The following is a 57,671-nucleotide window of genomic DNA, read 5'->3' on the forward strand; positions in this document are numbered from 1 at the left end:
TCTCTCCGAGTGGCGCGGTCTTTGCGCGGAATAAGGGGCAGTCATCCTGTCCTTACAGAGACTGGTTCGCATTTGTCTGGCAGCACCGCAAACGGCAATCTTATCCATAGGAAAAAATTATAACGTTGAAGGTATAATCGATTTTTCTTGAAGAGTTAATCTGTCAAACTGTCAGTACTAATCTGAATGAGAACGCCGCACGAGAATGGCGAACCAGTCTAACAAATCACCAACAGAGGATGACAATGAGACACTCAACATCACTTCTAACCGCTCTCGCCATCGGCACGCTGATTGCAACGGCAGCGGCATCAGAGACAGAACTGACCGTTTACACAGCCGTCGAGGCCGAAGACCTGACCCGATATGCCGAGACGTTTAACCAAAGCAACCCTGATATCAAAATTAACTGGGTTCGCGACTCGACAGGGATCATTACCGCCAAATTGTTGGCGGAGCGAGACAACCCACAGGCAGACGTCGTTTGGGGGCTGGCGGCCACGTCGTTGCTGCTGTTGAAATCCGAAGGCATGCTGGAACCCTACGCTCCGGTTGGCGTTGAAGAACTTGATGTGAAGTTTGTTGACGGTGACAATCCTCCGGCCTGGGTTGGCATGGATGCCTGGGTTGCGTCGGTTTGTTACAATACAGTCGAGGCCGAAAAGGCTGGGCTGACGCCGCCAACGTCATGGAAGGACCTTACCGACCCAATGTACAAGGATCAGGTTATCATGCCGAACCCAAACTCATCGGGCACCGGATTCCTTGATGTTTCAAGCTGGCTGCAGTTGTTTGGCGAAGATGGCGGCTGGGAGTATATGGATGCGCTGCACGAAAACATCGCGCGATATACCCATTCGGGTTCGAAGCCCTGCAAACTGGCGGCTGCGGGCGAAATCCCGATCGGTATCTCGTTTGCCTTCCGCGGTGCCAAATCCAAAGCGGACGGCGCCCCGCTTGAAATCATCGTGCCTTCCGAGGGTGTAGGTTGGGACATGGAAGCAACTGCAATTGTTGCCGGCACCGCAAATCTGGAAGCCGCTCAGAAACTAGTTGATTTCTCGGTCTCCAAAGAGGCCAACGAGATGTACAACAGCGGTTATGCGGTCGTGGCCTATCCTGGCATCGCAAAGCCGGTCGAGCACTTCCCAGAGGGTCTTCTGGATGCCATGATCGAAAATGATTTTGAGTTTGCCGCCAACAATCGCGCGGCGATCCTGAAGGAATGGCAGTCTCGCTATGACGGAAAGTCGGAAGCGAAGTAATCCCGTTAGCAGGAGGAGCGATCATGCCTCTCCTGCACGCCACACTCTTGTTCCCCAAGATACAACCTACTCACCCGGTTCAGACCGGCCAAGTAAGGCCGTACCCGAGGTGCAGATATGAGGACCTCTCCCGTGCTTCAGAAAACACCACCCGGTGAACTGTATCTTAGTATCCAAAACCTGTGGAAAGCCTTCGGCAGCTTTCTTGCACTCAAGGATATTTCGCTGGAAATCAACGAAGGCGAGTTTGTCTGCTTTCTGGGCCCGTCAGGCTGTGGAAAAACAACTCTGCTGCGCGCCATTGCAGGTTTGGACCTGCAAACCAAGGGTACGGTCATGCAGGACGGTATGGACGTGTCCAACTTGCCCCCGTCCGAGCGTGATTTCGGGATTGTATTTCAATCCTATGCGCTGTTTCCCAACCTCACGATTGAAAAGAACATCGCCTTTGGCCTGGAAAACTCAGGCCACAGCAAGTCTGAAATTGCCGCCCGTGTGAACGAGTTGTTGCATCTGGTTGGCCTTCCCGATCAGGGTAAGAAATACCCAGCGCAGCTATCGGGTGGACAGCAGCAAAGGATTGCACTTGCGCGCGCGATCGCGTCCAAGCCCGGCTTGTTGCTGCTGGACGAGCCCCTGTCGGCTCTGGATGCCAAAGTACGTGTACATTTGCGGCACGAAATCAAGGAATTGCAGCGCAAGCTGGGCGTGACCACCGTTATGGTGACCCATGATCAGGAAGAGGCGCTGGCCATGGCTGATCGAATCGTGGTCATGAATCACGGAGTTATCGAGCAGGTGGGTTCTCCCACAGAAATCTACCGGGATCCGGCTAACCTTTTCGTGGCCGATTTTATCGGTGAAATGAACCAGATTAGGTCTCAAGTTACAAAGGGCGGGCGGTTGAGCGTGGGCGAAAAAACCTTTGCCTGCCTAAGTCATCAGTTCAACGACGGAACGTCGGTTGTCGCGGCAATTAGGCCGGAAGATGTGATTCCCCATGAAGCTGGGTATCTTGATACCGGTGGCAATCGAAACTGCATCGATGTCACTCTAGATGAGATGGAATTTCTGGGCTCGTTTTGGCGCTGCCGTTTAAGCAACGAACGGTTTGGGTCATCAGAACTGATTGCTGACTTCTCGATCAATGCCGTGCGTCGCCTAGAACTTGAAGAAGGCCGGACCATGGTGATTGAGCTTCCCGAAAATCGCCTGATGGCATTTGATGTTCCGGAGGTAGAGGCATGAGCTCGATCTCTACCAACAGCGATACCCTGCCCCCTGGTCCCAGCATCAAGCCAAAGCTCAGCCGCGATGACATCTTGATGCGCGGCAGCATGATGGTCATCGTGCTCTATCTAATCGTGACCTTGGCGCTGCCGCTTTACACAATGCTCTCCAAGTCATTTTCAACCTATCGGGTGGAGCTGTCCCAATACGAGTTTCAGGTCAGCGATGAAGCAGGCGTTTATGACGGGTCGATCCTGTCTGGAGATGCGCTGAACCAGCAAACCGAGGTGTTCGCTGACACCGATCTTGTGACTGGCTCGGATGGGCGTCTCCCGGTGACAGGATTGTTCCCGGAGTTCAGCTTCCGCAGCCCGGTCATGTACCAGATCCGCAACACAAGCGACACTGGGCGCTTTCTGGTCGGATCAACTCTGCAGGACGACACCGACTGGATCGAGCTTGATTCCAACACGTTCCGTCGCGTTCAGCTGCGGCCCGTTCAATCACGGGGTCTGGACAACTTTGTAAACTATTTCTCGACGCCTGCGCTGTTCAATTCGATCAAGAACTCGCTTTGGATATCTGTTGTAAGCACCATTGTGACGGTAACGCTGGCCTTTTGGTTCGCCTATGCGCTCAATCGCAGCTGTATGCGGTTCAAGGGTGTCTTTCGTCTGATTGCGATGGCACCGATCCTTGTCCCCTCGCTTTTGCCGGGTATCGCCTTGGTATACCTGTTCGGCAATCAGGGTATGATCAAGGAGCTGTTGTTCGGGGCTAGCATCTATGGCCCGATCGGTATTGTGATCGGATCGGTCTTTTTCACCTTTCCTCACGCCTTCCTGATTATTTCAACAGCGTTGGCAATCTCGGATGCGCGGCTTTACGAGGCTGCCGCAAGCCTGCGATCGACCCCATGGCGCACATTCTGGACGGTCACCGTTCCGGGTGCTCGCTACGGTCTGATTTCTGCTTCCTTTGTGGTTTTCAATCTGGTGATCACCGATTTCGGCCTGCCCAAAGTCATCGGTGGTCAGTTCAACGTGCTTGCGGTGGATATCTACAAACAGGTGATCGGCCAGCAGAATTTTGAGATGGGCGCGGTTGTATCCGTGGTTCTGGTGATCCCTGCAATCCTAGCCTTTGCCATCGACCGGATGGTCCAGTCCAAACAGGTTGCGCTGCTGTCCGCGCGGTCAGTGCCGTATCAGGCAACCCCTAACCCGAAAGCAGACCGACTGTTCCTGATCTATTGCAGCCTGATCGGCCTTTTCATCGTCGGCCTTTTAGTGGTGTGCCAATTTGCGGCGCTGATCAAGTTCTGGCCCTATGACCTGAGCCTAAGCCTGCGGAACTATCAGTTCGACAAGATGGATGGCGGTGGATGGGGATCGTATTTCAATTCGATCCGGTTGGCCTTGCTGACCGCAGTAATAGGCACCACCGTTGTTTTCTTCGGTGCCTATTTGGTTGAAAAATCGCAAGGGTTCCGCACCGGAAGGTCGATCTTTCAGATGTTCGCGATGTTGCCGATGGCAATTCCTGGTATGGTGCTGGGGCTTTCCTACATCTTCTTCTTCAACAACCCTTCAAACCCCTTGAACGGTATCTACGGCACCATGGCAATACTGGTGATCTGTACAGTGACGCACTTTTACACTGTATCGCACCTGACGGCGGTGACCGCGCTGAAACAAATGGACCGCGAATTCGAGTCAGTTTCGGCCTCGCTCAAACAGCCAACGATGAAACTGTTTGCGCGTGTTACGGTTCCAGTCTGTTTGCCAGCAGTTTTGGACATATCCATTTATCTGTTCGTCAATGCAATGACGACTGTGTCAGCGGTCGTGTTCCTCTACTCGCCTAAAACGACGCTCGCGTCTATCGCAGTACTGAACATGGATGATGCCGGGGATATTGCACCGGCTGCGGCGATGGGCATGATGATCTTTTACACCAATGCTGCGGCCCGGATCATTCACCTGATTGCGTCTAAAGGGATATTAAAACGCACTCAGGCCTGGCGCAGTCGCTGACGGCCACTCCTGCTGATACCAAGCCCCGCCAATCAATCGTTGGCGGGGTTTTCTTCCAAGGTACGTTGCGCAAACTCTGTGAAGGCGCGGATGATTTTCACTTCGCGCCTCTGAGACAGCGATATAATGCTCTCGCCCATCTGCAGGTTGATGCCTTTAAGCTTGATTTGTCGGAGACGGTCATCATGACCATATTCCGCCTGCGAGACAAAACCAATACCTGCGCCCGAGGCCACAAGTTCCCGTATCGCTTCGCGCCCCTCAGCTACAATCGCGGGTTTCAATGTTATCCCGTGTTTTTTGGCCTCGTCTTCAAGTTTCTGGCGCGTTTTTGATCCCGTCTCGCGGAAAATTAACGGTAGATTTGACAGCTCTTCTAGAGACAGTGTCGGCTTCGACGCCAAAAGAACACCCTGTGCGGCAAAGGCCACGATCTCTGTGGAACCAAGACTTAAGACATCCATATCCTTGCCGGGAGACAGGCTGCCCACTACGCCAATTTCCGCGTTATAAGCCCTGAGTTCTTCCAGGATCTCTTCGCTATTCCCCGAGCGTACGGTGATCGTGACATTCGGGTTTTTCTTTTGAAAAGGTCCCAGAAAGGCTGTCATGTGGTATGCAGAGTCGGCGATGATGCGCAACTCTCCATCGACCACGGCCTTGGTCTCGGATAGGTAGTCTTCGATCTGACCTTCGATCTCGAAGTATTGCTTCGTATATCGATAAAGCTGCTCACCGTCGGGTGTCAAAGTTACACGTTTGCGCTCACGTTGGAACAACAGCAGATCATGATCCTGTTCCAGCTTTCGCACCTGTTCCGAAATTGCCGGCTGCGTCAGAAAAAGAGCCTCTGCAGCACGCGAAAATCCCCCATGCTTGGCTACAAAATGAAAGGCTTTGAGCTGGCTGTGTCGCATAGCAGTACTCCAAGATTAGATCATAGGCTGCGCTTATAATTGGATTGATATTTGCAATTTCACATATAGCAACACTTGCTGCAATTGTGTTCTTGAGAATACCTTTCTGGAGCTAGGTTATGACACCTTCCAATCCCAAAATCGAACAACCGCGCCTCGGTGAACCTTACCTTCTGACACCCGGACCTTTGACGACATCACATGCGGTAAAAGAAGCTATGTTAAAGGATTGGGGCAGTTGGGATGATGACTTTCGCGCCATGACGCAAGAGGTGCGGACAAGCCTGCTGGCGCTATTGGGTGAGGGCGCCGATGATTTTGACTGCGTCCCGATGCAGGGCAGTGGTTCGTTTTCGGTTGAAGCGATGCTTGCATCATTCATTCCGCGCGATGGCAAAGCGCTGGTGCTGGCGAACGGAGCGTATGGCCAGCGTTCGGCGCAAACGCTGGTGTATCTGGGGCGCGATCATGTGGTGCTGGACAAGGGTGATTACCTGCCCCCCCGGGGAAACGAAGTGGCAGAAATTCTGGCTAAAGATCCTGCGATCACCCATGTAATAGCGATCCATTGCGAAACCTCATCGGGCATTCTGAACCCCGTCGAAGAGATTTCCGAAGCGACCTATGCCGCCGGGCGTAAGCTTCTGATTGACTCGATGTCAGCGTTCGGTGCGATCGAGTTAAAGCCAAGCGAGGTCAGGTATGAGGCGATGGTGTCCTCGGCCAACAAATGCATCGAAGGCGTGCCCGGATTCGGTTTTATCGTCGCCCGAAAATCCGAGCTTGAGGCTGCGGAGGGCAACAGCCACTCGCTGAGCCTGGACGTGCACGCGCAATGGGTGCATATGAACAAGACAGGTCAGTGGCGGTTCACCCCTCCGACCCATGTGGTGGCGGCGTTCATCGAGGCACTCAGGGCGCATTCCGCCGAAGGAGGCGTTCTGGGCCGTGGCGAGCGCTATACCCGCAACCGTGATGTCATGGTCGCCGGAATGCGCGAACTGGGCTTTGAAACACTGCTCGACAATCGCTGGCTCAGCCCAATTATCGTCACCTTTTTCTGCCCGGCGGACGAGAATTTCGTATTCGATCAGTTCTACACCCTTATGAAATCCAAGGGTTTCATCATCTACCCAGGTAAGCTGACGGTGGTCGACAGTTTTCGCGTCGGATGTATCGGTCAAATGGATGAACACGTCATGCGCAAAGTTGTAAACGCAGCAAAAGAATCACTGGAGGAGATGGGTGTCACAAGCGCTGCCCCCCCCCTCCGGGCATTGGAAGAACGCGCCAAACTGGCAGCTTAACTATCAAGGAACAAAATAAGATGACCATCCAAACACCAGTTGAAGCAAACGAACGCGTCTATCCGACGCCGAAAGTACCCGCAATCGCCATCTGCCTTGATGGATGCGAGCCGGAGTACCTGGAAGTCGCAATAGCCAAGGGTCTGATGCCCAACCTTAAGCGGATGCGCGAGACCGGTACCGACCGGTTGGCCCATTCCGTGATCCCCTCCTTCACCAATCCCAATAACCTGTCGATTGCCACCGGCCGCCCACCCATCGTGCATGGTATCTGCGGCAACTATCTGATCGACCCCGACAGCGGCGAAGAGGTCATGATGAACGACGTGCGTTTCCTGCGCGCGCCGACCATTTTCTCGCAATTCTACGATGCTGGTTTCCGCGTAGCCATGGTTACCGCCAAGGACAAGCTGCGCGCCTTGCTCGGTGCCGGCTTAAAATTTGACGAAGGTCGAGCCGTTGCCTTTTCTTCGGAACGCTCAGGCGAGACGACTTTAGCCGAACACGGGATCGAAAATGCAAGCAAATGGCTGGGCATAGGCGTCCCTGAGGTCTATTCGGCCGAATTGTCTGAGTTTGTATTCGCCGCTGGCGTCAAGCTATTGAAAGAGTTCAAGCCCGACGTGATGTATCTTTCGACTACGGACTATATTCAGCACAAGTTCGCCCCCGAACAGCAGGGTGCGCTTGATTTCTATGCCATGTTTGACCGGTATTTGGGCGAGCTTGACGAGCTGGGTGCCGCCATCGTTGTGACCGCCGATCATGGCATGAAGCCAAAACACCTGGCTGATGGTTCCCCCGCTGTTATCTACGTACAGGATCTGATGGACAAATGGCTTGGTAAGGACGCGGCGCGCGTCATCCTACCGATTACCGACCCGTACGTGGTGCATCACGGTGCGTTGGGCTCGTTCGCGACGGCCTATCTGCCCGAGGGCGCAGATCAGAACGACATCATTACCAAACTCAGGGCAACCGAGGGAATAACCCATGTACTGACCAAGGCCGAAGCCATTGCGCAATTCGAGCTGCCGGGCGACCGGATTGGCGACATCGTGATGGTTTCTGGTGAGAATATCTGCATTGGCACATCCGAGCACCGCCATGATCTAGCGGCCCTGAAAGAACCGCTGCGCAGCCATGGCGGTTTGACTGAACAAGAGGTTCCGTTCATCGTAAACCGTGTCATTGACCTGCCGAACCAGCCGGTTTTGCGCAACTTCGACGCCTTTTTCTACGCAACCACAGCGGCGGCACAGTAAGTCATGAAAAATCAAGCCATGTCGAACATCGAAATACGAAACGAAGGGATGCGGATCGGTGGTAAAGTTGTCTTCACTGACGAAACCGTTCCGGTACTCTATCCCTATACCAATGAGGTGGTGGGTCATGTCCCGGCCGGAACCGCTGAACATGCACGCAGGGCCTTCGAGATTGCGGCAAACTACAAGCCGAAACTCACCCGGTACGAACGCAGCCAGATCCTGCAGCGCGCGGGAGAGCTGATCGGAGAAAAACGTGAGTATCTGGCCAAATGGCTGACGCTGGAACTTGGCATCTGCCATCAGCACGCAATCTATGAAACCAAGCGCGCGCAGGACGTCTATCAGTTTGCCGCCGCAGAAGCGCTGAAAGACGACGGCGAGATATTTTCGTGCGATCTGACCCACAACGGCAAGGCCCGCAAAATCTTTACCAAGCGCGAGCCGGTGAACGCGATCAGCGCGATCACCCCGTTCAACCACCCGCTGAACATGGTCAGCCACAAAATTGCTCCATCTATTGCGACCAACAATTGCATGGTCTGCAAACCGACGGAGCTGACTCCGCTGACGGCACTTACGCTAGCTGACATTCTGTATGAGGCGGGATTGCCTCCTGAAATGTTCCAGGTTGTCACCGGCTGGCCCGGTGACATCGGTGATGAAATGATCACCAATGACCACATCGATATCATCACATTCACCGGCGGTGTACCGGTCGGCAAGATGATTGCCGAAAAGGGCGTCTATAAGCGCCAGGCGCTGGAACTTGGCGGCAACGATCCTCTGATTGTGCTTAACGACCTCAGCGACGCCGATCTGGACAAGGCGGCCACGATTGCAGTTGCAGGCGCGACTGGCAATTCCGGCCAGCGCTGCACAGCGGTCAAGCGCATATTGGTGCAGGAAAGTGTGGCGGACAAGTTTGTGCCGCTGGTGCTGGAGAAAGCCAAAAAGATCAAGTTTGGCGATCCGCAGGACCCGGAAACCGAACTGGGTTGTGTGATCCACGACAAGGCGGCGGAAGTTTTTGAGAACCGCGTCTATCAAGCTGAGAAAGAGGGGGCAGAAATCCTCTACCACCCAGGTCGTCAGGGCGCGCTGCTGCCACCTATCGTGGTCGACAAAGTGCCCCATGACAGCGAATTGGTGATGGAGGAAACCTTTGGCCCGATCGTTCCCATCGTGCGTGTGCCCGACAATGATGAAGAGGTGATGGCGATCTCAAATTCGACCGAGTTTGGCCTTTCGTCGGGTGTATGTACCAATGATCTGAATCGCGCGATTGCTTATATCAACGGGCTGGACGTGGGCACCTGCAACATCTGGGAGCAACCGGGTTACCGAATCGAGATGTCCCCATTTGGCGGCATCAAGGACAGCGGCAACGGCGTGAAAGAAGGTGTTATCGAAGCGATGAAATTCTTCACCAACGTCAAAACCTATTCACTTCCCTGGCCTGACTGAAATTCCTGCTCTTCCCGTTAGCGGAAAGAGCTTCAGAAATCCTCACCGGAATTAGCGGACTTTTCGGGGTCCGCACCTTTTAATAAGCGACAACGAGGAGCGGCAATGCCACAGATTGTCCATACAGAAGGGGAATCGAACACCTCTGAAGCCCGTAAGGCCTGGCTGAAGAAGTCCATCGGGCCCAAATCGTCGCCACTGCTAAAACGCGATGCGGGTGTGTTTCTGCATCAATCCTTGTCCAGCCCCTGCGTCAGCACGATTGCCAAGGCAGAAGGGATTTGGATAGAGGACTTGGATGGCCGCCGCTACATGGACTTCCACGGAAATTCGGTCCATCACATCGGCTATGGCCACCCTCGGTTAGTGCAGGCGATCAAGGATCAACTGGACGACCTGCCATTTGCCCCGCGCCGCTTTACCAATGACCCGGCGGTGAAACTGGCCGAGAAACTGGTCGCCATCACCCCCGGCGATTTGGGCAAGGTGCTGTTCACCACCGGCGGTTCGGACGCCAATGAAGTGGCCTTGAAAATCGCCCGCGCCGCGACAGGCCGATTCAAGACGCTCAGCTTCTGGGACGCCTTTCACGGTGCGGGCTTTGGCGCTGCAAGTGTTGGCGGCGAGGCCACGTTCCGCAGCCATATCGCCGGGCCGCTTTTGCCGGGAACTGAGCATGTGGCCCCCTTCCACCCCACCCGCTGCCCCTATGGGCACACAACGCTTGAGGCCAGCGCCGAAGCCTGCGCCAACATGATCGACTATGTGCTGGAGCGCGAAGGCGACATCTGCGCCGTGGTGGCCGAAGCGATGCGCGCCGTCCCCATTGTGCCGCCGCCGGGTTTCTGGAAACGGGTGCGCGAAACCTGCGATCGCCACGGTGCGTTGTTAATACTGGACGAGATTCCGACAGGACTGGGCAAGACCGGTCAGATGTTCTCGTTCCAGCATGACGAGATCGTTCCCGATATTGTCACTATTGGCAAGTCACTGGGCGGAGGTATCCTCCCCATCGCTGCCTGTATCGCCCGCAATAAACTGGATGTTTGCGGTGATTTTGCTATCGGGCATTACACGCACGAAAAGAACCCTGTCACCGCTCGCGCCGCATTAACTACGCTGCAGATTATCGAGGATGAGGGATTGGTCGAGCGTGCGTCAGAATTGGGCGAACACGCAATAGGCCGCCTGATGGACGCATTGCAAAATGTTCCTATCGTTGGCGACATCCGGGGCCGTGGCCTTATGTTCGGGATCGAGATCGTCGAAGAGCGTGTTACAAAGATACCGGGAAATACCCGCGCGGAACGGATCTATTATGCCTGTCTCGAAGCCGGGCTGAGCTACAAGATCAGCCAGGGAAGCGTTCTGACGCTGTCGCCACCGCTGACAATTTCGAAAAGTGAACTAGACCGGGCAATCGATATTGTAGTTGCAGCGATTGAAAACGAGGTCTGACCGGTCGGTCCCCATACTCCGTGCAGAACTTTAGCGCGGGGGAGCAGCTTCGAAACCGATCAGAACCTGACGCGGATGACACGGCGCGGACGCTCATCGCGAAGTTGATTGAACCCGACGTCTCTAGCGCCGTGGTCAAAAAAGTAAAAGCTACTTGCAGATTATCGCTCAAGAACTGCGGTGAACTGAGCCTATATTGAAGTCGGAGTGAAGTATGGCGATTGTCACCTTCCTGATCAGCCTGGCCGGGGCCACCATGCTGCTGCTGTACGCGGTCCGCATGGTGCGTACCGGGATAGAACGCAGCTACGGCGCGTCGTTCCAGCGGGTGATGACGCAGCAACGCAGTTACGTGCAAGCTTCGCTGGTGGGCGTGGTGATGGCGATGGTGCTACAAAGCTCGGCCGCGGTAGCTCTGTTAAGCTCGGGTTTTGCTGCCAGCGGACTACTGAGCTTTCCGGCTGGGCTGGCCATTGTGCTGGGTGGCGATTTGGGCTCGGCACTGATTATTCAAATCCTTTCGTTCAAACTGGACTGGCTTGTTCCGTTGCTGCTGGCCGTTGGCGGCTATCTGTTCGTCAAGAACGAGGCTAAAAAAGCCCGACAGCTGGGGCGCATCCTGATGGGTGTTGCCTTTATCCTGATCTCGCTCAGGTTTCTGCGCGAAGCGATGGACCCGATTCGCGACAGCGCATTTCTACCCGCCGTAGCCGACTATTTGGCCCGCGACTATATTACCGCCTTCCTTGTCGGCGGTGCGTTGGCCTTTGTCATGCATTCTTCGGTCGCGGCCATCCTTATGTGCGTGACGCTTGTGCAGATTGGCGCAATCCCGTTTGCAGCCGGTATGTCATTGGTCTTTGGCGCGAATTTCGGCTCAGCCTTCATTCCGGTCTGGCTGACGCGAGGGATGCCTGTGACCGCCCAGCGTATACCCTATGCCAATCTGGCGCTACGGGGCAGTTGGGCATTAGTGACATTGTTTGCGGCTAACTTCGCCTTGCGGACCGGGCTGTTGGGCGACCCGCAAGGGGGCCAGATGCTGGTTAACGTACATCTTGCGTTTAACCTGTCGCTTCTGGTTCTAGCTCTTCCGTTTTGCGGACACGTGGAGGGCTTGTTCGAAAGGCTCTTGCCCGACCAAAAGAAAGAAAATGAACCCCGACCTGCGCGCCTGACCAGTGCACTGGACATGGAAAATGTAGCTAACCCGAGTCAGGCCATGCCGAGCCTCAAGCGTGAGCTTCTGCGGATGAGTGACTTTCTCGAAACCATGTTCCGTCCTGTCCTGGAACTGTACCGCAGCGGAGACAAGGAACAGATCCGCTCGGTTCAGGCTATTGACGAGGACGTAAACAGATGCCTTTCGGATATTCGAGCCTTTGTCGCTGCGATGCCCTCAGAGCTATATAGAAAGCGGGATGCAAAAACCGCGCGCGATTTAATGGAATTTGCGATCCGGCTTGAAACGGCAGGGGATGTTGTCGCCAAACGCCTGACTGTTTTGGCTGGCGAAATGCGCGCAAAGGGATCAAGTTTTTCACAGGAAGGCTGGTCGGAACTTGTTCAAATGCACGAGGGTATTCTGGCCAATATGAAACTGGCATCGAATGTGCTGATTTCCGACGATCTGGAAAGCGCACGGCTTCTCAGCCTTGAAAAAACCGAAATCAAACGCGTGGAGCGGGACAGCCGTAAGCGGCACTTGCGCCGACTGCAGCACGGCACAACGGAAAGCTTCGAGACCAGTGACATTCATCTGGAGACTTTACGTGCATTCCGGGAATTCAACAGCCACATCGCTTCGATCGCCTACCCGGTCCTGTACCGGAATGGTCAGTTGCTTGAGACACGGTTAATCACCGAGATTGCTGACTAACGAGTTGCCGAATGGAGTACTTTATAAGGTTTTGTCGCAAATTTCTTCGAGAGTTGCATAGACGAAACTGGAGAGGCGAATATCCTGCCAGCTGGATAAACTGCTGAAACGGACAGAGACTGGCGTGAATTGACCGGTTGTGTCGCAAACTTTTTGAACGACCGGGGCTGGCGCTATGCTAGGTGCAGCTATCATGCGATCTCAGCGAAAATCCAACGTCGGGAGCGCAATCGCGAAAGGGTCAGACGGCGATAGACAGAAAACAAAGTTCAAGGCCGATAGCCGGCCTTGCACCGCCTAGCGAAACCTCGGTCATTGGGCCCGAAAGGGCGGAAAGCGGTCATTCGCTGCGATGGAGAGTCGGCATTCTTGGAACGGGAAAGCAGACCTTCAACATGATTTGTGAACTCGCACTTGCCGATGAAAACGCACTCCAACGTCGTCAATATTTTTGACGCGTTTTGAAGCGTGCGCTGTGATCCGCTGAAACCCAATATCAGAACGCTCGATCAATCTTTGCTATTCGGGAAGTCGAGAGCGACGTGCACGTAAACAGCCCAGTTCCACTTTGGGCCGCCCCAAGTCCAACTTAAGAGCTTAACAAACCCGATCTGCGCTGTGAATGAGACCGGTTGATTTCTATTCTGGAGAATATTCTATTGATGCGAAGCCTTCTCGGTTTTCACGTGATTGGCCTTAAGTGCCTCGACATCCTTCCCTGACGGCGGCAACCAACCGGATTCTGCTCGATCACCGTAAGCTTCGCCTTTCCCAAAAATCTGAGCGTCGCGTTCCTCCATCAGCGCCCGTGATTTCTCGATATAGGCAGCGTTTTCCTGCAACGGTATATTTGGATCATAGACTTCAGCCATGTCCTGAAGAATGTGCCGGTCATCCTCTGAAAATTGCCTTGCGAGCAGTTCGGCTTCAAATGGGTGCATGCCCAAGGTTTCAAATGCTGAACGCCCGGTTCGGACAGAAGAGTCAAACGTCTCGCGGATGATCTCTTGAACGCCGGCCGCATAGAGGTCGTAGACATGCTGACGGTTTATCGCCCGCGCGATGATTTTTACACTCGGATAGTTATGGCGTACGTGGTGGACCAGAGAATTGATCTGCTCCTTTCCATCAATCGCGATCACCAGCAACCGTGCTTTAGATATTCCGGCCGCATGCAACAATTCAGGCCTGGTAGCATCACCGAAAAACACTTTAAAACCAAACGAACGGAGCAGTTCAAGATGTGACGCGCTGTAGTCGAGAACGGTTGTGGTATACCCCGCCGCTCGCAGCATTCGATTTACCACACCACCAAAACGCCCGTGACCGACAATGATCACTTCTCCTTCCTCATCAATTGCGTCTGCTTCTCGTTCCTGTTTCTGGGCTGAACGGGGTAGGATGAGTTTGTCGTAGATGATGAACAAAGCCGGAGTAAGCAGCATGGACAGCGCGACAACCAACAGCAGTTGATCTGCGATTGGTTTCGGGATGACGTGGCTTGCGACGGTGAAGGACAGCAAAACGAACCCGAATTCTCCAGCTTGAGCAAGCCCCAATCCAAAGAGCCACTTGTCGGCTCCTTTGATCCGGAAGATGTGAGCCAAAGCAAACAGAACCCCGGCTTTCAAAAGGATCACGCCAAGCGTCAATGCCAAGATGGTGACGAAGTTCTCGCCAAGCAGCGCAAAATCAATTCCTGCGCCAACTGTAATAAAGAACAACCCCAGGAGCAGCCCTCGGAATGGGTCGATGTTCGATTCCAACTCGTGTCTGTATTCGCTGTTCGCAAGAACCACACCGGCTAAGAATGTCCCAAGCGCTGGGGACAAACCGACAACGATCATCAAAAGCGCAATTCCGATAACGAAGAGAAGAGCGGTCGCCACAAAAAGCTCACGCAGGCCAGCCATCGCGATGAAGCGAAAGATCGGGCGGGTCAGGAATGTGCCACCGAGAACGATGGCGGCGACTGCTCCAATCGTGACGGATGCAACCTGCCAACCGGCCAAACCGTCCACGAGGCTTAGGCTTGCGTGATCATCGTCTCCGTGCCCATCGGATGCATGCGCGTCACCAGTAAGTGCCACTTCAGCCCCGTGACCTGTGGTGGAGACGACACCGTGCGAAACATCTGTGAGTTCCGGCAATGCCAGAAGAGGGATAAATGCCAACATCGGAATGACCGCGATGTCCTGAAAAAGCAGGACGGAGAAGCTTGACTGACCTCCCTCTGTTTTCATCAGCCCTTTTTCGTTCAGGGTCTGCAAGACAATCGCCGTCGAGGACAAAGCGAGGACCATGCCGATAGCAAGAGAAACCGTCCAGGGCTGCCCAAAGAACAACGCGACGATCATCACAAGACCGGTTGTCGCAGCAACCTGAAGTCCGCCTAAACCAAGCAGCTTGGATCGCATGGCCCAGAGCATTTTTGGCTCAAGCTCCAACCCGACAAGGAACAGCATCATCACGACGCCAAATTCAGCGAAATGCTGGATCGAGATTACGTCCACGCCGAGTGCAGCCAGCAAAGGACTGATCGCAATGCCAGCGATCAGATAGCCCAAGACTGACCCCAGACCCAAACGTGTAGCAATGGGGACTGCGACAACACCAGCTGTTAGAAAGACGAACGCGAGAAGCAAAAAATCGTTCATGGGTCACGCCTTCTCTCGAATGGGCAGATCGGAAAATGTCATCGTGGCTTGTTGCTCAGCCTTCGCGAAATCAAAGATTTCGTCCTGAAACGCGTTCAGCAGTTTCGTATAACCGTTTGTGTGGTTTACGATGGCACCTTCCTCGTCCGCCTGCAGAGCGGAATACAGCACATAAGGCGGTGCGAAAGTCATCCCGCACAGTCGGGCGGTTTGCTCAAGCGGGTATAGAAATGAGCGGAGAGGAAAGTTTTGATACCCCGTAGCGGTATAGGCTTCGTCGGACCCGCCAGTGGTAATCGCAAGCACCATCGACTTGCCTGTCAGCTTGTCGCCGCCGTGACCGTACGCAAACCCGTGTTGCAGAACGAGATCCTGCCACTCTTTCAGAAGGCTCGGCGTCGAGTACCAATACAGCGGAAACTGAAACACGATCACGTCGTGATCCAGCAAGCGACGCTGTTCCCGTTCGACATCTATGTCGTGGCGAGGGTACTCGGCGTACAGATCGACAAAGGTTATGCTTTCGACGGTCTTTGCAGCCTTTCCCATTGCCGAGTTTGCCCGGCTATGGCGCTGCCCGGGATGGGCGAAATACACGATCACTCTGGACATCTTAGCCCTCTCTTCGGTTGTGACTTCGGTGGATTAAACGGAGTCAATCCTGGTTGTCGCGGCTCGTCAGCTGCACCGCAACAAGGCACAATTTTGTAACCTGGTAACGCTGTGCAGACTGACGAGACTTGTTTGCACCGATGAACTTGTTTCAACGACTCTGCTAAAACGGTGCAAAATTGTCGGACGAGGCCGCTGGCACAGTCCAACGCTGACGTGCGTCTATTTCCTTGTGCTCCGCCCCTTGAGTTGGGATCCGACCGTTTTCGCCGTAGAGCCAGAGCACAAAGTTGTAGCGCTCCCCGCTGGTGATCGGTTCGGACGCATGGGGGACACTGCCGTGGTGTATCAAAGCAGTCCCCGGCTCAAATGTAAGCTTGCTGACCTGACGCGTTTCATTGTCATAAAAGCTGACAGCAGAACCTGAAAAATCCTCGCCCGGCAGGTTCAGATTGATGTTGAGCGTCACAGCGGACGCGTCGGTATGCGGGCGCAGCGAGGTATCTTTGTTTTCTTGCCAGCGGATCGAGAACCCAAAGGTCTGTGTGTCATAGCCGACAACATCGGGGAACAGCAGACGAGAAACCGGCCTCATATAGCTGTCCATCAGCTCTTTATAAAAAGCTTGGAAACTTGGGGCCGCAAGATACCCTTCCGAACGCGGATCAAGCAGCGCGCCGCCCCGGTTCAGCACGATCCCATAGGGCGGACGTAGTGGAATATCCGCGCTGGATACCTCGTCCAGGTAATCCCTGAGAGCGGCGAGCCGTTGCGGGTCGAAGAACTGTGTCGCGTAAACACCAGGAAATACTTCCTTCCAAAGTTCTCGAACCGCTGCCTCTTTGGTTGGGTCATCCCATGCTTGCTCGACAGCTGATCGCAATTGTGGATCAAAAAGGGACGAGTCGAGCACGTGTTCTCGTCCTTCTGAACTTTCCCAATCAGTCCAGGCGTCTTTGAACAAGTCCCGGTTCTTGGTCCAGAATTGTTGAACAGAAGGCGCGCGTTGCAGCATTTCTTCTCGTGTAGGTCGCTCAATTGTACGAGCGCGTTCCAGTGAAGTGACTGACATGATTACATTAGTCTCCATCTGTGGGAGGCTGCGCCGCCTACAGCGCTGCAGCAGCAAGTGAAGTTGTCTTAAATCGCGGGCACCGAGTCCGGTGCCTAACGACGTCTGGATTTGGAAAACGCCCGTCAGTTGCGCAGATTTTGGTCAGATGTCGTCGATCAGGACCTGCTTGAGATGCAGCGTGTCCATGTATTCGCGGATTGCAGTGATCTTTCCGTCCTTCAACGACACCAAGAAATGGTAGAAGTTGTTGTAAACAGTTCCGTTCACTTTGGTCCCGTAGGACTCCATTTCCATCGCGACCCGATCACCCTCGACAGTCCAGCCTGTTGGCGTAAGCTGAAGGCCACTGGGCATTCTTTCACGCATCTTTTTGATAAGCTCGGCTATTCCTTCTCGATCCATCCGTGTATCCACAGGTGGGTTGCTTTTGAGGCCCATCGCTTGCCAAACGACTTCCGCGTCCAGCAAGGCCAGTGCCCCCTCCACATCGGTTTCAGAAAACCGCTCAAAAAAGCATTGAACGGTTTCTTTGTTCTGGGTGGCGGACATCAGCTGATGTCCTGAACCTTCATCACCAGTTCGCCCCAGTTGCGCTGGTTTTCGATGTCATGCTCAAGCCCCTGTTCATCTGCGATAGCAAAGCGTTTGACCGCAGGGGTTTTGCTGGTTGCCTGATACAGCCAATAGGCTTCTGCTTTCAGAGCTTCATCAATTGGCTTGTCGATGGACTCGTAGACCATTTGTTTGCAGGCATTGATCGACTCCGCCGGGAACTGTGCGATGCGTTTGGCCAGCGCGTCGACGAATGGTCCGATCTCGTCGGGTTCCAGCGCCTTGTTGATGGTGCCGAACCGTTCCGCGTCATCCGCATCATAGTCCTGCGCGCTGAGAATGATTTCCAGTGCGCGACCCAGACCCGTTTGACGGGCCATGCGTGATGCACCGCCGCCGCAAGGCAGGATGCCCATGCCGACTTCCATTTGCATAAACTTGAACTTACCGCGTGCTGCAAATCGCATGTCCAGCGCCAGTGCCAACTCGTGACCGCCACCACGGGCGAAGCCTTCCAGTTTAGCGATGGTTGCCTGTGGTACGCGGCTGATCCTTTCGCAGACGGCTTGCAAGTCTAGCAACTGGGCTTCATTGCGCGACACAGCCTCGGTCGACATGTCTTTCAAAAGTTCAGTGTCATAGTGGCAGACCCAGATTTCCGGATTGGCAGATTCAAAGACCACAACTTTTACGCTGCTATCCCTCTCCAGCCGCATCGCGAGGCTGTTCAGATCAGCCAGCATTTCCTGACCCTGAACGTTGACGGACCCGAAATCAAACGTGACGGTGGCGATTGCGTTCTCAACCTTCACGTTAAACGTGGTGAAGTTTTCATACTTCATTTTGGTTCCTCATTTCCTGTTTCGAACCGTTCAGGCAAGAACGGTTTTGGAGGTTGGCGTTTCCCTAAAGTGAAGCGGTTCTTGAGAAGCACCTCACCCGTGGAGCAATCTAATGAATTGTTATTTCTTATAAACGCGCTGAAATGGATTTCAGTTTTTAGAAATTTTATATAAAATCCTCTGAAATGATGCCGGTACTAAGCTTCAAACCATCGAACGTATTGAAAAGAGTTGTTCTGGTTTGCTCATTCCTTTGAGGAATCGGCTGCCCAGAGACTCGACCTCATCAAGGAGAAGGCATGCAACCCCTGAAGAGAACAGCAGGTTCCGGTTCAGTATTTTACAACACCCCTCAATTCGGCTTGCTACATTTACGGCCTCGCCAATGACGGTGAAGTCCAAGCGCTGCGCCGCACCGATGTTTCCAAAGAAGACTTCACCCAAGTGCAAACCAATGCCCGCATGTAGCGGAGTCCAAGCCGTTTCACTACGCATGCGTTCGTTTAGCAAATACAGCTCGGACTGTGCTTGTCGCGCGGCTTCAACAGCTGCTTGAGCGGCGCTTTGAGGCGTTTCAAAAGAAGCAATTGGAAACACGGCGAGCATACCGTCACCAATGAATTTCAAGACGTCGCCGCCATGCCGGTTCACTGCATCTGCCATTGCTGAAAAGTAGTGATCGAGCACCGTAGCGACGGATTGATTGTCCATGTCTTCCGAGAGCGTAGAAAAACCACGCATATCAGAGCTCCATACAACTGCCCTGATCGGAACGCCCGTTCCCCGACGGATCGTCCCGCTTGCAACGCGCTCGCCTGCTTCCCATCCAAGATAGGTATGGGAGATGTTCTTCGTAATCCGCTCCGCGACGTGTCGATCTACATGCAAACCGAACAGCTTGATCAGGAGGGTCAAACTTTCCAGTTGTTCCGTTTCGAACCCGCCTTGCTGTCGCGTGGCCAGTGTGATGGCATTAAATCTACCGCAACTCGCAGACATCGGAAGCGCCACATATTCCGAGAAGCCCTCCTTACCAAGACTCATCATGAGAGGGCTTGCCGCTTCGCCTTCATCATTTTCAAGAGGCACCCGAACCGTTCGGCCGTACTCCATCACGTTGAAAAGAGGGTTTTTTCTGTAGCCATCAGAATACAGGGCGTCCTCCCCAATTTGAATCTCATCGCAAAACCCGTCGGTTGTGCTCCAGTTCCACGCATATCCAAAGGCTTGCGGATGCAGCGTTCCAACATTGAGACTCAGACGACCAACCCCCAACCCAGCCTGCACCAACCGTTCCGCAAACTCCTTTGCGAGTTCGATGGTGTCCTTAGTTAGAACTGCTGTGTTCAACAGCCAATCTCTGACGTCTTTCGGGGTGCATTGTCGATTAAGATTCAGGTCGAACCGGCTGCGCCTCAGCAGACTAACACCGGAAGCATATGTCCGCGGTGCAGGATCCAGAAGGTTGAACTGAGCGTCAGAGTATTGCCTGGTAGCCGCATGCATCGCAAATTAGTTCCTTGAGTTCTCAAGCTGAATTCGGAGAAAGAAAAGCGGGCAGCGACACATATCGAATGCGCGCTGCCCGACAGGTTGGTTTTGGTGCAGTGCTTCAGAGTTCGACAACGACCTTGCCGATGGCTTGGCCACTGGTCAGGCGATCATAGGCATCACCGACCTGTTCAAACCCGAAGCGCTGGTCATCAAGCAGTGGCCTCAATGCGCCTGCGTCTACGATTTCGGCTAATTTAGCCAGGATCGCGCCATGCTCATCACGCTTGTGGTCGTGTATCATCGGGATCAGCATGAAGATGATGTGCAGTGACAGGCCTTTGAAATGTGCTGGAGTAAGGTCCAGTTCGACCAAAGCGACGGTCGAGGCGATGTTCCCGTTCAGCGCTGCTGCCTCGAAGGAGTTGGTCATGTTTGGGCCGCCAACCGAGTCAAAGATGGTCTCGAAACCTGCACCGGCAGTGTGTTCCTCGACATAGTCTGCGACCTTCTCCTTCATGAAATCGATTGCCGTCGCACCGTAGCTCTCGATCACTTCAAGTTGCGACGAACCGGTTCCGGTTGCGAAGACGTCTGCACCAATATGCTTGGCAAGTTGCACGGCTAAGTGACCGACTCCACCGGCACCACCTTGCACCAGAACCTTCTGACCTTCTTGAGCACCTGCGCGGGTCAGCCCCTCATAGGCAGTAATGCCGACCAGCGGGATCGCAGCAGCTTCTCGCATCAAAAGGGACTTGGGTTTGTGTGCAATAAGACGCGCATCAGCGACCATGTATTCAGCCAGTGCGCCCTGTAGCTCCAGTAGACCGCCAGCACATCCGTAAACCTCGTCGCCTACCTTGAAGCCACTCACGCCGTCCCCAACGGCCTCGACAGTTCCGGCAAAGTCCATACCCAGAACAGCGGGTAGTTCTGGCGAGAGAGGGAGATCCGTGCCCATCGCGCGGATCATAGTATCCACTGTGTTCACGCTGGTGGCTGCAACGCGCACGACAACATGGCCGGGCTTGGCAGTCGGCGTTTCAATTTCGGCAAGTTCGAACTTTGCGTTCTCGCCGTATTCAACAAGGGTCATTGCTTTCATTGGGCATCTCCGGATGGATGTTTGACGGCTCATACGTAGATTGAACACACAGCAGGATAAATTGACCCAAATCGGAGTTCAGTTTTCCGATTCTGAGAATAATCTGAATGAATCTCCAATATCGATTTTGGTAAGCGACCTCATGTGGTGGTCGTGGTTGCTTGAGGGCTATCGTCTCAAACTGTCTCAAACTGTCTCGGGGTGAGACAGTTAAGCAATTGGCGAGATGTAGGGCTAACGAGTTCCTTGCCGCATTCAGCACTTCTCGCCAGCCTTCCCAACGAAACATGAGCGACATCATGATCGCATGCTTGGGAGGAGCGCATGACACCAACTCGCGAAGAACAGCATTGGATGTATCGCAATATGGTCACGAGCCGCCGGTTCGAAGAAACCATTGCGGGCATCTATTTCGAGGGTAAAACGCCCGTTTTTAATATGGCTAACGGACCAATACCTGGGGAAATGCATCTCAGCGACGGTCAGGAGCCGGTCGCCGTTGGCGTATGTGCGCACCTAAATTCCGATGACGTCGTAACAGCGACGCATCGCCCTCACCATCAAGCGATCGCCAAGGGTGTCGACCTCGACAAAATGGCAGCCGAAATCTTTGGGAAAAAGACGGGCCTGTCCGGTGGACGCGGCGGTCACATGCACATCTTTGATGCCGACGTGAACTTTGCCTGCTCCGGGATCATCGCCCAAGGCATGGGGCCAGCTATAGGCGCGGCTCTTTCCCGGAAGATGCAAAACAAACCCGGAGTTGCGGTCGCGTTTGTTGGCGAAGGCGCAGTCAACCAGGGCGGATGGCATGAAGCCATGAACTTGGCCGCCGTTTGGAATCTGCCCTTTGTCTGCGTGATCGAAGACAATGCATGGGGCATCTCCGTTTCCAAAGAAGCCTCAACAGCAGTAACGAACAATGCAGATCGCGCTGCGGCTTACGGCATCCCCGGAAAACGCATCGAAGGTAATGATCCATTCGCGATCTATGACGCAGCCGGAGAAGCCATATCGCGCGCACGCGCTGGCGAAGGTCCAACCCTTCTGGAAATCGAGACATATCGCCTGGCAGGGCATTTCATGGGAGATGCCGAAGGCTATCGGCCAGAAGGCGAAAAGGACGCGCTTTTCGAAAAGGATCCTATTCCGAAGATGCGGGCCAAAATGCTTGCCGATGACGCAGCCACCGAAGCTGAGCTCGACGCAATCGAAGCCGAAAGCGCGGCACGCGTCGAGGCCGCAATCAAATTCGCCCGGGAAAGCGAAGAGCCAGCACCTGAAGATGCGCTGACAGCAGTCTTTGCCTGAGCTGGAGGGAGGAAAAATGAACAAACCAAACGAAAGAAAGCTGACGATAGCCCGAGCTATGGCCGAGGCGATGCAGCAGGAAATGAAGATTGACCCTTCCGTTTTCGTGATGGGTGAAGATATCGGTGCACTGGGCGGGGTTTACGGCAATACGCGCGGCCTCTTGGACGAGTTTGGCTCCGAACGGGTTCGCGACACTCCAATCTCGGAAACAGCGTTTATTGGTGCCGCAGTTGGTGCAGCCCAGGACGGGATGCGACCGGTCGTAGAATTGATGTTCGTGGACTTCTTCGGCGTTTGCTTTGACGCGATCTACAATCTAATGGCCAAGAACATCTACTTCTCGGGCGGCAACTTCAAAGTACCGATGGTGCTGATGACTTCGACCGGCGGCGGCTACTCGGACGCTGGTCAGCACTCGCAATGTGTCTACGGCACCTTTGCCCATTTACCGGGCATGAAAGTCGTGGCTCCTTCTAACGCTTACGACGCCAAAGGGCTGATGACGGCAGCAATGCGTGACGATAGCCCCGTGGTCTACATGTACCACAAAAGCCTTCAAGGCATGGGGTGGTTAGGTACCGAGGCCGGAGCAACAGTTCATGTTCCCGAGGAAAGTTACACCGTTGAAATCGGCAAGGCCAAAGTGGTTCGCGAAGGTTCAGATGTCACCATTGTTAGCCTTGGAATGGGCGTTCACAACGCATTGAAGGCGGCTGCCAAGCTGGAAGCGCAAGGCGTCAGTGCCGAAGTTGTGGACCTCGTCAGCCTCGTGCCGCTGGACCGAGAATCGATTCGCGCCTCGGTGGCCAAGACCGGCCGACTGATCGTCGTTGACGAAGACTACATGAGTTATGGCGTCTCCGGTGAAATCATCGCGACAGTTACAGAGCATGACATCTCGGTGCTGAAAGCTGCGCCCAAGCGGATCGCGTTCCCGGATGTGCCGATCCCGTTCTCTCGCGTCATGGAGCAACACTGCTTGCCGAACCCGGACAAGATCGTCGCAGCCTGGAACGACATAAAAGCCGCCTGATCCACACACCATTGGAAACCATCAAGCACGGGGCAGCACATTGCGGCCCCGAACAAGGAAGGAGTGCCTAAATGGCAACTGATATCACTATCCCTTCGGATCTATGGGACGAGGACGAGGAAACCGTCATCACAAGCTGGCTGGTTGATGATGGATCTACCGTCGAAGAAGGTGCCCTGATCGCCGAAATTATGACGGCCAAGGTTCAGTATGAAATCCTTGCCCCGGCATCTGGGACCGTAAGCATCAAAGAAGAGGCCGATGCTGTCGTCGCCAAAGGCGCCGTGATCGGATCGATAGAATGAGCGGCGAAGTGAAAACTGTCCCGCTCAAGGGTGTGCGCGGGATGATCGCTGACGCGATGGTGAAAAGCCTGCAGACAGCTGCTCAGCTGACGCATCAGGGCAGCGCCGACGCGACCGCTCTTTTGGCGGAAAAGGCCCGGTTGGCCGAGGCAGGAACCAAGGCTTCGGTTGAGGATCTTTTGATGTCAGCGGTCATCCGCGCTTTGAAAAAGAACCCAGACGCCAATGGCAGAGTAGAGGGAAAAGACGTCAAAGTTTTTAGCGCAATCGATCTGTCGGTTGCGATTGCCTTGCCAGGCAACTTGTTGGTCGCACCAGCGATCTTTGGTGCGGGTGAGATGGATGTTTCTGAACTTAGGGCGGCGCGACAAGACCTTGCCGCTCGGGCAAAGACCAACAAGCTCAGCGTTACAGAAATGACTGGCGGCACGTTCACTGTCAGTAATCTTGGATTGACCAGGGTCGAGCACTTCACACCAATCATCAATGCCCCGCAAATCTGCATTTTGGGTATTGGGCGCCTTACTGACAGGGCGGTTCGAAGCGAAGATGCCGGCATCGAGCTGCGTCCGCATGTGGGCCTGTCATTGACTTTTGACCATCGTGCCCTCGACGGGGGCCCGGCGGGCGACCTTCTGACTTCGATATGTGAAGAAATTGAAGGAATGGGCAAATGACCGGCCTTCTACGGCAGTTTTCCAGCCCGGCCGAGGGTTTGGCTTTTGAAGCCAAGCTTTTTTCCGCACGGGAATCTGCCGTGGGCCTCTGGGCCAGCGAAAACGATGCACTGGTCTGTCCGGCTTCGTATCGTAAATACTACGGTCTCAAGGATGCTTCATCGCATTCGCTGAAGCGCGGTTGGCCGGTCTTTACTCGGCCAACCGGGGGCGGCGCTGTTCCGCAAGGGTCGGGGGTTGTCAATTTGGCAATCGCTTTCACCGCGCCGCGCGGTTTCACGATCAATGATGGCTATAGGCTGATTACTGGCATCATCCGCAACGGGCTGGGTTCCACAGGAGTTAGGCTGGCCACAGGTCCAACGCCCACCAGTTTCTGCGACGGCGACTGGAATCTCTCCATTCAGGGGAAAAAGGTCGTGGGTACGGCGCAGCGCTGGAAGCCGCTTGGTGAAACCAACACCCGGGTTTTGGCGCATGCTCTGATCCTGACCCGAGGCTCAGTTGAACCCGGCGCACGGGCAGTAGACGCCTTCAATGCCGACCTTGGATTAGGCGCGGTCTCTTGTGCCGCTCACACGAGTTTGGAGCGTGCCATCGAAAAGAACATGCGGGCTCCTCGCGCCCTCGTTCAAGAACTGCACGCAGCTTCAGTTTCAGCTCTGCGATCCATTCAATTCGAGGCACAGAACTGTGTCGCGGCATGAGCAAAGACATGAGCCGCAAGAGAAGAGCGGCTTTTGAGAAAAGGGAGGAAAATATGTCTAACGAAACGATCCACGTTCACCTGAAAGTTGGTGTGCCCACAGAAAACGGCAGCAAGTTCGAAGACCTCATGACTGAGCTCGTCGCGAGAACTGAAAACGAACCGGGCACTCTGGTTTACGAATGGTATCGAAGCAACGACGGCAACACTTGGCACATCATAGAAAGATATGCGGACGCTGAGAATGGCGATCTGCATGTGAAAGGGTTTGCCGAAAACTACGCCGGTCGGTTTTTCGAGTTGATCGACGGGTGCGAAGCCATCGTATCGGAAAATGCGACGCCATACATCCGCGGCATTCTGGAGGGTATCGCGCCCCTCTACGTCTCTCAGAAAGGCGGGTTTCACCGCTTCTGATCCGCGAAGGATCACCTCGATGGAACCTCATCCAGACATCGTCATACCGCTTAGCAGGTCCGAAAGAACGGGCTCAAAATCCAATATGGAGGAGAATATGGATTTCGAAACCAACAATCTCAAAACACCAAAGGCGCAAAAAGTTCAGCTAAGTCGCCGCAGCTTTCTGGTTAAATCAATCTTGGCTGGGGTGAGTGCAACAGCGGTTGTAGGGACTGCGGGCAACGCCTTTGCTGCAACGCTGAACGAAGATCAGGCAATCACCTTGCTTCAGATCGTTCAAGATATCTTCCCACACCCGGACTTTCTGCCGCTGAGCATCTATCAAGATGTTTTGACGGGCGTTCTGACTGAGGCTGATACTTCGGAGGAAACGGCGAAACTCCTATCCGACGGTTTGCAGGATCTTAATGCGCGATCTGCCGATCTCCATGGCACTGCCTATGCAGATGTGGATGCTTACGTAAAACGGGAAGCGCTGTTGCGCATCATTCAGGACAGCGATTTTTTCCAGAAACTCCGGTGGGCCACCTGGAGCGGCATCTACATCAATCCCGAAGCTTGGCCGCAATTCGGCTATGAGGGCTCTTCTTGGGAAGAAGGCGGCTACATCGACCGTGGCTACAGCGATGCGACTTGGATTCCGCCCGGCCCGACGCTCGAGGAGCGTTTGAAGGCTGTTGGCAGGTAAGAAAGCAGGAGGAAGCACAATGGCTACCCAATTTGAATTGGACGACGACAGCGTGGTCGTCATCGTTGGTTCCGGGGCTGGCGGCGGAACGCTGGCCAATGAACTTGCTCAAAAAGGCATCTCTTCGGTTGTTCTGGAAGCTGGAGGCGTTTTCGAGTTTGACGACATCGAAAACGATGAATGGGGCATGTTCCTCAAGCTGACCGATTTCGACAAGCGATATTCGTCAGGGGGCTGGCACGGGGCTCAGAACCACCCGACCTTGCCGAACTGGCTGGTCAAGGGGCTTGGTGGCTCGACGGTTCATTGGGCGGGTGTTTCGCTGCGCTTCTATGAGCACGAGTTCAAAATGCGCACCGTGAACGGCGCCATACAAAACGCCAATGTAGAAGACTGGCCGATCACATTGGAAGAGCTGGAACCGTACTACGATCGCGCCGAAATCAAGATGGGCGTAACAGGCAAGGCGACCGGCATGCCGCATCTTCCCTGGAACAACGACTTCCGTGTTCTTGCCGAAGGCGCACGCCGTGTTGGTTATACGAAAATCCAATCCGGGCCGATGGCGATTAACTCAGAAGACTATGATGGCCGACCGGCCTGTCAACAAATTGGGTTTTGTATGCAGGGCTGCAAGATCGGCGCGAAATGGTCGACCGACATCACGGAAATTCCGGCCGCCGAGGAAACGGGAAAATGTGAAGTTCGAACCAATTGTATGGTGTTGAAGATCGAGCACGACGACACCGGCAAAGCCACAGGTGTGGTTTATGCTGATAAAGACGGCAATCACCATGTTCAAAAGGCCCGTATCGTCGCTGTCGCTGGCAACTCGATTGAGACCCCACGCCTGCTTTTGAACTCGGCATCGCCAATGTTCCCGGACGGCATGGCAAACTCTTCCGGTCAGGTAGGAAAAAACTACATGGTTCACGTTAATGGTGGCGTCTACAGCGAGATGCCGGAACGTGTACATATCCACCGCGGGACCCAGGTGGCTGGTATCGTTGCCGACGAAGTCCTCAACAATCCCGATCGTGGTTTCACAGGAGGTTATCACCTCGAGAAACTGACTCTTGGCCTTCCGGTTATGTCGCTATTTCTGAAACGCGGGAACGGAGCCTGGGGCAAGGATTTGGCTGAAGCCTTGGAGAAATATGACTATCTGTCCGGCGTGTACATTGTGGGTGAAGATTTGGCACAGGAGCAGAACCGCATCACGCTGCATGACACTGAAAAAGACCAGCATGGTCTTCCGGTGCCAATTGTAAGCCGCACGCCACATAACAACGACGAACGTATGCTGAAACATGCTTATGGAGTGATGGATAAAATCCATGATGCCGTTGGCGCGAAGGTGACACACCATTTGGCCAAATACCCGGCAAGCCACAACATGGGCACGGCCCGGATGCATGAGGACCCTGACAAGGGTGTCGTGAACAAGTGGGGTCAGGCCCACGATGTTCCGAACCTATTTATTTCGGACGGCAGCGTATTCACCTCATCCGGTGCGGCCAACCCCACATTGACCATCGTCGCACTGGTCATCCGCCAGGCAGAGTACATCGCGCAAGAGATGAACGCCCAAAACATCTGACGCCACAAGCGCCTCTCCCCGGTGCGGTCAGGCTTTCGGGCCTGGCTGCATTGGAGGCGCTCGGTCTTGCGCGGAAACGGGGTTCGCTTGCCCCGAAACAGCATCAATCCAAAGGAGGAGAATATGTTCAAGAAACTCAGTAAACTCGCGTGTGCCACAGCACTGGCACTTGGCCTACCCGCAGTCGCACTTGCCGAACTGCCAGGCATGCGCGGAACTCAACACATCGGGATCACCGTGCCCGATGTGGACGAAGCCGTCGAATTCTTGGTCGACATCGTGGGGTGCGAGGCGTTTTTTTCGTTCGGTCCGTTTGGTCCGTTCGAAGATGACTGGATGACAAAAAACCTGAACGTGAACCCGCGCGCGGTCATTGAAGTCATCACAATGGTTCGTTGCGGAAACGGTCCGGCTTTTGAAGTGTTCAAATACACATCGCCGGACCAGAACCCGAACCCGCCAAAGAACAGCGACATCGGTGGGTATCACATCGCTTTCTACGTTGATGATATCAACGAAGCGACCCAGTACCTGCGTGACAACGGTGTACAGGTCTTGGAAAGCCCCCACCCGCTGACGGGGACTCTGCTGGAGGGGATGGACTGGGTCTATTTTCTGACACCTTGGGGCATGCAGATGGAAATCGTCAGCGCGCCCGACGGCATTCTGGACGAAAAGCAAAACAACCGGAATTTCTGGGACCCGCGCTCCTGAAAATAACCCAAAAACGAAAACGGGCTGCGGCATCCCAAGCCGCAACCCTTCTTTAGGAGGCGAACATGGCTTGGTTGAGCTCCCCAAAATATACGCGACACCTGCCTATCCCAATGGGTGTTGTAGTTCTCTTACTGGCGCTCTGCTGGTGGCCGCATCGAGGATACGCTCACTTCAGCTATTCCGACCCGCGGATCATCCACATTGTTGACGACGGCGGAGACCAAGCACGCGTTCTCATTCGGATGCCCGCTCCGTTGGCTCTGCTTCCGGACGATTGGCAAGGACAGAACGAAACTCGCTTACCTCCGTTTGGCATCAACAACGGCCCTGACATTTTTCTGGACGCGCATGCGATCGAAAACAACACGTCTGAGCTTTTGGACATATTGAACCGGTCGGCGTCCATTTGGATTGATGGGCATAGATCAGATACGAAAGTTGAGCAATTTCGGTTCTGGGCCGATACTGAGAGGCCCTCATTTGGAACTGTCAAATCTGCGACGGCAGCGTTTCAAGAGGCCGCCCAAACAGATCTGGCAGCATTATCATATTTCAACCTCACAGTAGATGTCGCGCTCTCGGTCCCATCCGGATCTCTTAATCAGGATCTGCGCGTTACTTCAGATCTTGGTAAGAACTTTCAGGTGATGGACAGGTTTGGAACTGTCGTGAAGCTGCATCGCAGCGACACAGTCGAGACACAAGCGATGATTGGAGTGCTGGATGTCTCGTATCCGGCGACTTCAAACAAATGGATCGTTATGCGCGATGCGGCACTAATCGGCGCAGAACACATTTACTTTGGGCTTGATCACCTGGCCATAATTGTCCTTATCGCCATTGCCGCACAAAGCTGGCGCCAAGCTCTGGGGATGGCTTCGGCCTTCACCATCGGACATATGATCACGCTTGCTGCCGGCCTCTACGGCATCGCGCCCGCAACGATCTGGTTCATACCGTTGGTGGAATTTAGCATTGCACTCTCGATCGTTGTCGCTGGCGCATTTATTTGCTTTCAGATCAGGCATCCGCTGAATTGGTTGGCGTTGTTCGTCATTGGACTGGTCCATGGCTACGGGTTTGCCGCCTCTGCGTCTCAGGCGATGTTTGCAGGTCAGTTTGATTTTCTCGACCTGTTAGCATTCGCCTTTGGGTTGGAAGCTTGCCAATTCGCGATCTACGCCATGATCTTGCCGATCATCCTTCTGGCAGATCGCCAATTCCCATTGGTGCACGATACGTGGCGCAGAGGTGTGGCTCTGCTCATCGCGGTGTTTGCCGCGTCGGCTACATTCACCCGCTTTACCGAATCTACAGGTGCTTTTGGCCTAGTTTAGGCCGTTCATCACGGAGATCCAAAATGACTGAATCAAAATTCGATATGATCGTGATCGGAGCAGGCCCGGGCGGTTATGTTGCTGCAATCCGTGCAGCCCAACTGGGGTTGGATGTCGTTTGTATCGAGCGTGAACACCTCGGTGGTATTTGCCTGAACTGGGGCTGCATTCCCACAAAAGCACTGCTCCGCTCAAGCGAAGTGCTACACTTGGCGCAAAATGCAAAAGACTTTGGCCTGAAGATTGAAGACCCGGAACACGATCTCGAAGCAATTGTCGCGCGGTCGCGGAGGGTCGCCAAACAGCTTTCAAACGGCGTCGGCTATTTGTTCAAGAAGAACAAGGTGTCGTCCATTATGGGGGAAGCGCGCTTGACCGGAAATGGCGAAGTTATTGTGAAATCCAAAGAAGGAGAGCAGACACTGCGATCGGACAATATCGTTCTGGCAACCGGTGCACGCGCCAGAGAACTTCCTGGGCTTGAAGCGGATGGGAACCGCGTCTGGTCCTATAAACATGCTCTGCAACCCCCTCACGAACCAAACAAGCTGCTGGTCATCGGTTCCGGTGCGATCGGCATTGAATTTGCAAGTTTTTACAACGCTATCGGAGCAGAAACGACCGTAGTGGAAGTAATGGATCGTATTTTGCCTGTCGAAGACGCCGAGATATCGACCTATGCCAAGAAAAGCTTCAGCAAACAGGGCATGAAGTTTTTCGAGGGCTCGAAAGTTACGCAGCTTGAACGCCACAGCGACCGAGTTGTCGCTCATATCGAAAAAGACGGCGAGGTAACGGTTCAGGAATTTGACACTGTGATTTCAGCTGTTGGCATCACCGGCAACGTTGAGAACCTTGGCCTCGAAGAGATGGGTGTTGAGATCGACCGAAATCATGTCGTCACAGACGAGTATTGCCGTACCAACATACCCGGCCTCTATGCGATCGGAGATGTCGCGGGGGCTCCTTGGCTTGCTCACAAGGCAAGTCACGAGGGCGTCATGGTCGCGGAACTCATCGCCGGGCTTGAGGGCCACCCCATCAAGCCGGAGAGTATTGCAGGTTGCACGTATTGCCACCCTCAGATCGCGAGCGTTGGTATGACCGAAGCGCAAGCTATTGAAGCCGGATTTGAAATAAAAGTCGGGCGGTTTCCTTACCAGGGCAATGGCAAAGCCATTGCCCTGGGCGACGCGCAGGGGATGATCAAAACCGTCTTTGATGCCAAAACCGAGCGACTGCTTGGCGCGCATATGGTCGGGGCCGAAGTGACCGAACTGATTCAAGGATACGTCGTCGGGCAAAAGCTCAATGCAACAGGTCCAGACTTGATGGAAACTGTATTTCCGCACCCTACGCTTAGCGAAATGATGCATGAAAGCGCTCTCGACGCTTTCGGTAGAGTCATCCACAAATAGTTCGCTCAACCGCTTGTCGGCAACATTACTTGTTACCGACCTTGCTCATGCTAACGGGGTCGCGCGATGCCATATTGTTTCATCTTTCGATGAATGGTTGCGCGGCCCATTCCTATGTTGCGCGCTGCTCTCGAGACGTTCCATCGGGCACCGATCAGCGCATCCTGAATGAGTGTCTGCTCATCATAGGTCGAATTTGACCGGTCGGAATAACTCTGTCTTGTCTCTAAGGCCTTGTGTGTTTCTGACACAGATATGGTGCGTTCCGGCAGGTCCAGCCGGGAGATACGACGACCGTCCCCTTCCATAAGCGCTTGCTGCAGGGCGTTTTTTAGCTCTCGGACATTGCCTGGCCAATCAGAACAGGAGATCAAACTTTTTGCTTCTTCTGTTATTTGAACTGCCTCTCCTGCCAACTGCCGAGCGATCTCGCCAGCCAAGGTTTCGATGCGTTCACGGTGTCGAAGAGGAGGAAGTTGAACAATCGTATTTGCCAGCAGGAAATAGAGATCATCACGGAACAACCCGTCCTGGACGGCAACGCGAAGCGGTTGACGGCACGTTGCTATTATTCTGGGTGTCGGTTCCGAATTCTGCTCTTCGAGTAGCAACCCGTCTGTCTCAATTTCACCCATCAGCATCCTGAGTCGAGCCTGCGCCAACTCTGGCAGTTCGTCTACGTTCTCAAAAACCAGAACAATATGTTCCTGGTCTGCTACTCCAAAGGAACCCGCAATACGCGCTTGCTCAAGCAAGGTCTGAAAGTAAAGTTTGTCCTGTTCAGATTCCCCCAGGGACGCGCAATCCACGGTCGTTACACGTGTCGTGTCGAACTTGTTAGCTTCAAGGATCGCCGCAATGAGGGCAGTCTTGCCGGTACCGGACTCACCTTCGATTAAGAACGGTAATCCCTTTCTGAAGTGTGCTTGGGCCCTCGTACAGAGCGCGGACATCCGATCGCTTCCAATCGAAAGCTGGCGTAACGAAGCGGCCAATCGGATACGTTTTGGTCTTTGCGAAGCTGTAGTCTTTGGGTTTTTCCATGACACTGGAGAAGTGCGCTTATCTCTCTTAGTCAGCGCCGAGAAATTTAGAACTGGCCCATTCATGGACCGAACACTCATAACTCTTTCGGGGACGGTTTCCATAGCCTTTGAATCAGTACCGAACACCAATTCAAAGGCCTTCCCTCTTAGTGCCGCGGGAGTCTTTTCACCTACGAGGCGGTGTGTCCCCGCGGTAGCGCCCAAGATGATCCCGGCTTCGTTCAACGCCACAAGTTCATCCCGCTTCAGCAAGTCGCGCCCATCAGCTGAGGAAACAGATATGATTAAACTATCAGCAAACTGTTTTTCGAATAGTACGCGCTGGATTCTGTCTGCTGCGGTGCCCAAAAGCTGAGACGCAAATAGGTAATCTGACGAGTTATTGCGATCCAGCATAGCCAAGCTGATTGCACCGAGTGTGTGATTTTCGGCGTCAAAAATAGGGGCAGCTGTGCAGGCGAATGGACGCAACGAAGAAAAGTAGTGGTTTCCTCCGCTAATAGTGAAGGCATCTCTCTCAGATAACGCCATGCTAACACCATTAGTTCCTGCAATGCGCTCATCCCAACAGGAACCGACGGCGATGCCGTTTTCTTCAAAAACGGATCGGCCTTGGTCGGCGCCTTCCAGACGAACCGAAACTCCATCGGTATCTGTGACAACAAGGCAATGACCGGCATTGGCGGCTATTTGAGCGAGTTGGCTTATTATACCTTGGCGACCGCCGGAACGTTCTACCAATTCCTCTAACCGAGGAGCCACTTCAGATGATTGTAGGCGAAGGATGGGGCGAGCGGCATCCCGAACAAGCTTGTATTTTAGCTCACAGCGCTCCCAAGATTCACTGATGGCACTTCCAAATTGTAAGGAATTATTGGTTTCCACCATGTGTCCTCCCCGTGCCACGAGCTTACAACATTGAGAGCTACTTCGACAAAAAAAACGTCGATGCTCCCGCGGTTTTCCCGCCTGTCCGAGATTTTACCGCAAGTTGGCTGTGGCCTCTTGGATAGCTTTCATCACAGATATTCTATGGTCTTCATCCATTGCTGCTGCATGGGGTCTGGCCAACTGTCCCGAGTCGTTGTCGAAGTACTTGCCGGAAGCCTCGGCAAACTCGGGGTCCAGTGCGGCACGGCATAGGATGTCCGCGCCTATGCTCATATCATTTCCTGCGACGCCAAACCCCTCTTTCACCATCTTGGAGGCAAGCAGTGAGCCGGGATTCACTGCAATGACAGACGGGCCATTTGGCAGCACTCTTGCTAATTCCTGAGACCAAATGGTGATCGCCAGTTTGCTTTGGGCATAGGCCCCAAAATCGTCCAGCGAACCATGACCGACCATAGCCTTTGCATCGACTGGAGCTTGTGCGGCAGACGAAAGGTTAACAATACGGCCATCTTGCGGGATGATCGACAGCAGCCGTTGCGTCAGCACCCACGGCGCGAACGTATTGACCACAAAGCGAACGTCGAAGCCATCCGGTGTTCGTGTGATAGGAGTCCTGTAGACGCCAGCATTGTTGATCAGGATATCGATGCGGTCATGTCGCTCAAGAATCTCCGTCGACATCGCTTCTACATCATTCAGCTTTGAAAAGTCGGCGACATAGCTTTCTGTATGGCCGCCAACTTCTGTTGCAGCCACCTCAAGTTTTGCTTGGTTTCGACCATGCAACAGAATTCTATGCCCTTGGGCCGAGAGGGTTTTGGCAGTCAAGAGACCGAGGCCGTCGGTCGATCCGGTGATAAGAACTGTCTTAGACATGGTTCATTCCTTTGTTCGTAAGCCGGGCTTCGGATGGTTGAGGATGGACTGCCCTTTGAAGTTAGCATTCATCCGGCCTCAAATAACCGAACAATCCCGAAGCTCGCTTTAGCTATGTGCCTGGCTTTTCCGTAGCTTATCAGAAGCGAATAACAGTTCGGCTCTCGAGGCTCTTTCGAATTGAATGGATGCTTGGATCCTCGACCAAATCGACTGCACTGTGACCCACTGAAGGCAGCCCTTGGTTGTCGTAGATATTGAACAGGACAATCTCATCCGAGGTCATTCGTGATTGATAAACCCATTCATGTGCGTCGCTCGCCGCCAGCCCCATGATGTGACCGCGCCGATCAGGGTAAATCAGATCGATCAGAATCCAGTCTTCATTCGTGACGCTGGATGGGCGAACAAAACCAAGCGGCGCGCTATTGATCGGGCTTTCTACCGGGCGCCAGATATTGACGAAGGCGTAGTGCCCTTTGCTCCATTCTGCGGCTTTGTCTGGCCCCAGAATGTCCACAAGCCGCTTCTCCGCCCCTTCGGTGCTGTAGTCGCTATGCACATTCCGGGCAGGTTTACGGTCGGAGGCAGGGTCATCGACTCTCAATGTGTGGTCGAAGACAACGACCTCTTTGGCACCCAGATGCTGGGCAAGCAGCTCGTTCAGTTCATGGTCATAAACCCGTTGCCAATCGTTTCCATTGTCAAATGAGGTGACTTTGCTGGGTGATGTGACAAACGAGACACCGTCCATTGCAAAAGAAATTGCATCCTCCGAACCCCGAAGATCTCGGAGTGGAATTTCCGTTGCAACAAGCTCTGGTGAAATCAGATTTCCTGCGACACCTCCGGCATCGATTTGAAACGCCTGCCTCGACGCACTGTGGACGTGATAATTGACGATTGCAGTACCCGGCATGGCGTTCTCCTTTTTTACAACAATTTCGATCCGCGACCTGGCAGGCGATTTGCGTTCGCGTCGCGACCCTGTTGAGGCTTGCCTTGAAGATACGCATTGAAGAAGGAATAAAAATGAGACATTCAAAGATAGATAATTCGGATTTAGGATATAATGCGATGGATACAGAAAGCCTTCGCCTGTTTGTTCTTGCAGCTGAAAAGCTCAATATTAGCGCAGCAGGGCGCGAACTCGGTTTTGCACCGGCTGTAGCAAGCGCCCGGCTTGCCAAGCTCGAACACACATTGGGTGCCGACTTGCTGCACCGCTCGACCCGTAAAGTTGCTTTATCGTTGGAAGGCGCTGAATTTCTGCCCTACGCCCGCGAAATCCTGGCGCAAGAGAGTGCTGGACGCGCCGCACTGGGTCAGGGAAAAACTCAGCCCACAGGAACACTGCGCTTTACCGCGCCCAGCACTTTTGCCCAGCTATACATCGCGCCTATCCTGCCGGAATTCGTCGCGCAATACCCCGGGATTAACCTCGACCTTCGTCTGTCCGACAGCCAATTCAACCTGATTGAGGGTAGCTACGATTTGGCCATTCGGAACTCAGCGCTCGAAGATACCAGTCTCAAAGGCCGCAAGCTCGCTGACGACAATCGCGTACTTTGTGCATCCCCTCGATATTTGGCCGAGCGTGGGGAACCGGCATTGCCATCCGATCTGGTGGATCACGATTTGATCGCATTCAGAGATCAGGAGCCGCGTCCTCTCACCAGTACTGATGGCTCATCCGGGGAATTTGATCCCCGCGCGGCCCGCTGTCAGCTAACTTTTGACGATGGGCTCAGCCAAAAACTCGCCACTATGGCTGGAGCAGGTATTTCTATGAATTCGCTCTGGAGCGTCCACCATGAACTGGCGGAAGGCAGTCTTGTTCAAGTCTTGCCAAACTATCGAGTGACTGACGCATCTGTATTGTGGCTTGTTTATCCGAAAGCAAACGTCTTGTCCGCTAAGGTTCGGGTTCTCATTGATTTCTTGTTGGACCGGATCGGAAAGCAGCCAAGTTGGGAAATGTCCTGAGTTTTGGATTAGTATCTTGTCTGACCTGGAAGTTGAACTCGGGTTGCCGATCGGCGAAATCGCCACCATTGCCCTGATCTAAACTCAGGGAGATTGATTAATGCCCGCGGCATATCCTGCTCCTATCCTTGGTGGCCGCATGATCGATGCTCCTCTGCTTAGAAGAGCGCGGAACACTCTTCGTCTCGCCGGTAGGAGCTTCTGAAGTCGGTTGTGTTCGCGTTTTGGCGGTGCGAACAACGTTCAATTTGGGGTAACTCAATGTCCGCTTCGGGGAAGCTGCATAGTGGCGATGAAGGTTATGATGAATGGCAGGTTTGGGCCGACAGCCGTCAATCGCTCGGATACAGTGTTTGTCAGTATTGTTCCCGATGCAGTCGACTATTCACTCAAATGCTTAGGCCTTCTATTTTAATGGTAGCATTGAACAAATGCGGGCGCGCACCTTTGGACTTGCTCGCAAAATGGAGGTGGGAAAATGTTGGCTGATCGATACGGACTTACTCTGACAACCAACGATCCTAAAGCGCGGGACGCCTATGTCACGGGGCTTGATCACATTCTTGCAGCCACTTTTGGCGCGAGCGACGCCTTTTCCGCTGCCATTGAGGCCGATCCCTGTTTTGCTCTTGGTTACGTTGGGCTTGCTCGGGCTCGAATGTATGAAAACGATATGCCGGGCGCTCAAGAGGCGATGGCGTCGGCCCACGCCTGCGCGTCCGGACTCACCGAACGCGAGGAAGGGCATCTCGCGGCCCTGGATCTCTTGCTTCAGGGACGTGTTTCCGAGGCGCGAAGCGCAGTTCAGGAACACGCTGCACGTCACCCGGGTGATGTTCTTGTCGCACAAATCTGTACCAACATTTTCGGTTTGATCGGGACATCTGGCGAACCCGGTCGGGAAAGCGCGCAACTTGCCTACACGACCAACCTCTATGATGCCTTGGGCGAGGATTGGTGGATCATGAGCGTGCATGGTCAGGCGCTGTGCGAGGTTGGACGACTTGATGAGGCCATGTCCATGATGGACAGATCGCTCTCCTTGAACAATGCCAACGCAAACGCGTCACACTTCAAAGCACACACGCTGTACGAACAGGGTTCTGGGGAAGCTGGTCGCATCTACCTTGCCGACTGGATCGCGGACTATGATGCGCGCTCTGTGTTGCACGGCCACCTAAGTTGGCATCGCGCTCTGTGGGCCTTGGAGCAGGAGGATGAAGCGGAGCTGTGGGCGATTTACGAAGGCGCTATCGCACCCGCCGTGTCCTATTCATTGCCAATAAATGTTCTAACCGATGCTGCTGCACTTCTGTACCGCTCCGAGATTGCGGGTCACAAGGTGGCGCCCGCGCTTTGGCGTGACCTCAGCGACTACGCATCGCGGTTTTTTCCGAACCCGGGCATGAGTTTTGCGGACATTCACAGCGCGCTGGCCCATTCTATGGCTGGAGACGGAGAACGCCTCGCGGTCCTGACTGAAACACAATCGGGTTTTGCGGCAGACCTCGTACGTCCAGTGGCAAGAGCTTGGGGTGCGATCGCACGGCAGGATTGGACGGTTGCATTGCAACAGCTCACACCGGTCATGGCGGATCACGCGCGCCTGGGCGGCAGCCGTGCGCAACGCGACCTATTGGAACTGACATATCTGAACCTGCTGTTGAAATCGGGACATATCCAAGAAGCCTATCGAACGATTACAGCGCGGCGCCCGATCTTCAGCCAGGCAGCGCCCGTTGCTGGCTTTGTTTGAATTCGCAGAGCTTCAGTTGATTAGCTCTTCTAACAAGGCCCCCTTGAGCTGAGCTGCGAACGACTACTTAGTTCCCGCGATCTGTGAATTTGCCCACCGAGCAAATTTCGGTATTGCAACGAATGGCAGCTTTGTGGGCTGCGGGCGCAGAAGTTTCGCGTGTCGCCGCGTGACCGGAATGGGCCGCCTGCGAAAGCGACCCAACTGCACTAGATTTCAATGGCTTCGGCGATCGCTAGAGCGTCTTCAAGTTCGACGCCCAGATATCTAACTGTGCTGTCCATCTTGGTATGTCCAAGTAGCAACTGTACCGCGCGCAGGTTGCCAGTCTTCTTGTAGATCTGGGTTACTTTGGTACGCCGCATTGAATGCGTTCCGTATGCGCTTACCTCAAGGCCGATGGATGTGACCCACTCACGGACGATCCGTGCATACTGGCGAGTTGAAATGTGCAAGCGCTCATGGAAGCGGCCAGGCCAAAGATACTCCGAGCCAACCATAAGTTCATCCTCCATCCACTTCTCGACTGAAGCTCGCGTGCCCTCGGAAATCTCGAAGCGGACTGGTTTCTGAGTTTTGCTTTGCAGGACGGAGGCACGCTCTTTGATCTGTCCCGATGCCATCACGTCGACGACCTTCATCTTCACAAGATCACAGCCGCGAAGTTTGCTGTCGATTGCCATATTGAACAGCGCGAGGTCGCGATGGTTCTCGGCCAGTTCAAGTCGAACTCGGATCGCCCAGACGTGCTTTGGCTTCAGCGGTCTTTTCTGGCCAACGATACGTCCTTTGTTCCAAGCTGGGCGAAGCGCGCGAATGGCTGGTAAATTTGGTGTTTCCATGACTGATCCTCCGATCCGCCATGCCCTCCCAAAGCGACAACCCGACGTTGACGAGGCACCATATCAGAGGATTTCTGCGCTGCCTCCGAGGTCTGCAGAGAGCCCACTTCTACCGATGCTGCGCGTTGCTCGAACGTCAGCTTTGCGTTGAGCATTCTAGGTGCGTTGTCAGGCTCATAGATTAAATCCAGAAACTGGTTCTAATGGTTCTGACCCACTGGAGTCCCAGTACTAGCTGCCATTTCGAAAGCGTTGCAGTGTCTGCGGATAATTCGATGGAAAACTCCAGACAGCTTCGCCCGGAGCACGCACAAGCCCGCGCGCTTGAGGATCTCGGTCTGTAAGCAGAGAAATGAACAGGTCACTGCTGGCCCAGGGCGAAGACCGAAAGTACCAATGCCCGTTTCCTGTATCGGCTGCTTCGGCCTCGGTCACATCGATGATATGTAGGGTTTTCATCTCAGACAGTCGGCGCTGGAACAGAGACCCATTTATTGCTTCATCGGAAACTTGACCCAGACGGTCGCGGCCGAAGACCAACCGTGACATCGCCAGCGCTGAATCGGTCTGCGATTGATAGAGTGTCACACCTATAACGGCATCCAGAAGGCCGTCTTCAATTGATTGCAAGAAATAGCTTCGATCAAGATCGCTGCTGATCAGGATCAACTGCCCCAGCCGCGGCTTTGGCCCAGGCCGCAAAGCAATCTGATAGGCGGCTTCAAATGCGAGCCTTGAGCCTGCGCTGTATCCTATAAGGTGAATGCGCCGGGCGTTGGTGTTTGCCGACAAGTATTCGACAAGAGACCGCAAATTGCGGCGCGTCGCCAATGCAGATTCCTGATCCCGAAAATACGCCAAGCGATTGGGTGTAGCGGGCCAGTTGTAGCTGATGAAGGCGCCCTGATAGCCCAGAAAGTGTTGCAACTCTTTGGAGACAAGGGTCGAGTAATCAAAATCGACATTGTAGCCATGGACATAGATGAAAATGTCTTTGTTGCGAGAGGCTGCAAGGTGATCGTCAATCCATTGGGCAAACCGAAGTCCGGCTGCCTTCATCTCCTTTTGCGAAGGTGGATCGTTCATGTAGCGCGTGACACTGAACGGCATGACACCAATCTCTTGTACGTCAGACAAGCTGAGCGTGTAGTCCTTAGCGCGGTCGCGCGTCATGGTAACGTGGCGAAGCTTTTTCAACGTCGCCAATGGGGGGTTGCTTTGCACTTCGGCAATGCCGGTACGCAGAATGTGACCGCGCTCATTGTTGTAATAGGCTTGTGGGTCGCCGGGAACCGCGGGCAGCCGATCTGTAGCGTAGAATAGCTGCGAACGCTGCACGAAATTGTCTTCCGTGATGTCCTTGTAAGGGTCAAAAGCAGCCTCGGCATAGACCGTTGGGGAGGGCATCAGTTCAATTTCGTCATAGATGTTTGGCCCGCAGGCAGCGAGGACACAGAACGAACACACGGTTGCCGCAGGCAAAGCTCTGGCAATCAGTCGCCTCGTCGTTCCTTTTCTGAATTGCCTTTGTCCGACTGTTCGCATCCGGCTGCAATTGTCGGTCCCAAGCATGTCGGCACCGCTGCTCGCGCCTTGGCGCAACTTCGATACTACAGACCTGTTTGTGTTCGGCATGGCCGCCTTTCGCATAATGCCCTTACTCAGAAGCTGTAGGTCACACCCAACACGGGTCCGAATTGTGAGAGCTTGAACCTGCTGTCAACTTCACCTTTGTCGACCATGATGTAGCGATAACCTGCGCGCAAATTCCACTTTGGAGCGATCGCATAACCTACCGTTGCCAAAAACTGTGCGGTTTCGCGATCTGAGCGAAATCCACCATAGTCGGCCAAGGCAACGGCCGACCATCGGTCATTGATCTGATACCGGATACGGGCCGCAATCAGAGGGTCTATCCAATCGTCGCTGGCACTGGAACTTGGTGCCGGGGTGGGGCCGCCGACCAGAGTGATCGTGCTGCTCGTCTCAAACCAGCGAAACCCGCCACCGAGATCGACGGCCAGGTTTTGGTCTTGATAGGCCGTGTAAGCGGCATATCCACTTAAAAACTGCGTCTTCAGACTGGTTTCAGCGCCACTGAACACCGGGCCGGGAGTGTCATTGTCAAAGGACAGGTCTGTGCGCATGTAGTCCGCGATCAGCGACCACCGGCCACTTCGCGCTTCAAGTGTACCCATGAATGCCAGATCAAGGTTTTCAACCGCTTCACTGAAGCTGAGTTCCGACTCCAGCGATCCAATGGTTGTCTTGGTGTCCGCCGCGTAGATGTAGAAGCTGCCGGAAAAACTCCAGTCGGAGTCCTGTGCCACTGCTGTTGATCCGCCGGGCAGCATCGTCGCCGCAACCAGAAAACTGCTTGCGATACACCGTATTTTTAAGCACGCCATGGCCCGCTCCCCCCTTTGCCTATCCCGAGTTCGAGGCGCGGCAAAAGATGGGCCGCGCCGTTGTCCTGTTACGTTTCACAATCGCATTCGACCGGGTCGAGTATCGGAACAGATGCCTTAACGCTATTCATTTCACGGGCGCGAAACTCTGACGGTGTTTGACCCGTCCATTTCTTGAAGGCCCGTGTCATGGCCGTCGCGTCAGAGTATCCCAAATGATCAGCGATTTCGCCCACCGACAATTCAGACTTGGAAAGCAGATGTTTCGCCTGGTCACATTTGGCTTCGATGACGATGCGCGACAGTGATGTCCCATAGGCAGCAAGCCGTCGGTTGAGAACCGCGCCTCGAAAACCGCATGCCTTGGCGAGCGCCGTAGCCGACAAGTCCGTGCGCCCGACCCTTGAGTTGGCAACGCTTTGGATCGAACTCAACAAGTCTGTAGGTACAGGGTTTTTTTCGTCCTGAGTGGTCAACACGTACTCGGTCGCGGTTCGGTTAACCAGTTCAAACAAAAGCCAGGCACTTGGGAAGCGGATGGAATACCCGTCTGAGCCCGCACCTACCGCCCGGATACCGTAGAAGTAAGACGGGAGCAGATCAGGACGGTTCACACGCACAAGAACCTTATTTGCTTCCCAACGCTGACCTGCGGTTTCATGCAGCAACGTAGCCCATCGGCTGATCTGAAACGCATCCATATAGGCGGGCGAACAGCATGGCGTGAACCTGCGTTTGGCGGACAGCACGGCGAACTCTCCAGAGACATCGAGTGTCATGGTGACCGCGTTTGTGTTGTTTCCCGCATGAACGCAAAACCTGGCAATGAAATCGGCCAGCGACTTTGCTACGCGAAAGGCCTGTCCGAATGGGGATGCAACGGTCGGATCTGAAGTTTGACCAACAAGTGCTGGAAAGTCTGGGGATGTCTTTTGTGCGACGGCTTCAAACACGGCATAGACAGTGTCGTGCGGAATGAAACAACTCGGAGCGTTCAATTCCGAGAAGGATAGATCGAATTCCGCTAGGAGACTTTCTACAGATTGACCGGATTCTTGAAACGCAAGCAAAAGCGGCACGATAACCCGCCCGCGTGTAAGCGGCGGTGTTCTGTGTTGAGCATGTGCGTCATGCCCTGTCATCATAGCTCCTTAAGACCCCGCAATTGAAAGGTCGGGCACGTCAAGCATAGACCAGCGCGGCTCTGTGTCCCTGACCTGCGTCAAAGCGGAAGTCACTTTTTGAGGTAAAAAAGTCAGGTGCCCGCTGGTAGGGGCTCAATCGAATTGAACCACGCTACCCGCAGAGAGTGCGCTCTAAGAGATTGACATCACCACACGAATAATAGGACCGCCGTCGGGTCAATATGCAAAGAGAGTTTCTAGTTGTTGGCCGAAACGCTATCGCTACCTGTCATTTTTAACCAGTTTTCGGAAGCGGTCGCTCCAATCTGTCAGGGCATACATTCGAACTTTGTGGTTTGTTGGAGAGAGATGGCCAAGGCTCCAATTGTAGCATTTTAAAAAACAACAAAATGAGAGGCGTGAGAATGCGCTTTTGATCAGGTGCCGGGACCATCAAGCAATGCATTTCTGTAATTGGCTAGTGGAGCGGGCAAACTATGAATCTCACGCACAAACGCTGGAAACTTGCTGCTTTAGCTGTCCTGATTGGAAGCACAGCGACCGCTCAGAGCTTTGATACCACGGTCGATGCACTTGCTGAGACATATGAAGTGCCCATTACCATAAACAACTTTGTTCGGGCTGCTACAGACAATGAACTGAAGACGTACAATGGCCTGGCCGGAGGCGTAAATCAGTTCTTTCACTTCAAAGAACCCACCCCCATCGACAATCAGCCCACCATTCGGATGAATCGCGACACACTCTACAGCGTTGCGGTTATTGATATCAGCCAAGGCGCAACCTTGACTCTGCCCGATGTGGGCGACCGATACATGACGACGATGGTGGTCAATCAGGATCATTTCATCAATGAAGTGTTCGACGGTGGCGGTGTGTTCCAGCTTGACATGGGTACATTCCATACCCCCTACGTACTTGTTTTCATGAGAATACTGGTGGATGCCGAGAACCCCAAGGATGTTGCGGCGGTCAATGCAATTCAGGACGGGTTCACCATTGATGCTGCCTCCGCAACGCCCTTCGAAATGCCCAATTACGACGCGGAGAGCTTTGAGGCGCTGCGCCAAGCCGCAATTGAGCTGGGCAGGTTCGCCACAGACAGCGTCCGGACTTTTGGTAAGGCAGATCATGTAGACCCATTACGCCATTTCCTTGGCACAGCAGTCGGCTTTGGTGGGCTGCCAGAAGACGAGGCCTTTTATCTTAATATCGAGCCCGGCCTGCCGCTTGGGGAATACAAAATCCAGGTCCCGGCGGATGTGCCAGTGAACGCATTCTGGTCCGTGAGCCTTTATAATGCAGACGGGTTTTTTGAACTCAATTCCCTCGACACGTATGTGGTCAACTCGGTCTCAGGCACCAAGAATGACGATGGCAGTGTGACCGTGCACTTCGGCGGTTGCAACGACGGACGTGTGAACTGTCTCCCGATCATGGATGGCTGGAACTATGCCGTGCGCCTTTATCAGCCGGGCCCAGAGGTCATCGACGGAAGCTGGGTCTTCCCCTCCGTAGAACCCGCAAACTGAACAACAGGATGCTTACGATGAAAAAGCTTCTTCTGACAGTCGCGCTTACACTCCCGACAGGCGTTTGGGCCGAAGACATGGTCGATGTGACCGTCGACACCCTTGTGCGCGCCGAGACAGATCACATGTTTCGGACCAACATGGCCAATCTCGGCCTCGCTGTTGGCGAATTGGGGCATATGCGCGAAGCCACCACACCGGATAACCAGCCCGTCATCCGCATGAACCAGGACACGCTCTACTCCGGCATTCTGCTGGATTTGAGCGAACCCGTCGAAGTGACACTGCCTAAAGCGGATGGCCGCTATATCTCGATGCATGTCATCAATCAGGACCACTTCATGTATGCCGAGGCAGAGCCCGGCACGTATCAAATCACACAGGAAGACCTTGGTACGCGCTTTGGTTTCATCGCGTTTCGCACATTCGTCGATGTGACTGACCCGGATGATATTGCCGCCGCGCAAGCGGCACAGGATGGAATTGTCGTCAGCGGCGGTGGAACGGGCCCGTTTGACGCGCCCAACTGGAACACCGAACAACTTGCCACTGCGCGTCAGGCGATAAACGATTTATCCTTGCTGGGCACCGATTCAGCCCGCGCCTTTGGCAGAACAAAGGACGAGATTGATCCGGTTCAGTTTCTGGTCGGTGCGTTCTCGGGTTGGGGCGGTCTTCCGCCTGAGGCCGCGATCTATCTGTTGGACGCGGTCGATCAGAATGACGGCGAAACACCGCATGCGGTAACCGTCAAGGATGTGCCGGTTCGGGCGTTCTGGTCGGTGACTGTCTATAACGGTGACGGCTTTCTGCAAGCCAATGATCTGGGCGTAAACAGCTACAACGGTTACACAGCCGAAGCAGCAGAAGACGGCTCGGTCACGTTGCATTTCGGTGGGTGCGACGATGGCCGCGTGAACTGTCTGCCGATCACTTCGGGCTGGAACTATGCGATCCGCCTTTATGAGCCGGAGGATGCAATCCTGAACGGCAATTGGACCTTCCCGAAGTTGGAGCCGATCAACTAGGCCACTCGCCCAACCTGCATTTCAAAAGGAGTACACGGCTATGCGTCGATCCCATACTCTTATGGGGCTGCTTTTTGCAGCCAGTGCCGGAACCACAACCGTTGCAGACGAGGCATCCGATCTGGCCCAGGAACTGGCCAACCCGCTTGCGGCAATCGTCTCGGTTCCGTTTCAATTGAACCATGATGAAAATCTGGGCGTCTCTGATCAGGGCTCGCGCACCACGCTGAACTTTCAACCAGTCGTGCCCTTTCAACTGAACGATGACCTTAACCTGATCACCCGAACTATCATTCCTTACATCTGGCAGGAAGACGTTGTGCCGGGCACACGCCAGGAGGGGTTCGGAGATATCCTTTTCTCTGCGTGGTTCTCGCCAATCGGAACCGGGGACATAACGTGGGGCGTGGGTCCCGTTGTGCGCTTTCCAACCTTTAGCAACGTATCGAGTGATACATGGGCTGCTGGGATCACCGGCATTGCACTGCGACAGACCGGTCCGTGGACCTATGGTGCGCTGGCCAATCATCTGTGGGATCTAGAAAGCAACCCCGACACCCCCACGAATGTGAGTTTTGTCCAGCCCTTTCTTGCTTATTCCACCGAAGGCGCGTGGACCTATTCGCTGCAAAGCGAAAGCGCCTATGACTGGGAAACTGATGCCTGGGCTGTGCCTATAAACGCTTCGGTCTCCAAGCTGGTCCAATGGGGGGCGCTGCCGGTCAATCTGCAAGCGGGGGCGGGCTATTGGCTCGAAGCGCCCGAAGTGGGTGCCGAAGGCGTTCGCTTGCGTTTGCAGGCTCAGGTCGTCTTGCCCAGAGGGCGCTGACGTTTGGCTGAAGAACTTTTTATGAAACGTCGAAAATAGGGAGGTCTTGATGGCCGATCAGATGCAACGCAATGCGCAAGCGCATGTCGAGCTTGACCCTGACCATTAGGATCTGATTGTCAGAAGCTGCAATCGGCTCATTCGACACGCCGTTCGGGTGATGTCTTTGTTCATGGTCGTTGTGATCGGATTTGCCGTCATCGACGCCGGTTACTCGTTCTACATCAAGCTTGTAAGTCCACCGGTCCTGATTCTTGACGTCAGTGTTCTGTTGGAGGTTTTTGCGGCCGCGCTTGTTGTGCTGATCGCTATCGAGATTTACACGAATGTCACGCTCTACCTGACGGCCGATGTCATACATGTGAAGCTGGTAGTTGCAACTGCCCTGATGGCCGTTGCCAGAAAGGTCATTACACTCGATACGACGGACCTGGAGCCGCTTTATTTCGTTGGGTATTCTGGACTCGGTCTGGCGTTTGGTGTCACGTATTGGTTGCTGTGGCGTGGCAAGTAGATATTTCAAAGGACGCCTGTATCGACGCTGGCATAAGCGAGATCGCCGACATTAGTGTTTTTTTGAAGCCGCAATCGCCTCCTTATTCAGCCAAAGAAGAAACGCTCGAAAATCTTAAAGAAATCCGGAAGCAGACCTTGGCACCTGCCCGGTGAAAGTTCCCTTTGTCCGCTGTTCAGACCTCTGGAAACGCGTCGATATCGCTGGCGCAGCGAATGTCCGGTTCGGGGAAGCTGCGCTGCAGCGCCTCACTAAGCCACGAAGGTCCGGTATGGGCCGCGGGCTGCCTTTTCCAACCCGAAGCGGACTTCGCGAACCATCTTCTGCGTGAAAAGGGAAAACTGGAAGCCGACTCGCAGCCGATTTGTCAGCACTATGCTTCAACAAGGAAATTCCCCTATCTGATGGCAGGCTGAGGCACAACCTGGGATCTGGACAAAATGGCACGTGCGACGGGTCGCAAGGCGATATAGTGATCAGAAGATGGACAGTGTATTCGCGCAGTGTTCAAACACGTTCGCGCCTATTTGGTCACGAAACCTTCGGGCAATCTGGATCTTTGTTCCGGTCTGGCCCGTACTCTACATCGTGATCGCCTGGATAGGTCGGTAGCAGTAGGAGGCAGGCAAAATGTCTGTAGCGGTGAAGCTTGCTTGGACGCAACTTGAATGGAATGTCCAGTAAATGCCACCTTTCATGTCTAGATCCGCAACCACGTTTACTAAGAGCGATCCCTCTCTAGCCAGGACACCCTTGTGCAGACGCGTTCCGCCGCTGCTGCCGAATGGCGCGAACTCGGTGCCGGACACAGGACGGCTTTGCTAGCCTCGCTGAGACAGCTTTGAATTCCTCAGAGCGTGATGCTGCAGTCCGGTCAGAGTAGATTGTGCCGGGAATTTCAGTTTGCTAACGTCAGACACGCGCTGGGGAGGGCGTATACACCTATATGCTGGACTATTCGCACAACGCCTGGCTTGTGGCGGCCTCTTTGGCGGTGGCGCTGATGGCCGGATTCACCGGCCTTTATCTGACGCATGGCGCGTCCCGCCTGGATAGCCAACGCCGCAAGTTTGTCGTTGCTCTGGCTGCGGTCATTCTGGGTGGCGGTATCTGGTCGATGCATTTCGTTGCCATGCTGGGCCTGCAGCTGCCGATACTGTTTTACTACGACGCCCTGATCACTCTGATCTCTGCGCTTGTAGCGATCCTGATGGTTGGGCTGGCGCTGCTGTTGCTGCATTTCCGTCCGCGTACGCCTCAGACGATGATCGGATCGGGGGTGATCGTTGGGCTGGGTATCGTGGTGATGCATTACATTGGCATGGCCGGAATGCAGTTATGCCGCCCCGTGTACAGTGTTTTGGACGTGGCTCTGGCGACTTTGGCGTCGGTGATCCTGTCGGTCGCGGCCATTTGGGTTGCTTACGGTAACCGTACGCAACGCAATATTCTATTGGGCACAGTTTGCTTTGGGTTGGCCGTGTTTACTATGCACTTTGTGGCTACCGGTCTGACCGACTTTGTGGCAATCGACACCGCCGGCGGCGCGGGGCCCGCGCTGGACAATCAGGTTTTGGCGATGGGAGTCACAGTCTCTGTTTTCTTGATCTGCGGAGCTTTTCTGCTGACCGGGATCTCGTTCATCGAACCGAAGGAAAAGCTGGTACCCGAAAACACGCTGGAACCCACAACCCTGCGCGCCGGAGTTCCGTTCGAGCGTGAAGGCCAGACATATTTCACGGAACCCGCCAGCATTGCCGCCATCCGGGCCGAGGGGCATTATACTGTTCTCTATATGGGTGCTGAAAAACTATTCTGTCCATGGTCGATCACCGAGGCTGAAAACCGCCTGAAACCGGACGGTTTTTTGCGCGCCCATCGCAGCTATCTGGTGAATCCCAAACACGTCTCTAGCTTTGAACGTCACAAGGACAACGGTACCTGTTATTTTGACGGTGTCGACGCGTTGGCCAAAGTGCCAGTCAGCCGGTCCCGACTGACGGATATTCGCGAGGCTTTAGGCCTCTGATCGCAGTTCGTGCAGCCTATTCGCATTTCGTGAATCAAGCCGCGCGACCTGTTCCCGATCGCTGGAAGCCTTAAGTCACACATTCTTTCCTTACCTCAGGTCCCCCAAGGCATAACGCTCGGACCCAGGGAGGAAAAAATGATACCAGCCGGTTTTGAGTATCACCGGCCAGGCGATATCGCCTCGGCCATCGGCATTCTGCAAGAACATGGAGACGAGGCGCGCGTGATCGCAGGTGGGCACAGTCTGATCCCGATGATGAAGCTGCGTATGGCTGAGATGGGCCATCTGGTTGACTTGCAGGCGATAGACGAACTGAAGGGCGTCGAGATCGGGACTGACACAGTGTCCTTGGGTGCGATGGTCACTCAACACGAACTTATCACGCATGACGGTTTGGCCACCACTATTCCGTTGATCCGCGAAGCTGCTTTGCAGATCGCTGATCCGCAGGTGCGCTATGTGGGTACAGTCGGTGGCAATGTTGCCAATGGCGATCCGGGCAACGATATGCCGGGGCTGATGCAATGCCTGAATGCGACGTTTGAGTTGTCCGGTCCCGATGGTAATCGCAACGTTGCGGCGCGTGATTTCTATGAGGCCGCTTACTTCACCGCCCGCGAAGATGAGGAAATCCTGACGCGTATCTCGATTCCGGTCCCCGGATCTGGCGTAGGGCAGGCTTACGAAAAGCAAAAACGTAAGATAGGCGACTACGCGACCGCTGCCGCTGCAGTGATGGTTGGAAATGGCATGGCGTCAGTTGCGATGACCAATCTGGCCGACACACCCGTCTGGTCCGAAAGTGCGAGTAGTGCTTTGGCGGGTGGTGATGTCGAAGGCTGCGTGTCGGCAATGCTCGACGCGATCGACCCAGTGGCTGACAACCGCGGCCCCGTCGAATTCAAAAAACACGTGGCCGCCGTGATGCTGCGCCGCGCCATCGAACGTGCGCAAAGCCGCGCGGGCTGAGGGAGGAACACTCATGTCGAAGATGCACGTAAAACTCACCGTGAACGGCAAGCAGGTCGAAGGTCTGGCCGAGCCGCGCACGCTGTTGATCCACTTCCTGCGGGAAGATCTTAAAATTACCGGTCCTCATATTGGGTGCGAGACCAGCCATTGTGGCGCCTGCACCGTGGATATCGACGGTAAATCTGTCAAATCCTGCACAACTTTCGTAGCGCAAGTAAACGGTGCTGATATCACCACCGTCGAGGGGTTGACCAATGACGATGGCAGTCTCGGTGTGTTGCAAGAAATGTTCCGCGAGCATCACGGGCTGCAATGCGGCTTCTGCACGCCGGGCATGATCACCCGCGCGCATCGCCTGCTGCAGGAAAACCCGAACCCGACCGAGGAAGAAATCCGCTTTGGCATGGCCGGCAACCTGTGCCGCTGTACTGGGTATCAGAACATCGTCAAGGCGATCTCGGCCTCGGCTGACATGCTGAACGCTCAGAAGGAGGCCGCGGAATGAACGATCAAACCATGACCCCCGAAGAACGCGCCGCCAATCTCAAAGGGATGGGAAGCTCGCGCAAACGCGTCGAGGATGTACGCTTTACCCAAGGCAAGGGCAACTATGTCGACGACATCAAGCTGGACGGGATGCTGTTCGGTGCCTTTGTCCGCTCGCCCTATGCCCATGCCCGCGTTGTCAGTGTAAACAAGGATGCCGCGTTGGCTGTGCCCGGCGTTGTTGCTGTGTTGACAGCCGAGGATCTGGCTCCGCTGGGTTTGCATTGGATGCCGACGCTGGCCGGTGACAAGCAAATGGTGCTGGCTGATGGCAAGGTTCTGTTTCAGGGCCAGGAAGTCGCTTATGTCGTCGCCGAAAATCGATACATCGCAGCGGATGCGGCTGAGATGGTCGAGGTTGAGTACGAGGAACTGCCCGTCCTGACCGACCCGTTCGAAGCGCTGAAATCGGACGTTGTCCTGCGTGAAGACCTTGCGGGTCAGACCGAGGGCGCACACGGGCCGCGCAAGCATCACAACCACATCTTCACGTGGGAACAGGGCGACAAGGATGCAACCGAGGCCGTTCTGGGTGAGGCCGATGTCGTGGCAGAAGAAATGGTCTATTACCATCGGACCCACCCGTGTCCGCTGGAGACCTGTGGCTGTGTGGCTTCGATGGATAAGGTGACCGGTAAGCTTACGCTTTATGGTACATTCCAGGCCCCGCACGCGATCCGAACCGTTGTGTCGCTGATCTCTGGTCTCGCCGAGCACAATATCCGGGTGATCAGCCCTGATATCGGTGGCGGCTTCGGTAACAAAGTTGGTGCTTATGCGGGCTATGTTTGCTCGGTTGTAGCCTCTATTGTCACCGGCCAACCGGTGAAATGGGTCGAGAACCGGATGGAAAACCTTATGTCCACCGCCTTTGCCCGGGACTACTGGATGCAGGGCAAGATCGCTGCGACCAAGGATGGCAAGATCACTGGTCTCTGGTGCCATACCACAGCAGATCATGGTGGATTTGACGCGTGTGCCGACCCGACGAAGTTCCCGGCCGGGTTCATGAACATCTGCACCGGGTCGTATGACATCCCCACCGCTTATCTGGCTGTGGATGGGGTTTACACCAACAAGGCACCGGGCGGTGTCGCCTATCGGTGCTCGTTCAGGGTGACCGAGGCTGCGTATTTCATCGAGCGGATGATCGAGGTTCTGGCCATCAAGCTGAACATGGACGCGGCCGAGCTACGCCGGATCAACTTTATCCGCAAGGATCAGTTCCCATATCAGTCTGCGCTGGGATGGGAATATGACTCGGGCGACTATCACACTGCGTGGGATAAGGCGTTGAAGGCCGTGGACTATGACGGTCTGCGGGGAGAGCAGGCGCAGCGGATCGAGGACTTCAAAGCCGGAAAGACCCGTAAACTGCTGGGAATCGGCCTGACGCATTTCACCGAAATCGTCGGGGCTGGGCCGGTCAAGAACTGCGATATCCTAGGGTTGGGAATGTTCGACTCGTGCGAAATCCGGATTCATCCAACCGGTTCCGCCATCGCACGGCTGGGGACGATCAGCCAAGGTCAGGGCCATGCTACGACTTTTGCCCAGATCATTGCTAGCGAGATCGGCCTGCCTGCCGATGACATCACGCTGGAAGAAGGCGACACTGATACCGCGCCTTATGGGCTTGGCACCTACGGGTCTCGGTCGACACCCGTTGCCGGCGCGGCAACGGCGATGGCTGCACGCAAAATCCGCGCCAAGGCGCAGATGATCGCAGCTTACTTGCTTGAAGTCCACGACGACGACGTCGAATGGGACGTTGATCGGTTCTCAGTTAAAGGCGCGCCCGAGCGGTTCAAGACCATGAAGGAAATCGCCTATGCCGCCTATAATCAGGCGATCCCGGGGCTGGAACCCGGTCTGGAGGCGGTCAGCTACTATGACCCGCCGAACATGACCTATCCGTTCGGGGCCTATATCTGTGTCATGGAGATCGACGTGGATACCGGCGAATGGGACGTCCGGCAGTTCTATGCGCTGGACGACTGCGGTACCCGGATCAACCCGATGATCATCGAAGGGCAGGTCCATGGCGGCGTGACCGAGGCGCTGGCCATCGCGATGGGTCAGGAAATCGCCTATGATGAGATGGGCAACGTGAAGACTGGCACTCTGATGGACTTTTTCCTGCCCACGGCATGGGAGACGCCCAACTACACCACTGATCACACGGTGACGCCATCTCCGCATCACCCGATCGGTGCCAAGGGCGTGGGCGAGAGCCCGAATGTCGGCGGCGTGCCTGCGTTCTCGAACGCAGTGCATGATGCATTCCGCCCATTTGGCGTTGTTCAGAGCCATATGCCGCACGACCACTGGCGCATCTGGAAGATCGCCAACGGTCTGGGAATGCACGGCTAACAGGAAAAGCCGCCGCGCTTAAATACGGCGCGGCGGCAATCCAGGAGAATTGCATGAGCTTGCAGGACATACAGCAAGGCCTCGCCGAGGTGGGCTATGTTGCCGACGACCGATTGGCGATGGCGCTTCATCTGGCACAGATTCTTGGGCGTCCGCTGCTGTTGGAAGGGCCAGCAGGGGTCGGAAAAACCGAGGTCGCAAAGGCGTTGGCGGCACAGCGCGCGGCGCGGTTGATCCGGTTGCAATGCTACGAAGGGCTGGATGCCAGCCACGCGATATATGAATGGAATTACCAGCGCCAGTTGCTGGCTATTCGTGCAAGCGAGGCACAGGGTGGCACCAGCGAGGCCCAGCTATTTACTGATGACTATCTGCTGAAGCGACCTTTACTGGAAGCAATCAGCGAAGAAGAACCGCCTGTTCTGCTGATTGATGAAATCGACAGGGCGGATGAGGAGTTTGAGGCCTATCTGCTCGAAATTTTGTCGGACTTTCAGATCACCATTCCCGAACTTGGAACCATCAAGGCGCGTTCGCGGCCCATCGTGATCCTGACGGCGAATGGGACGCGGGACCTTTCGGACGCGCTGCGGCGTCGGTGCCTGTACAGTTTCCTTGACTACCCATCGCGTGAAACGGAGATGGCGATCCTGAAAGCCCGCATGCCCGAAGTTGAAGGGCTGTTGGCGCGCCAGATTGTTGGCGTTGTGCAGGCGCTGCGCAAAGAAGACTTGGAGAAGACCCCTGGCATTGCCGAAATGTTGGACTGGGCAGCGGCCCTTTCGGGGCTGGGTGTAAACGACATGGCGCAGTCCAGCGAAGAGGTTCAGGCAACCCTTGTTTGTCTTCTAAAAACTGCAACCGACTATGACGCTGCCCCGCCCGAAGTGATGGATCGCCTGATCGGAAAGGTGGCGTGATGCAGGTCACCCGATTCCCCTCTCGCGCGTCTGGTTTGGCGGATCGCATGTCCGGCTTCATCGCACATCTGCGTATGAACGGAATGCGTGTGGGACCGGCTGAAACGGCGGATGCGTTGGCCGCGCTGGCGGCGGTTGAGGCGACGGATGTCAGACAGGCCCAGCAAGCGCTTTGCGTGTTGTTGGCAGGCGACGCTGACGATTGGCGGCGTTTCGATGATCTGTTTGAAGCCTATTGGTTCAACGCTGGCAAGCAACGCGCGGGAACCGCCCAAACGGCGCATGTGCGGGTTCAATCCGCAAAACCGATGATCTGGCAGCAAGAGAGCCAAGATGCTCAAGAAACCGAGACCGGTACGGATCAGGCCGCCGCACCTGATACCGGCGATGGGGAGGCCGTGGGGAGAGACGGGAAGCTGATTGCGACCCGTTCGGCCAACCTGTCGCGCCGGGATTTGCGCGAGTTGATGGATGAAGACGCGCTGCGGCAGGCCGAACAAGCCGCAACGGCCATCGCGCGCGCTATCCGCGATCGGCGCTCGCGTCGGCGCAAACAGGCGCTGCGAGGACCAGCTCTGGATATGCGCCGGATACAACGCGCCAGCCTCGCAAGAGGTGGAGAGCCCATGGATCTGTATCGCCGTGCTCGCCCACCGCGCCCGATGCGGATCGTAGCTTTGTGTGACGTAAGCGGTTCGATGACGGTCTATTCGCGGGTTTTTCTGGCATTCCTCAAAGGTCTGATTGGCAGTGGAACAGAGGCGGATGCCTATCTCTTTCACACCCGTCTGATGCGTGTGACTGATGCACTGCGCGATCATGACACGCTGCGCGCGGCTGGACGGTTATCACTCATGGCCGAAGGGTTTGGCGGTGGGACCGACATCTCGGGAAGCCTTGAGAGGTTTCTGAACGGATACGGTGCCCGCGCATTGAACGGGCGGACGATCGTATTGATCCTCTCGGACGGCTATTGCAGCGCGTCGCCTGAGGCCCTGGGAGATGCTCTTGCTCGGATTCGGCGCAAGGCGCGGCGGATTGTTTGGCTGAATCCTCTTAAAGGATGGAAAGACTATCAGCCAATTGCCGCCGCTATACAGGCTGCGGAGCCGTATCTGGATGCGCACCTACCGGCCAACACGCTCAACGCGCTGGCGGCATTAGAACCCGAATTCCGAAAACTGTGAAAGGACACGGCGATGGCAGGTTTCGACATTTTCGACACGATTGAGGAGTTGCGCCAAAAGGGCGAAGCCTTTTGCGTGGCAACGGTCCTTCGCACTGCCGACGCAACCTCGGCCAAGGCAGGTGGCAAGGCCGTGATCATGCGGGACGGGTGTATTTTGGGGCATCTGGGCGGAGCGTGTGTGCAGCGCGTCGTACGCGCGTCGGCGCAGGAGGCCCTTGCGTGTGGTGCTCCGAAAATGATCCGCGTGAAACCTTCGGACAAGGTAGTTTCGATGACAGACCCGGATGGTGTTGAGACCTTCAAAAGCGGTTGTCCTTCGGGCGGAACGGTCGATTTGCTGATCGAACCCTATCAGCACGCCCCGCGCCTGGTCATTTTCGGAGAGTCTCCGATTGCACACGCGCTTGCCGCGCACGCGGCGCTGACCGGGTTGCGTGTTTGCTTGCCTGAAGGTTCAGAATGCTCGGTGGAATTCATAGGTTTTGATCCGAAGGACCTAAGCACATTGGGGGTTGAACCACGCGATTTCGCGGTAGTTGCCTCACAGGGGAAGGACGATGGTGCAGTGCTGAAATCTGCGCTTGAATCACCAGCACGACGCGTTTCGATGGTCGCGAGCCACCGCAAGGCCAAGGTGTTGTGCGAGAGGTTGGAAGCTCAGGGAATGACCGCCGAGCAGACCAGTCGGCTCAAGTCACCGGCCGGTCTGGATATCCATGCAATCGACCCGCACGAAATCGCCCTGTCGATCCTCGCCGAGATCATCCTTTGGCGGAATTCAGACAATTCCGAGGAGACGTCGCATGATGAAAAAATGGCTTAAATGGTTGCAGTCCTTTCGGACTGTGAAGCCGGAACAAACCCCTGAAGAGGCGACCGAGACCGCACTTCGCGTTTTCCCAAGATGCTGTTGAGTAAAGGACTCTCAAATGGAACTAAATGACGAAATCCGAATCTCTGCTCCGCGTGACGTCGTGTACCGAGCGCTAAATGATCCGGATGTGTTGCGTGAGTGCATTCCCGGTTGCGAGGAATTGATCCAGCATTCTCCCGAGCACTTGGAGGCTAAAGTTGTGCTCAAAATCGGCCCCGTCAAGGCTCGGTTCAGCGGCGAAGTAACGTTGGATAACTCCAAAGCTCCGGATGAGTTTTCCCTGACTGGTGAAGGAAAAGGAGGCGCTGCGGGCTTTGCCAAAGGGGGTGCGGATGTCAATCTTAGCACGGAGGGCCAGGAAACAGTTTTATCCTATACTGCCAAGGTCACAATCGGCGGAAAAATAGCGCAATTGGGCAGCCGGTTGATTTCAGGGACTGCAAAAAAACTTTCAGCCAAGTTTTTCGACAGGTTTGGGGAAATCGTCGCCGAGCAACACGTCGGCTAGGGTCAGGACTTCGGTGCCGAGGCTTTCCAAGTCAAACGGTTTGGCGCAAAATTATTGATCCGTCGAAGCGGTGTTGTCAGGCCTGTACTTGTCTGCCCTGCTATGGGAGTCGATCATTGGTACTTTGAACCAAAGCGGAGCCGTTCCTCACAACTTGCAAATGATTGACAGGGTCCTGTCAGAAGAACTTGGGTTGAGGCGGGCAGGGTGCTCTCGTAGCCTTCGCGCATGATTAAACAATCGCCATTCAGGTACTTCAGGACTAGTCCAGAGGTCATTCTTTTGGCTGCAATGCTGTACGTTTGTTTCCCATTGTCCCTTCGAGACGTGGAAGACCTATTGCACGAACGGGGAATTGAGGTGAGCCACTAAACTGTCCGATATTGGTGGAACAGGTTTGGCCCGATGTTTGCTGCTGAGATAAGGCGGAAGCGTGTTCAGCAATTGTGCGCGTTCTCCAAATGGCAGGGGCACGGGGACGAGGTTATCGTGAAGGTGAATGGCAAGTTGCATTATCTGTGGCGCGCAGTAGATCATGAAGGCGAGGTGCTTGAAACCGTGGACATCAAACGTCGAAACAAGCCGGCGGCATTGAAATTCCTCAGGAGGCCTTGTCATAAGAACTTTGCTTGAGGCGGGCAGGATGCTCTCGTAGCCTTCAAGCAAGAATAAACGGTCGCCCTTCAAGTACTTCAAGACCAGTCCCGCGATTATTCGTTTGGCGGTGATGCTTTATGTTCGGTTCCCACTATCGCTTCGAAACGTGGAAGATCTGTTGCATGAGCGCGGCATTGAAGTGAGCCACGAGACAGTGCGGTATTGGTGGAACCGTTTCGGTCCGATGTTCGCGGCGGAGATCCGGAGAAAACGGGTCCAGCAGCTGCGGGCATACTCAAAATCGAAATGGCATGTCGACGAAGTCTTCGTAAAGGTAGACGGTCGGCGGCACTACCTGTGGCGCGCCGTTGATCACGAAGGCGAAGTGCTGGAAGCCAATGTCACCAAACGTCAAAACAAGCAGGCGGCATTGAAATTCCTCAAGAAATTGATGCGACGACACGGTGCTGCGGATGAAGTTGCCACCGATCGCTTCGCGTTATACCCAGCCGCGCTCAGAGAACTCGGTGTGACGGAAAAGCAAAAGACGGGCAGGTGGCTCAATAACCGGATTGAGAACTCACACCTCGCGTTTCGACGACGAGAACGCGCAATGAGGCGTTTCAGGCGGATGCGAATTTTATAGAAGTTCGCCGCCGTCCATTCCTTTATCTACAACCACTTCAACCAGGAAAGATCTCTCACTAGCCGAGACACCTTCAAGCTGACACGCACCGCTGCTCTCGCCGAGTGGCGCAAGCTTGGTGCGGCATAAAGGGCAGCGATATTGGCCTTGCTGAGGCTAGTTCGAATTTGTCTGACAGCACCATCTTTTGTGTCCGTCGCGCATGGATCAGCAAACGTTGGATACGAAGCGTCTCGAAATGGGCGCGGCCGTGTTCAATTGCCAGTATCAGCAGAACCCAATTGCGCCGGATGGATCACCCTTGCGCTGGGAGTGGTTCGGTACTTACGAAACCATCGATGATCGTCGCTGGTTCCAACTGGTTGTTCAAAGCTGGGATACGGGCATGTCTACGGATCCCCGGTCCGACTTCTCTGCCTGTACGACTTGGGGCTTCCGCGAAAACGCGTGGTTCCTTCTTGACGTCTGGCGAGGGCAGGTGGACTACACGGCCCTGAAGTCCAAGGCATTGAATCTTGTCAACCGCTGGGATCCCGACCGCGTTCTCATCGAAGATGCGGCAAGCGGAAAACCACTCTTTGACGAGTTGTTCTTTGACGATCGCCGACGGTTCGAACGCATTAAACCTGACAAGGATAAGGAAACCCGGTTCCAGTCAGCCTGCAGTCCGGTCGAAGAGGGCAAGGTGTACCTACCAACCGAGGCTCCCTGGCTGGCGGCATTCAAACGCGAGCTGCAGTTCTTTCCGCGCGGGTGTAACGACGATCAGGTCGGCAGCTTCT

Annotated in this window: 49 protein-coding genes and 2 pseudogenes (1 of these 51 running past the window's edge); 36 read left to right on the forward strand and 15 right to left on the reverse strand. The window is 54.7% G+C overall.

The window, feature by feature from the left end:
- The first annotated feature begins 245 nt into the window (after positions 1-245).
- The 3 genes from GOW98_RS18695 to GOW98_RS18705 all read left to right on the forward strand — a co-directional run bounded on the left by GOW98_RS18695 (position 246) and on the right by GOW98_RS18705 (position 4,531).
- The gene (locus GOW98_RS18695; RefSeq protein WP_170334826.1) at positions 246-1,265 is read left to right on the forward strand and encodes a putative 2-aminoethylphosphonate ABC transporter substrate-binding protein; all 1,020 of its coding nucleotides are present in this window, start codon (positions 246-248) and stop codon (positions 1,263-1,265) included.
- 132 nt (positions 1,266-1,397) lie between these two features.
- Entirely contained in the window at positions 1,398-2,513 is a 1,116-nt protein-coding gene (locus tag GOW98_RS18700; RefSeq protein ID WP_367646868.1) for a putative 2-aminoethylphosphonate ABC transporter ATP-binding protein, read from the forward strand.
- Positions 2,510-4,531 (forward strand): putative 2-aminoethylphosphonate ABC transporter permease subunit, encoded by a 2,022-nt coding sequence (locus tag GOW98_RS18705; protein ID WP_217359640.1) that lies wholly within the window; start codon positions 2,510-2,512, stop codon positions 4,529-4,531. The genes GOW98_RS18700 and GOW98_RS18705 overlap by 4 nt, the downstream gene beginning before the upstream one ends.
- A 32-nt stretch (positions 4,532-4,563) precedes the next feature.
- Here the strand turns inward: GOW98_RS18705 and GOW98_RS18710 are convergent, their stop codons facing one another.
- Entirely contained in the window at positions 4,564-5,448 is an 885-nt protein-coding gene (locus GOW98_RS18710; RefSeq protein ID WP_170334830.1) for a LysR substrate-binding domain-containing protein, read from the reverse strand.
- A 119-nt stretch (positions 5,449-5,567) separates the two neighbouring features.
- Between GOW98_RS18710 and GOW98_RS18715 the strand changes: the two genes are divergently transcribed.
- The 5 genes from GOW98_RS18715 (at position 5,568) to GOW98_RS18735 (ending at position 12,824) form a co-directional block, all read left to right on the forward strand.
- Entirely contained in the window at positions 5,568-6,755 is a 1,188-nt protein-coding gene (locus GOW98_RS18715) for a 2-aminoethylphosphonate--pyruvate transaminase (RefSeq protein WP_170334832.1), read from the forward strand.
- Between the two features lie 20 nt (positions 6,756-6,775).
- Positions 6,776-8,020 carry a phosphonoacetate hydrolase gene (gene phnA, locus GOW98_RS18720; protein ID WP_170334834.1) on the forward strand — a complete coding sequence of 415 codons (1,245 nt, stop codon included), beginning with the start codon at positions 6,776-6,778 and terminating at the stop codon, positions 8,018-8,020.
- 18 nt (positions 8,021-8,038) lie between these two features.
- Positions 8,039-9,487, forward strand: coding sequence for a phosphonoacetaldehyde dehydrogenase (phnY, locus tag GOW98_RS18725; protein ID WP_170334964.1), 1,449 nt, complete (start codon positions 8,039-8,041; stop codon positions 9,485-9,487).
- 105 nt (positions 9,488-9,592) lie between these two features.
- Positions 9,593-10,945, forward strand: a complete 1,353-nt coding sequence (gene pbfA, locus GOW98_RS18730; RefSeq protein WP_170334836.1) for a (R)-1-hydroxy-2-aminoethylphosphonate ammonia-lyase — start codon at positions 9,593-9,595, stop codon at positions 10,943-10,945.
- A gap of 214 nt (positions 10,946-11,159) precedes the next feature.
- Positions 11,160-12,824, forward strand: a complete 1,665-nt coding sequence (locus GOW98_RS18735) for a Na/Pi cotransporter family protein (RefSeq protein WP_170334838.1) — start codon at positions 11,160-11,162, stop codon at positions 12,822-12,824.
- 656 nt (positions 12,825-13,480) lie between these two features.
- On the opposite strand, the gene GOW98_RS18740 is transcribed toward GOW98_RS18735, so the two are convergent.
- The 7 genes from GOW98_RS18740 to GOW98_RS18770 form a co-directional block, all read right to left on the reverse strand.
- A complete protein-coding gene (locus GOW98_RS18740; protein WP_170334839.1) occupies positions 13,481-15,481 on the reverse strand; it encodes a cation:proton antiporter domain-containing protein in 2,001 nt (666 codons plus the stop codon).
- A 3-nt stretch (positions 15,482-15,484) separates the two neighbouring features.
- Entirely contained in the window at positions 15,485-16,093 is a 609-nt protein-coding gene (locus tag GOW98_RS18745) for an NAD(P)H-dependent oxidoreductase (RefSeq protein WP_170334841.1), read from the reverse strand.
- A gap of 163 nt (positions 16,094-16,256) precedes the next feature.
- Positions 16,257-17,108: a 2OG-Fe(II) oxygenase family protein gene (locus GOW98_RS18750; RefSeq protein WP_217359641.1), complete on the reverse strand. Its 852-nt coding sequence runs from the start codon at positions 17,106-17,108 to the stop codon at positions 16,257-16,259.
- Positions 17,109-17,309: 201 nt separating this feature from the next.
- Positions 17,310-17,717 carry a nuclear transport factor 2 family protein gene (locus GOW98_RS18755; RefSeq protein WP_170334843.1) on the reverse strand — a complete coding sequence of 136 codons (408 nt, stop codon included), beginning with the start codon at positions 17,715-17,717 and terminating at the stop codon, positions 17,310-17,312.
- A complete protein-coding gene (locus GOW98_RS18760; RefSeq protein WP_170334845.1) occupies positions 17,717-18,562 on the reverse strand; it encodes an enoyl-CoA hydratase/isomerase family protein in 846 nt (281 codons plus the stop codon). Before GOW98_RS18760 ends, GOW98_RS18755 begins: the two co-directional genes overlap by 1 nt.
- Before the next feature lie 204 nt (positions 18,563-18,766).
- The gene (locus GOW98_RS18765; RefSeq protein ID WP_170334847.1) at positions 18,767-19,912 is read right to left on the reverse strand and encodes an adenylate/guanylate cyclase domain-containing protein; all 1,146 of its coding nucleotides are present in this window, start codon (positions 19,910-19,912) and stop codon (positions 18,767-18,769) included.
- A 262-nt stretch (positions 19,913-20,174) separates the two neighbouring features.
- On the reverse strand, positions 20,175-21,161 hold the full coding sequence (locus GOW98_RS18770) for a zinc-dependent alcohol dehydrogenase family protein (RefSeq protein WP_170334849.1): 987 nt from the start codon (positions 21,159-21,161) through the stop codon (positions 20,175-20,177).
- Positions 21,162-21,485: 324 nt separating this feature from the next.
- On the opposite strand from GOW98_RS18770, the gene GOW98_RS18775 reads away from it, so the two are divergent.
- From GOW98_RS18775 to lpdA, 11 genes are all read left to right on the forward strand, one after another.
- A complete protein-coding gene (locus tag GOW98_RS18775) occupies positions 21,486-22,472 on the forward strand; it encodes a thiamine pyrophosphate-dependent dehydrogenase E1 component subunit alpha (protein ID WP_170334851.1) in 987 nt (328 codons plus the stop codon).
- Between the two features lie 16 nt (positions 22,473-22,488).
- Entirely contained in the window at positions 22,489-23,508 is a 1,020-nt protein-coding gene (locus GOW98_RS18780) for an alpha-ketoacid dehydrogenase subunit beta (RefSeq protein WP_170334853.1), read from the forward strand.
- Positions 23,509-23,579: 71 nt separating this feature from the next.
- Positions 23,580-23,813, forward strand: coding sequence for a biotin/lipoyl-containing protein (locus GOW98_RS18785; protein ID WP_170334855.1), 234 nt, complete (start codon positions 23,580-23,582; stop codon positions 23,811-23,813).
- Positions 23,810-24,490 carry a 2-oxo acid dehydrogenase subunit E2 gene (locus GOW98_RS18790; RefSeq protein WP_170334857.1) on the forward strand — a complete coding sequence of 227 codons (681 nt, stop codon included), beginning with the start codon at positions 23,810-23,812 and terminating at the stop codon, positions 24,488-24,490. The genes GOW98_RS18785 and GOW98_RS18790 overlap by 4 nt, the downstream gene beginning before the upstream one ends.
- Positions 24,487-25,197 carry a lipoyl protein ligase domain-containing protein gene (locus GOW98_RS18795; protein ID WP_170334859.1) on the forward strand — a complete coding sequence of 237 codons (711 nt, stop codon included), beginning with the start codon at positions 24,487-24,489 and terminating at the stop codon, positions 25,195-25,197. Before GOW98_RS18790 ends, GOW98_RS18795 begins: the two co-directional genes overlap by 4 nt.
- A 53-nt stretch (positions 25,198-25,250) precedes the next feature.
- Positions 25,251-25,613, forward strand: a complete 363-nt coding sequence (locus GOW98_RS18800) for a putative quinol monooxygenase (protein ID WP_170334861.1) — start codon at positions 25,251-25,253, stop codon at positions 25,611-25,613.
- 97 nt (positions 25,614-25,710) lie between these two features.
- Positions 25,711-26,304 (forward strand): gluconate 2-dehydrogenase subunit 3 family protein, encoded by a 594-nt coding sequence (locus tag GOW98_RS18805; RefSeq protein WP_170334863.1) that lies wholly within the window; start codon positions 25,711-25,713, stop codon positions 26,302-26,304.
- A 19-nt stretch (positions 26,305-26,323) separates the two neighbouring features.
- The gene (locus GOW98_RS18810; RefSeq protein ID WP_170334865.1) at positions 26,324-27,904 is read left to right on the forward strand and encodes a GMC family oxidoreductase; all 1,581 of its coding nucleotides are present in this window, start codon (positions 26,324-26,326) and stop codon (positions 27,902-27,904) included.
- 123 nt (positions 27,905-28,027) lie between these two features.
- A complete protein-coding gene (locus tag GOW98_RS18815) occupies positions 28,028-28,618 on the forward strand; it encodes a VOC family protein (RefSeq protein WP_170334867.1) in 591 nt (196 codons plus the stop codon).
- A 65-nt stretch (positions 28,619-28,683) separates the two neighbouring features.
- Positions 28,684-29,958, forward strand: a complete 1,275-nt coding sequence (locus tag GOW98_RS18820) for a HupE/UreJ family protein (protein ID WP_170334869.1) — start codon at positions 28,684-28,686, stop codon at positions 29,956-29,958.
- A 23-nt stretch (positions 29,959-29,981) separates the two neighbouring features.
- Positions 29,982-31,376 carry a dihydrolipoyl dehydrogenase gene (gene lpdA, locus GOW98_RS18825; protein ID WP_170334872.1) on the forward strand — a complete coding sequence of 465 codons (1,395 nt, stop codon included), beginning with the start codon at positions 29,982-29,984 and terminating at the stop codon, positions 31,374-31,376.
- A gap of 50 nt (positions 31,377-31,426) precedes the next feature.
- On the opposite strand, the gene GOW98_RS18830 is transcribed toward lpdA, so the two are convergent.
- The 3 genes from GOW98_RS18830 to GOW98_RS18840 form a co-directional block, all read right to left on the reverse strand.
- On the reverse strand, positions 31,427-33,310 hold the full coding sequence (locus GOW98_RS18830) for a sigma-54-dependent Fis family transcriptional regulator (protein WP_170334874.1): 1,884 nt from the start codon (positions 33,308-33,310) through the stop codon (positions 31,427-31,429).
- 93 nt (positions 33,311-33,403) lie between these two features.
- Positions 33,404-34,192 carry an SDR family NAD(P)-dependent oxidoreductase gene (locus GOW98_RS18835; RefSeq protein ID WP_170334876.1) on the reverse strand — a complete coding sequence of 263 codons (789 nt, stop codon included), beginning with the start codon at positions 34,190-34,192 and terminating at the stop codon, positions 33,404-33,406.
- Positions 34,193-34,331: 139 nt separating this feature from the next.
- Positions 34,332-35,111: a CmcJ/NvfI family oxidoreductase gene (locus GOW98_RS18840; RefSeq protein ID WP_170334878.1), complete on the reverse strand. Its 780-nt coding sequence runs from the start codon at positions 35,109-35,111 to the stop codon at positions 34,332-34,334.
- A 158-nt stretch (positions 35,112-35,269) separates the two neighbouring features.
- Between GOW98_RS18840 and GOW98_RS18845 the strand changes: the two genes are divergently transcribed.
- The gene (locus GOW98_RS18845; protein ID WP_170334968.1) at positions 35,270-36,178 is read left to right on the forward strand and encodes a LysR family transcriptional regulator; all 909 of its coding nucleotides are present in this window, start codon (positions 35,270-35,272) and stop codon (positions 36,176-36,178) included.
- A 478-nt stretch (positions 36,179-36,656) separates the two neighbouring features.
- Positions 36,657-37,934, forward strand: a complete 1,278-nt coding sequence (locus GOW98_RS18850) for a tetratricopeptide repeat protein (RefSeq protein WP_170334880.1) — start codon at positions 36,657-36,659, stop codon at positions 37,932-37,934.
- A 209-nt stretch (positions 37,935-38,143) separates the two neighbouring features.
- Here the strand turns inward: GOW98_RS18850 and GOW98_RS18855 are convergent, their stop codons facing one another.
- The 4 genes from GOW98_RS18855 to GOW98_RS18870 form a co-directional block, all read right to left on the reverse strand.
- Positions 38,144-38,776: a tyrosine-type recombinase/integrase gene (locus GOW98_RS18855; RefSeq protein WP_170334882.1), complete on the reverse strand. Its 633-nt coding sequence runs from the start codon at positions 38,774-38,776 to the stop codon at positions 38,144-38,146.
- Positions 38,777-39,007: 231 nt separating this feature from the next.
- Positions 39,008-40,183, reverse strand: a complete 1,176-nt coding sequence (locus GOW98_RS18860; protein ID WP_170400931.1) for an alpha/beta hydrolase — start codon at positions 40,181-40,183, stop codon at positions 39,008-39,010.
- A 254-nt stretch (positions 40,184-40,437) separates the two neighbouring features.
- Positions 40,438-41,106, reverse strand: a complete 669-nt coding sequence (locus GOW98_RS18865) for an outer membrane protein (RefSeq protein ID WP_367646869.1) — start codon at positions 41,104-41,106, stop codon at positions 40,438-40,440.
- A gap of 146 nt (positions 41,107-41,252) precedes the next feature.
- Positions 41,253-42,329: an AraC family transcriptional regulator gene (locus GOW98_RS18870; protein WP_367646870.1), complete on the reverse strand. Its 1,077-nt coding sequence runs from the start codon at positions 42,327-42,329 to the stop codon at positions 41,253-41,255.
- A 476-nt stretch (positions 42,330-42,805) separates the two neighbouring features.
- Here GOW98_RS18870 and GOW98_RS18875 point away from each other — a divergent pair, with 476 nt between their 5' ends.
- The 15 genes and pseudogenes from GOW98_RS18875 to terL all read left to right on the forward strand — a co-directional run.
- A complete protein-coding gene (locus GOW98_RS18875) occupies positions 42,806-43,861 on the forward strand; it encodes a DUF1214 domain-containing protein (protein WP_170334888.1) in 1,056 nt (351 codons plus the stop codon).
- A gap of 17 nt (positions 43,862-43,878) precedes the next feature.
- Positions 43,879-44,889 (forward strand): DUF1254 domain-containing protein, encoded by a 1,011-nt coding sequence (locus GOW98_RS18880; protein WP_170334890.1) that lies wholly within the window; start codon positions 43,879-43,881, stop codon positions 44,887-44,889.
- A 40-nt stretch (positions 44,890-44,929) separates the two neighbouring features.
- Entirely contained in the window at positions 44,930-45,718 is a 789-nt protein-coding gene (locus GOW98_RS18885) for a transporter (protein WP_170334892.1), read from the forward strand.
- Positions 45,719-45,878: 160 nt separating this feature from the next.
- The gene (locus tag GOW98_RS18890) at positions 45,879-46,232 is read left to right on the forward strand and encodes a phosphate-starvation-inducible PsiE family protein (RefSeq protein ID WP_170334894.1); all 354 of its coding nucleotides are present in this window, start codon (positions 45,879-45,881) and stop codon (positions 46,230-46,232) included.
- 946 nt (positions 46,233-47,178) lie between these two features.
- Complete coding sequence (locus GOW98_RS18895; protein WP_170334896.1) at positions 47,179-48,261, forward strand: MHYT domain-containing protein; 1,083 nt, start codon at positions 47,179-47,181, stop codon at positions 48,259-48,261.
- Positions 48,262-48,399: 138 nt separating this feature from the next.
- Positions 48,400-49,233, forward strand: a complete 834-nt coding sequence (locus tag GOW98_RS18900) for an FAD binding domain-containing protein (protein ID WP_170334898.1) — start codon at positions 48,400-48,402, stop codon at positions 49,231-49,233.
- A gap of 13 nt (positions 49,234-49,246) precedes the next feature.
- Positions 49,247-49,741 (forward strand): (2Fe-2S)-binding protein, encoded by a 495-nt coding sequence (locus GOW98_RS18905; RefSeq protein WP_093963851.1) that lies wholly within the window; start codon positions 49,247-49,249, stop codon positions 49,739-49,741.
- The gene (locus GOW98_RS18910) at positions 49,738-52,155 is read left to right on the forward strand and encodes an aerobic carbon-monoxide dehydrogenase large subunit (RefSeq protein ID WP_170334900.1); all 2,418 of its coding nucleotides are present in this window, start codon (positions 49,738-49,740) and stop codon (positions 52,153-52,155) included. Before GOW98_RS18905 ends, GOW98_RS18910 begins: the two co-directional genes overlap by 4 nt.
- 53 nt (positions 52,156-52,208) lie before the next feature.
- The gene (locus tag GOW98_RS18915; protein WP_170334902.1) at positions 52,209-53,075 is read left to right on the forward strand and encodes an AAA family ATPase; all 867 of its coding nucleotides are present in this window, start codon (positions 52,209-52,211) and stop codon (positions 53,073-53,075) included.
- The gene (locus tag GOW98_RS18920) at positions 53,075-54,262 is read left to right on the forward strand and encodes a vWA domain-containing protein (protein ID WP_170334904.1); all 1,188 of its coding nucleotides are present in this window, start codon (positions 53,075-53,077) and stop codon (positions 54,260-54,262) included. The genes GOW98_RS18915 and GOW98_RS18920 overlap by 1 nt, the downstream gene beginning before the upstream one ends.
- A gap of 12 nt (positions 54,263-54,274) precedes the next feature.
- Positions 54,275-55,087 (forward strand): XdhC family protein, encoded by an 813-nt coding sequence (locus GOW98_RS18925; RefSeq protein WP_170334906.1) that lies wholly within the window; start codon positions 54,275-54,277, stop codon positions 55,085-55,087.
- Between the two features lie 106 nt (positions 55,088-55,193).
- Positions 55,194-55,646 carry a CoxG family protein gene (locus GOW98_RS18930; RefSeq protein ID WP_170334908.1) on the forward strand — a complete coding sequence of 151 codons (453 nt, stop codon included), beginning with the start codon at positions 55,194-55,196 and terminating at the stop codon, positions 55,644-55,646.
- A gap of 228 nt (positions 55,647-55,874) precedes the next feature.
- Positions 55,875-56,255: pseudogene (locus GOW98_RS18935) on the forward strand (IS6 family transposase); the annotation flags it as partial.
- 100 nt (positions 56,256-56,355) lie between these two features.
- A pseudogene (locus tag GOW98_RS18940) lies at positions 56,356-57,018 on the forward strand (IS6 family transposase).
- Between the two features lie 73 nt (positions 57,019-57,091).
- Positions 57,092-57,671 carry the 5' portion of a phage terminase large subunit gene (terL, locus tag GOW98_RS18945; protein ID WP_170334910.1) on the forward strand. 17 nt of this gene lie beyond the right edge of the window, so the window shows 580 of its 597 coding nt (coding positions 1-580); the start codon lies at positions 57,092-57,094; the stop codon falls past the right edge of the window.

Source organism: Ruegeria arenilitoris (assembly GCF_013032445.1).
Classification (GTDB): Bacteria; Pseudomonadota; Alphaproteobacteria; order Rhodobacterales; family Rhodobacteraceae; genus Ruegeria; species Ruegeria arenilitoris_F.

Excerpts from the sequence above, each read along its gene's own strand:
- GOW98_RS18695 (WP_170334826.1), top strand. The coding sequence starts at position 246 with ATGAGACACTCAACATCACTTCTAACCGCTCTCGCCATCGGCACGCTG.
- GOW98_RS18705 (WP_217359640.1), top strand. The coding sequence starts at position 2,510 with ATGAGCTCGATCTCTACCAACAGCGATACCCTGCCCCCTGGTCCCAGC.
- GOW98_RS18710 (WP_170334830.1), bottom strand. The coding sequence starts at position 5,448 with ATGCGACACAGCCAGCTCAAAGCCTTTCATTTTGTAGCCAAGCATGGG.
- GOW98_RS18715 (WP_170334832.1), top strand. The coding sequence starts at position 5,568 with ATGACACCTTCCAATCCCAAAATCGAACAACCGCGCCTCGGTGAACCT.
- phnA (WP_170334834.1), top strand. The coding sequence starts at position 6,776 with ATGACCATCCAAACACCAGTTGAAGCAAACGAACGCGTCTATCCGACG.
- phnY (WP_170334964.1), top strand. The coding sequence starts at position 8,039 with ATGTCGAACATCGAAATACGAAACGAAGGGATGCGGATCGGTGGTAAA.
- pbfA (WP_170334836.1), top strand. The coding sequence starts at position 9,593 with ATGCCACAGATTGTCCATACAGAAGGGGAATCGAACACCTCTGAAGCC.
- GOW98_RS18735 (WP_170334838.1), top strand. The coding sequence starts at position 11,160 with ATGGCGATTGTCACCTTCCTGATCAGCCTGGCCGGGGCCACCATGCTG.
- GOW98_RS18740 (WP_170334839.1), bottom strand. The coding sequence starts at position 15,481 with ATGAACGATTTTTTGCTTCTCGCGTTCGTCTTTCTAACAGCTGGTGTT.
- GOW98_RS18745 (WP_170334841.1), bottom strand. The coding sequence starts at position 16,093 with ATGTCCAGAGTGATCGTGTATTTCGCCCATCCCGGGCAGCGCCATAGC.
- GOW98_RS18750 (WP_217359641.1), bottom strand. The coding sequence starts at position 17,108 with ATGCTGCAACGCGCGCCTTCTGTTCAACAATTCTGGACCAAGAACCGG.
- GOW98_RS18755 (WP_170334843.1), bottom strand. The coding sequence starts at position 17,717 with ATGTCCGCCACCCAGAACAAAGAAACCGTTCAATGCTTTTTTGAGCGG.
- GOW98_RS18760 (WP_170334845.1), bottom strand. The coding sequence starts at position 18,562 with ATGAAGTATGAAAACTTCACCACGTTTAACGTGAAGGTTGAGAACGCA.
- GOW98_RS18770 (WP_170334849.1), bottom strand. The coding sequence starts at position 21,161 with ATGAAAGCAATGACCCTTGTTGAATACGGCGAGAACGCAAAGTTCGAA.
- GOW98_RS18775 (WP_170334851.1), top strand. The coding sequence starts at position 21,486 with ATGACACCAACTCGCGAAGAACAGCATTGGATGTATCGCAATATGGTC.
- GOW98_RS18780 (WP_170334853.1), top strand. The coding sequence starts at position 22,489 with ATGAACAAACCAAACGAAAGAAAGCTGACGATAGCCCGAGCTATGGCC.
- GOW98_RS18785 (WP_170334855.1), top strand. The coding sequence starts at position 23,580 with ATGGCAACTGATATCACTATCCCTTCGGATCTATGGGACGAGGACGAG.
- GOW98_RS18790 (WP_170334857.1), top strand. The coding sequence starts at position 23,810 with ATGAGCGGCGAAGTGAAAACTGTCCCGCTCAAGGGTGTGCGCGGGATG.
- GOW98_RS18795 (WP_170334859.1), top strand. The coding sequence starts at position 24,487 with ATGACCGGCCTTCTACGGCAGTTTTCCAGCCCGGCCGAGGGTTTGGCT.
- GOW98_RS18800 (WP_170334861.1), top strand. The coding sequence starts at position 25,251 with ATGTCTAACGAAACGATCCACGTTCACCTGAAAGTTGGTGTGCCCACA.
- GOW98_RS18805 (WP_170334863.1), top strand. The coding sequence starts at position 25,711 with ATGGATTTCGAAACCAACAATCTCAAAACACCAAAGGCGCAAAAAGTT.
- GOW98_RS18810 (WP_170334865.1), top strand. The coding sequence starts at position 26,324 with ATGGCTACCCAATTTGAATTGGACGACGACAGCGTGGTCGTCATCGTT.
- GOW98_RS18815 (WP_170334867.1), top strand. The coding sequence starts at position 28,028 with ATGTTCAAGAAACTCAGTAAACTCGCGTGTGCCACAGCACTGGCACTT.
- GOW98_RS18820 (WP_170334869.1), top strand. The coding sequence starts at position 28,684 with ATGGCTTGGTTGAGCTCCCCAAAATATACGCGACACCTGCCTATCCCA.
- lpdA (WP_170334872.1), top strand. The coding sequence starts at position 29,982 with ATGACTGAATCAAAATTCGATATGATCGTGATCGGAGCAGGCCCGGGC.
- GOW98_RS18830 (WP_170334874.1), bottom strand. The coding sequence starts at position 33,310 with ATGGTGGAAACCAATAATTCCTTACAATTTGGAAGTGCCATCAGTGAA.
- GOW98_RS18835 (WP_170334876.1), bottom strand. The coding sequence starts at position 34,192 with ATGTCTAAGACAGTTCTTATCACCGGATCGACCGACGGCCTCGGTCTC.
- GOW98_RS18840 (WP_170334878.1), bottom strand. The coding sequence starts at position 35,111 with ATGCCGGGTACTGCAATCGTCAATTATCACGTCCACAGTGCGTCGAGG.
- GOW98_RS18845 (WP_170334968.1), top strand. The coding sequence starts at position 35,270 with ATGGATACAGAAAGCCTTCGCCTGTTTGTTCTTGCAGCTGAAAAGCTC.
- GOW98_RS18850 (WP_170334880.1), top strand. The coding sequence starts at position 36,657 with ATGTTGGCTGATCGATACGGACTTACTCTGACAACCAACGATCCTAAA.
- GOW98_RS18855 (WP_170334882.1), bottom strand. The coding sequence starts at position 38,776 with ATGGAAACACCAAATTTACCAGCCATTCGCGCGCTTCGCCCAGCTTGG.
- GOW98_RS18860 (WP_170400931.1), bottom strand. The coding sequence starts at position 40,183 with ATGCCCTCCCCAACGGTCTATGCCGAGGCTGCTTTTGACCCTTACAAG.
- GOW98_RS18870 (WP_367646870.1), bottom strand. The coding sequence starts at position 42,329 with ATGATGACAGGGCATGACGCACATGCTCAACACAGAACACCGCCGCTT.
- GOW98_RS18875 (WP_170334888.1), top strand. The coding sequence starts at position 42,806 with ATGAATCTCACGCACAAACGCTGGAAACTTGCTGCTTTAGCTGTCCTG.
- GOW98_RS18880 (WP_170334890.1), top strand. The coding sequence starts at position 43,879 with ATGAAAAAGCTTCTTCTGACAGTCGCGCTTACACTCCCGACAGGCGTT.
- GOW98_RS18885 (WP_170334892.1), top strand. The coding sequence starts at position 44,930 with ATGCGTCGATCCCATACTCTTATGGGGCTGCTTTTTGCAGCCAGTGCC.
- GOW98_RS18890 (WP_170334894.1), top strand. The coding sequence starts at position 45,879 with ATGTCTTTGTTCATGGTCGTTGTGATCGGATTTGCCGTCATCGACGCC.
- GOW98_RS18895 (WP_170334896.1), top strand. The coding sequence starts at position 47,179 with ATGCTGGACTATTCGCACAACGCCTGGCTTGTGGCGGCCTCTTTGGCG.
- GOW98_RS18900 (WP_170334898.1), top strand. The coding sequence starts at position 48,400 with ATGATACCAGCCGGTTTTGAGTATCACCGGCCAGGCGATATCGCCTCG.
- GOW98_RS18905 (WP_093963851.1), top strand. The coding sequence starts at position 49,247 with ATGTCGAAGATGCACGTAAAACTCACCGTGAACGGCAAGCAGGTCGAA.
- GOW98_RS18910 (WP_170334900.1), top strand. The coding sequence starts at position 49,738 with ATGAACGATCAAACCATGACCCCCGAAGAACGCGCCGCCAATCTCAAA.
- GOW98_RS18915 (WP_170334902.1), top strand. The coding sequence starts at position 52,209 with ATGAGCTTGCAGGACATACAGCAAGGCCTCGCCGAGGTGGGCTATGTT.
- GOW98_RS18920 (WP_170334904.1), top strand. The coding sequence starts at position 53,075 with ATGCAGGTCACCCGATTCCCCTCTCGCGCGTCTGGTTTGGCGGATCGC.
- GOW98_RS18925 (WP_170334906.1), top strand. The coding sequence starts at position 54,275 with ATGGCAGGTTTCGACATTTTCGACACGATTGAGGAGTTGCGCCAAAAG.
- GOW98_RS18930 (WP_170334908.1), top strand. The coding sequence starts at position 55,194 with ATGGAACTAAATGACGAAATCCGAATCTCTGCTCCGCGTGACGTCGTG.